The 57,671-nt window shown below is 39.7% G+C and carries 58 protein-coding genes and 1 pseudogene (1 of these 59 running past the window's edge); 1 reads left to right on the forward strand and 58 read right to left on the reverse strand.

Translation table 11 applies throughout. The features are described 5' to 3' along the window. Positions 1-568: 568 nt before the first annotated feature. The 55 genes and pseudogenes from BLO53_RS15185 to BLO53_RS15450 form a co-directional block, all read right to left on the reverse strand. Entirely contained in the window at positions 569-2,260 is a 1,692-nt protein-coding gene (locus BLO53_RS15185; RefSeq protein WP_092063401.1) for a recombinase family protein, read from the reverse strand. A 175-nt stretch (positions 2,261-2,435) separates the two neighbouring features. After that, positions 2,436-2,855: a type II toxin-antitoxin system PemK/MazF family toxin gene (locus tag BLO53_RS15190; protein ID WP_092063404.1), complete on the reverse strand. Its 420-nt coding sequence runs from the start codon at positions 2,853-2,855 to the stop codon at positions 2,436-2,438. Between the two features lie 439 nt (positions 2,856-3,294). Further along, positions 3,295-3,804 (reverse strand): hypothetical protein, encoded by a 510-nt coding sequence (locus BLO53_RS15195; RefSeq protein ID WP_092063407.1) that lies wholly within the window; start codon positions 3,802-3,804, stop codon positions 3,295-3,297. A 545-nt stretch (positions 3,805-4,349) separates the two neighbouring features. Then, positions 4,350-4,559, reverse strand: a pseudogene (locus tag BLO53_RS20015) (replication initiator protein A); the annotation flags it as partial. 124 nt (positions 4,560-4,683) lie between these two features. Further along, positions 4,684-5,715 carry a DUF5688 family protein gene (locus BLO53_RS15205; protein ID WP_092063413.1) on the reverse strand — a complete coding sequence of 344 codons (1,032 nt, stop codon included), beginning with the start codon at positions 5,713-5,715 and terminating at the stop codon, positions 4,684-4,686. Between the two features lie 117 nt (positions 5,716-5,832). After that, positions 5,833-6,138 (reverse strand): SdpI family protein, encoded by a 306-nt coding sequence (locus BLO53_RS15210; protein WP_330388934.1) that lies wholly within the window; start codon positions 6,136-6,138, stop codon positions 5,833-5,835. A 161-nt stretch (positions 6,139-6,299) separates the two neighbouring features. Beyond that, on the reverse strand, positions 6,300-6,635 hold the full coding sequence (locus tag BLO53_RS15215; RefSeq protein WP_092063418.1) for a helix-turn-helix transcriptional regulator: 336 nt from the start codon (positions 6,633-6,635) through the stop codon (positions 6,300-6,302). A gap of 286 nt (positions 6,636-6,921) precedes the next feature. Next, positions 6,922-8,622, reverse strand: a complete 1,701-nt coding sequence (locus tag BLO53_RS15220) for a recombinase family protein (protein ID WP_092063421.1) — start codon at positions 8,620-8,622, stop codon at positions 6,922-6,924. 69 nt (positions 8,623-8,691) lie between these two features. Next, positions 8,692-8,856, reverse strand: coding sequence for a hypothetical protein (locus BLO53_RS19305; RefSeq protein WP_176757312.1), 165 nt, complete (start codon positions 8,854-8,856; stop codon positions 8,692-8,694). Then, positions 8,853-9,428: a sigma-70 family RNA polymerase sigma factor gene (locus tag BLO53_RS15225; protein ID WP_092063424.1), complete on the reverse strand. Its 576-nt coding sequence runs from the start codon at positions 9,426-9,428 to the stop codon at positions 8,853-8,855. Before BLO53_RS15225 ends, BLO53_RS19305 begins: the two co-directional genes overlap by 4 nt. Positions 9,429-9,545: 117 nt before the next feature. Beyond that, on the reverse strand, positions 9,546-9,785 hold the full coding sequence (locus BLO53_RS15230; protein WP_092063428.1) for a helix-turn-helix domain-containing protein: 240 nt from the start codon (positions 9,783-9,785) through the stop codon (positions 9,546-9,548). Positions 9,786-10,027: 242 nt separating this feature from the next. Further along, a complete protein-coding gene (locus BLO53_RS15235) occupies positions 10,028-10,276 on the reverse strand; it encodes a hypothetical protein (protein WP_092063431.1) in 249 nt (82 codons plus the stop codon). Between the two features lie 106 nt (positions 10,277-10,382). Further along, the gene (locus BLO53_RS15240; RefSeq protein ID WP_092063435.1) at positions 10,383-11,750 is read right to left on the reverse strand and encodes a hypothetical protein; all 1,368 of its coding nucleotides are present in this window, start codon (positions 11,748-11,750) and stop codon (positions 10,383-10,385) included. 27 nt (positions 11,751-11,777) lie between these two features. Further along, the gene (locus BLO53_RS15245) at positions 11,778-12,170 is read right to left on the reverse strand and encodes a helix-turn-helix domain-containing protein (RefSeq protein ID WP_092063438.1); all 393 of its coding nucleotides are present in this window, start codon (positions 12,168-12,170) and stop codon (positions 11,778-11,780) included. Between the two features lie 171 nt (positions 12,171-12,341). Continuing rightward, positions 12,342-12,899, reverse strand: a complete 558-nt coding sequence (locus BLO53_RS15250; protein ID WP_092063441.1) for a flavin reductase family protein — start codon at positions 12,897-12,899, stop codon at positions 12,342-12,344. 118 nt (positions 12,900-13,017) lie between these two features. Next, positions 13,018-13,623 (reverse strand): DUF1349 domain-containing protein, encoded by a 606-nt coding sequence (locus BLO53_RS15255; RefSeq protein ID WP_092063444.1) that lies wholly within the window; start codon positions 13,621-13,623, stop codon positions 13,018-13,020. 21 nt (positions 13,624-13,644) lie between these two features. Beyond that, positions 13,645-14,289, reverse strand: a complete 645-nt coding sequence (locus BLO53_RS15260) for a CatA-like O-acetyltransferase (RefSeq protein ID WP_092063447.1) — start codon at positions 14,287-14,289, stop codon at positions 13,645-13,647. Between the two features lie 23 nt (positions 14,290-14,312). Then, positions 14,313-14,726, reverse strand: coding sequence for an EamA family transporter (locus BLO53_RS15265; RefSeq protein WP_092063450.1), 414 nt, complete (start codon positions 14,724-14,726; stop codon positions 14,313-14,315). A 20-nt stretch (positions 14,727-14,746) separates the two neighbouring features. After that, positions 14,747-15,523 (reverse strand): PhzF family phenazine biosynthesis protein, encoded by a 777-nt coding sequence (locus BLO53_RS15270; RefSeq protein WP_092063453.1) that lies wholly within the window; start codon positions 15,521-15,523, stop codon positions 14,747-14,749. Next, positions 15,523-15,957, reverse strand: a complete 435-nt coding sequence (locus BLO53_RS15275) for a flavodoxin family protein (protein ID WP_092063456.1) — start codon at positions 15,955-15,957, stop codon at positions 15,523-15,525. The genes BLO53_RS15270 and BLO53_RS15275 overlap by 1 nt, the downstream gene beginning before the upstream one ends. A gap of 17 nt (positions 15,958-15,974) precedes the next feature. Continuing rightward, positions 15,975-16,475: a pyridoxamine 5'-phosphate oxidase family protein gene (locus tag BLO53_RS15280; protein ID WP_330388935.1), complete on the reverse strand. Its 501-nt coding sequence runs from the start codon at positions 16,473-16,475 to the stop codon at positions 15,975-15,977. Between the two features lie 23 nt (positions 16,476-16,498). Beyond that, positions 16,499-16,792 carry a hypothetical protein gene (locus BLO53_RS15285; protein ID WP_092063459.1) on the reverse strand — a complete coding sequence of 98 codons (294 nt, stop codon included), beginning with the start codon at positions 16,790-16,792 and terminating at the stop codon, positions 16,499-16,501. Then, positions 16,789-17,565 (reverse strand): nucleotidyltransferase domain-containing protein, encoded by a 777-nt coding sequence (locus BLO53_RS15290; RefSeq protein WP_092063462.1) that lies wholly within the window; start codon positions 17,563-17,565, stop codon positions 16,789-16,791. Before BLO53_RS15290 ends, BLO53_RS15285 begins: the two co-directional genes overlap by 4 nt. Further along, on the reverse strand, positions 17,555-18,577 hold the full coding sequence (locus BLO53_RS15295; protein WP_092063465.1) for a nucleotidyltransferase domain-containing protein: 1,023 nt from the start codon (positions 18,575-18,577) through the stop codon (positions 17,555-17,557). The genes BLO53_RS15290 and BLO53_RS15295 overlap by 11 nt, the downstream gene beginning before the upstream one ends. Before the next feature lie 16 nt (positions 18,578-18,593). Beyond that, entirely contained in the window at positions 18,594-19,127 is a 534-nt protein-coding gene (locus BLO53_RS15300; protein WP_092063468.1) for a macro domain-containing protein, read from the reverse strand. A gap of 156 nt (positions 19,128-19,283) precedes the next feature. Continuing rightward, on the reverse strand, positions 19,284-19,922 hold the full coding sequence (locus BLO53_RS15305; protein ID WP_092063470.1) for a radical SAM protein: 639 nt from the start codon (positions 19,920-19,922) through the stop codon (positions 19,284-19,286). Beyond that, entirely contained in the window at positions 19,919-20,926 is a 1,008-nt protein-coding gene (locus tag BLO53_RS15310) for a hypothetical protein (RefSeq protein ID WP_092063472.1), read from the reverse strand. The genes BLO53_RS15305 and BLO53_RS15310 overlap by 4 nt, the downstream gene beginning before the upstream one ends. A 40-nt stretch (positions 20,927-20,966) precedes the next feature. Beyond that, complete coding sequence (locus BLO53_RS15315; protein WP_207648481.1) at positions 20,967-21,194, reverse strand: TM2 domain-containing protein; 228 nt, start codon at positions 21,192-21,194, stop codon at positions 20,967-20,969. Positions 21,195-21,223: 29 nt separating this feature from the next. Further along, complete coding sequence (locus BLO53_RS15320; protein WP_092063478.1) at positions 21,224-21,466, reverse strand: hypothetical protein; 243 nt, start codon at positions 21,464-21,466, stop codon at positions 21,224-21,226. Positions 21,467-21,516: 50 nt separating this feature from the next. Continuing rightward, entirely contained in the window at positions 21,517-23,082 is a 1,566-nt protein-coding gene (locus tag BLO53_RS15325) for an ADP-ribosylglycohydrolase family protein (RefSeq protein ID WP_092063481.1), read from the reverse strand. Beyond that, complete coding sequence (locus tag BLO53_RS15330; RefSeq protein ID WP_092063483.1) at positions 23,082-23,756, reverse strand: vWA domain-containing protein; 675 nt, start codon at positions 23,754-23,756, stop codon at positions 23,082-23,084. Before BLO53_RS15330 ends, BLO53_RS15325 begins: the two co-directional genes overlap by 1 nt. A 136-nt stretch (positions 23,757-23,892) precedes the next feature. Next, complete coding sequence (locus BLO53_RS15335; RefSeq protein ID WP_092063486.1) at positions 23,893-24,993, reverse strand: macro domain-containing protein; 1,101 nt, start codon at positions 24,991-24,993, stop codon at positions 23,893-23,895. A gap of 15 nt (positions 24,994-25,008) precedes the next feature. Further along, entirely contained in the window at positions 25,009-25,617 is a 609-nt protein-coding gene (locus BLO53_RS15340; protein WP_207648482.1) for a hypothetical protein, read from the reverse strand. Between the two features lie 66 nt (positions 25,618-25,683). Beyond that, positions 25,684-27,495, reverse strand: a complete 1,812-nt coding sequence (locus tag BLO53_RS15345; protein WP_092063489.1) for a GmrSD restriction endonuclease domain-containing protein — start codon at positions 27,493-27,495, stop codon at positions 25,684-25,686. A 38-nt stretch (positions 27,496-27,533) separates the two neighbouring features. After that, a complete protein-coding gene (locus BLO53_RS15350; protein ID WP_092063492.1) occupies positions 27,534-33,959 on the reverse strand; it encodes a DUF3320 domain-containing protein in 6,426 nt (2,141 codons plus the stop codon). Between the two features lie 21 nt (positions 33,960-33,980). Further along, complete coding sequence (locus BLO53_RS15355; protein ID WP_092063495.1) at positions 33,981-35,378, reverse strand: SAP domain-containing protein; 1,398 nt, start codon at positions 35,376-35,378, stop codon at positions 33,981-33,983. A gap of 22 nt (positions 35,379-35,400) precedes the next feature. Next, positions 35,401-38,721: a DEAD/DEAH box helicase family protein gene (locus BLO53_RS15360; RefSeq protein WP_092063498.1), complete on the reverse strand. Its 3,321-nt coding sequence runs from the start codon at positions 38,719-38,721 to the stop codon at positions 35,401-35,403. Continuing rightward, entirely contained in the window at positions 38,718-39,842 is a 1,125-nt protein-coding gene (locus BLO53_RS15365) for a restriction endonuclease subunit S (protein WP_092063501.1), read from the reverse strand. The genes BLO53_RS15360 and BLO53_RS15365 overlap by 4 nt, the downstream gene beginning before the upstream one ends. 24 nt (positions 39,843-39,866) lie before the next feature. Then, positions 39,867-41,369 (reverse strand): class I SAM-dependent DNA methyltransferase, encoded by a 1,503-nt coding sequence (locus BLO53_RS15370; protein ID WP_092063504.1) that lies wholly within the window; start codon positions 41,367-41,369, stop codon positions 39,867-39,869. After that, positions 41,369-41,569 carry a helix-turn-helix domain-containing protein gene (locus BLO53_RS15375; protein WP_092063507.1) on the reverse strand — a complete coding sequence of 67 codons (201 nt, stop codon included), beginning with the start codon at positions 41,567-41,569 and terminating at the stop codon, positions 41,369-41,371. The genes BLO53_RS15370 and BLO53_RS15375 overlap by 1 nt, the downstream gene beginning before the upstream one ends. A 458-nt stretch (positions 41,570-42,027) precedes the next feature. Then, positions 42,028-43,392: a relaxase/mobilization nuclease domain-containing protein gene (locus tag BLO53_RS15380; RefSeq protein ID WP_092063510.1), complete on the reverse strand. Its 1,365-nt coding sequence runs from the start codon at positions 43,390-43,392 to the stop codon at positions 42,028-42,030. Positions 43,393-43,403: 11 nt separating this feature from the next. Further along, complete coding sequence (locus BLO53_RS15385; protein WP_092063513.1) at positions 43,404-43,736, reverse strand: plasmid mobilization protein; 333 nt, start codon at positions 43,734-43,736, stop codon at positions 43,404-43,406. 1 nt (position 43,737) lies between these two features. After that, entirely contained in the window at positions 43,738-44,094 is a 357-nt protein-coding gene (locus BLO53_RS15390; protein WP_092063520.1) for a DUF4316 domain-containing protein, read from the reverse strand. 2 nt (positions 44,095-44,096) lie between these two features. Continuing rightward, positions 44,097-44,798, reverse strand: coding sequence for a DUF4366 domain-containing protein (locus tag BLO53_RS15395; protein WP_176757313.1), 702 nt, complete (start codon positions 44,796-44,798; stop codon positions 44,097-44,099). Next, complete coding sequence (locus BLO53_RS15400; protein WP_092063527.1) at positions 44,785-45,078, reverse strand: DUF4315 family protein; 294 nt, start codon at positions 45,076-45,078, stop codon at positions 44,785-44,787. The genes BLO53_RS15395 and BLO53_RS15400 overlap by 14 nt, the downstream gene beginning before the upstream one ends. An 11-nt stretch (positions 45,079-45,089) precedes the next feature. After that, the gene (locus BLO53_RS15405; RefSeq protein WP_092063530.1) at positions 45,090-46,469 is read right to left on the reverse strand and encodes a C40 family peptidase; all 1,380 of its coding nucleotides are present in this window, start codon (positions 46,467-46,469) and stop codon (positions 45,090-45,092) included. After that, positions 46,456-48,792, reverse strand: coding sequence for a VirB4-like conjugal transfer ATPase, CD1110 family (locus tag BLO53_RS15410; protein ID WP_442857217.1), 2,337 nt, complete (start codon positions 48,790-48,792; stop codon positions 46,456-46,458). Before BLO53_RS15410 ends, BLO53_RS15405 begins: the two co-directional genes overlap by 14 nt. Beyond that, positions 48,779-49,183: a PrgI family protein gene (locus tag BLO53_RS15415; protein WP_092063536.1), complete on the reverse strand. Its 405-nt coding sequence runs from the start codon at positions 49,181-49,183 to the stop codon at positions 48,779-48,781. The genes BLO53_RS15410 and BLO53_RS15415 overlap by 14 nt, the downstream gene beginning before the upstream one ends. A 17-nt stretch (positions 49,184-49,200) precedes the next feature. Continuing rightward, complete coding sequence (locus tag BLO53_RS15420) at positions 49,201-50,067, reverse strand: VirB6/TrbL-like conjugal transfer protein, CD1112 family (RefSeq protein ID WP_092063539.1); 867 nt, start codon at positions 50,065-50,067, stop codon at positions 49,201-49,203. Between the two features lie 65 nt (positions 50,068-50,132). After that, positions 50,133-50,345, reverse strand: coding sequence for a Maff2 family mobile element protein (locus tag BLO53_RS15425; RefSeq protein ID WP_092063542.1), 213 nt, complete (start codon positions 50,343-50,345; stop codon positions 50,133-50,135). A 225-nt stretch (positions 50,346-50,570) separates the two neighbouring features. Beyond that, positions 50,571-52,322, reverse strand: a complete 1,752-nt coding sequence (locus tag BLO53_RS15430) for a VirD4-like conjugal transfer protein, CD1115 family (protein WP_092063545.1) — start codon at positions 52,320-52,322, stop codon at positions 50,571-50,573. Next, positions 52,319-52,804, reverse strand: a complete 486-nt coding sequence (locus BLO53_RS15435; RefSeq protein ID WP_092063548.1) for a PcfB family protein — start codon at positions 52,802-52,804, stop codon at positions 52,319-52,321. The genes BLO53_RS15430 and BLO53_RS15435 overlap by 4 nt, the downstream gene beginning before the upstream one ends. Before the next feature lie 13 nt (positions 52,805-52,817). Then, on the reverse strand, positions 52,818-53,687 hold the full coding sequence (locus BLO53_RS15440; protein ID WP_092063551.1) for a DUF6017 domain-containing protein: 870 nt from the start codon (positions 53,685-53,687) through the stop codon (positions 52,818-52,820). Between the two features lie 15 nt (positions 53,688-53,702). Then, positions 53,703-53,915 carry a hypothetical protein gene (locus BLO53_RS15445; RefSeq protein WP_092063554.1) on the reverse strand — a complete coding sequence of 71 codons (213 nt, stop codon included), beginning with the start codon at positions 53,913-53,915 and terminating at the stop codon, positions 53,703-53,705. Beyond that, the gene (locus BLO53_RS15450; protein WP_092063557.1) at positions 53,915-54,994 is read right to left on the reverse strand and encodes a DUF5688 family protein; all 1,080 of its coding nucleotides are present in this window, start codon (positions 54,992-54,994) and stop codon (positions 53,915-53,917) included. Before BLO53_RS15450 ends, BLO53_RS15445 begins: the two co-directional genes overlap by 1 nt. A gap of 383 nt (positions 54,995-55,377) precedes the next feature. Between BLO53_RS15450 and BLO53_RS15455 the strand changes: the two genes are divergently transcribed. Further along, the gene (locus tag BLO53_RS15455; protein ID WP_092063561.1) at positions 55,378-56,289 is read left to right on the forward strand and encodes an Abi family protein; all 912 of its coding nucleotides are present in this window, start codon (positions 55,378-55,380) and stop codon (positions 56,287-56,289) included. A 129-nt stretch (positions 56,290-56,418) separates the two neighbouring features. Here the strand turns inward: BLO53_RS15455 and BLO53_RS15460 are convergent, their stop codons facing one another. From BLO53_RS15460 to BLO53_RS15470, 3 genes are all read right to left on the reverse strand, one after another. Continuing rightward, complete coding sequence (locus BLO53_RS15460; RefSeq protein WP_092063564.1) at positions 56,419-57,060, reverse strand: hypothetical protein; 642 nt, start codon at positions 57,058-57,060, stop codon at positions 56,419-56,421. Continuing rightward, positions 57,057-57,398: a helix-turn-helix domain-containing protein gene (locus tag BLO53_RS15465; RefSeq protein ID WP_092063568.1), complete on the reverse strand. Its 342-nt coding sequence runs from the start codon at positions 57,396-57,398 to the stop codon at positions 57,057-57,059. The genes BLO53_RS15460 and BLO53_RS15465 overlap by 4 nt, the downstream gene beginning before the upstream one ends. Before the next feature lie 105 nt (positions 57,399-57,503). Next, a protein-coding gene (locus BLO53_RS15470) for a hypothetical protein (protein WP_143003258.1) crosses the window boundary here: on the reverse strand, positions 57,504-57,671 show its 3' end. The gene runs 297 nt beyond the window's last position; the window shows 168 of its 465 coding nt (coding positions 298-465); its start codon lies beyond the right edge, outside the window; its stop codon occupies positions 57,504-57,506.

Genomic DNA, 57,671 nt, shown 5'->3' on the forward strand with positions numbered 1-57,671 from the left:
ATAATACTACCAATATTAATTTTATCACTTTACTGTACAATGCTCAACGCAAAAAAGAACAGGCAACTGTAAAGACAGTTACCTGTTCTGAATATAGCTTATTATATCAGGACTAAAATATATTAGTTCTTCTTGTTCTCGTTGTAAGCTCTCTTAGCTTCCTCAAGACCAGCCTTAAGACCAGCAAGTCCAGCCTTAGCAACCTCAGCAGATGTCTCTGCAAGCTCCTTAGCTATAACCTGTGCCTTCTCAGCAGCCTCTTTAAGCTTTTCCTTTGTCTCGTCATCTACGAAAGACTTAGCTGTATCCTCGCACTTGTCGCACTTCTTAGCAGCCTTCTCAGCGATTGCAGCCTGTGCTGGTGTGCTATCCTACGACACTTTTTGTAATCCCTAAAAAATGGCGTAAAATAGAGGGTCCGAAGACCCTCATACTAAATAAACCTTTACTTTCATTTCTCCCACTAGACGAAAACGTCGATGTGGACCATAGTTAATCGCACAGCTCTTATTAATAAATGTTTCTGGAATATCATACGTACCTAAAAATAAATCATTACCTGAATCTACTACTGAGCTATAGTAACCGACTTTAGCTGGCGTGATGATTTCTGTTTTTTTTTACGATTCAACATGCTCTTCTTCCAATCCTTAGTATCCATATCAAAGACTTCGTTTCCATACTTCGGATTAAGATACCAGGAGAAAACGCCCTTGTCATAGACTATCTTATCTACAAATGCTTCTATTAAAGACTCAGGAATCTTCGCATCCGGATCAAATGCCTTCATATTAACAAATTCCTCTAAGCTTTTAACCTTATGCTTAAGCTCTTCCTCGCCTTCAGAATTCTGAATCTGTTGCTTAGATGTAGCATTGTGCTGTTGTAACTCTGCAATCTGATTCTCAATAGTTTGCTTCTTTTCTCGAAAAACTTCTCTAGAGATATCTCCATCAGCACACATCTCCATATACGTATTCAACTGACTACTAAGTTTATTGATATAGCGCAGATTGTCTTCCATCTGTTCTGTTTGGTTAGATACCGAAACCGCATTATCATCCAATTCACCAACCATCGCAATTGCTTCTTTATAAATTGCTTCACGATTACGAACCAACTTTTTAAAAATGAAGTCTGCTGCCACATCTAGCTTCCACTGCATGAACATGGAGTTATCGCAAACGCCATCAATACTAAGTCCCTTTTTTAAACGATGCTCTGGCGTACCTGTTCTAAGCTGTGCATAGCATTGATAACAAAAGGAAGGTTCGCCAGCTTTTGAAACATGAGCAAGTCTACGATTCATAGCGTGACCACATGTACATTTCACCTTGCTTCCATATACATGCGAATATGGAGCCTGACCGGAAGCAACTAAATTTCCTTTGGAATCCTTTTTATAAACTCTTCTCGATTCTCGAATCCTCATTGCCTCATCAAAATCTTCCTCTGAAATGATTCTCTGATGGTCACCTTCAACATAGATTTTCTCTACCTCCCCATGATTATTAATCTTCTTCTGTGTAAGATAATCTGGAACGAACTGCTTACGATATTCAATCCTTCCACAGTAAAAAGGATTCTGAAGGACTCGATTAATATTTCCCGCTTGCCATTTGGTAAGACCACTGGCAGTTTTTCGACCTTCCTGTTCCATCACATCTTGAATCTTACGAACACCACATCCGCTTAAATACAGTTCAAAAATGCGTTTGACAGTATCTGCTTGTTCTTCGTTTATAACCATCTGAGAGCCAACTCTGTCATAACCTAGAATATTTCCGTTTCCGTAGAGGACTCCATTTTTAAAGGAAATCAACTGTCCTGCCTTCACTCGCTGAGAAATCTTCTTGCTCTCATTCTGTGCCAAGGTAGCCATGATGGATAATCGAAGTTCTCCATCTTCGTCATTCATTGTCCAGATGTTATCCTCCGTAAACCATACCTCGACGCCCATTGCTTTCAACCTTCTGGTTTGCTGGAGTGTATCTACCGTATTTCTGGCAAACCGAGAAACTTCTCTTGTAATAATGAGATCAAACTTACCTTTTGCTGCATCATCCATCATCCTAAGAAATCCCTGTCTCTTATTGATGGATGTGCCGGTAATTCCTTCATCAATATATCTTTCAACCAAATCCCACTCAGGATGCCACCTAAGAAGCTCATCATAATACTGCACCTGATTTTCTAAGGCTGAAATCTGTGCCTCGTGTTCCGTAGAAACGCGAGCATATATAACCACTTTACGTCTCATACGTAAATACCTCCGTATTAGATTTTTGCCATGGCTTTTGTATACGCCTACATTGTATTTTTTTAATAAAAATCACTCAAGGATGTCACGGTGGTTCTTTTCAATCTGATGCAACTCCTCTTTCGTGATTTTTCCTTCCTTACACAGCTCTCTAATAATATCAATTGCTGCAAGTTTAATGGCTACCTCTTCTATTTGTCTTGATAGAGTTATGCTTCCGTCTGCGATTTGCATAAATCTTCCCCCTTCGTAAATCAAGCTGAACAATCAATGTCTCGTCAATCTGTTCATCCATTAATTCATCTGGTATCCTTCCTATATAAGTAATCAGTTTGTCTTTACTGATTGTTGTAATCTGTTCCGCCATAGATGCAGACTTCTTATCCAAGCCTCCGATTTTGTCAAGGATGGCATGTGTTGGAAACCATCGGCTTCTATGAATCTTAGTTGTAATTGGTATCACTGTAATGGTCGGCGAATACTTATTACCCTTGTCATTTTGAACAACAACTACTGGTCTTTCGCCCCTCTGAACTGATCCAATATTCTCTCCCAAATCAGCCAGATAAATGTCACCTCGTTTTATCTCTCTCATAACGCCTCCTTAGATGTAAAAAGGCACTCCTTGCCAGTACAACAAAGAGTGCCTTGAAACAATACAGTTATCTGTCTCTTATTTGTCCTCAACACCCCAGAGATACGGGAAATCACTAAGCGGCTGCAGCACAGCTCCATAGGTTCGTCCTCCTCGCGGTTCTCGCGTGGCTGCCCCCATTGCGTGTTCAGGTCATACCCTACTGGCTGTGGCTAGGCAGAAGTATCATTGTACCCGCATCCATCTACGCAAAGGCCGGTGCTACCGACTTTCCAGTGAGGCTATCTCGCTCAAGGCGGGCCTATGGTGCTCCAAAATACGGGAACGTACTTAGTGAATGTATATTCTGTTGTCAAGGATCGCAGGAGAAAAAAGTTCCTCCTACTTATTGGGACTGGGAGAGACGTTTTTGCAACCCATATCAGAAAAAAATTTATTTTTATTCCAACCCCAGCATATACCTCATAGTTTTAATTGCCTCTGCTATGCATTTATGAACTGCTTGGTGGCTTATGCCTTCTATAAAAGCAATATCTTCCTCAGTGGCTCCACAGTAGAAATACAGCATTAGACGATATTTCTGTGTATAAGAAAGCTGTTCATATGCGGTTTTGAGGTACACAGCATTTAACACATCATCAATTTCCAAACCTGATGAGATTTTATGAAGAACTTGTTGTTTTTCTTCAAGGCCTTCCATGTATCCCCTAGGATCATGACAACGAAGTGCTCTCTTCTTATGTTTCTCCTCATTACGGTTGTACTCCTTGAATGCTTCCGCTTGCTCCGGCGTAATCAAAAGCAACGGATTATACATTTCCAGCTCCTCTCCGTACTTCTGAAACAGTTCCTCACGAGACAAATCTGTAGCTACCGCCCATCTGCAGCCTCCCTGGATACCTGGATACTCAACCTCTAAACTGATAAGTTCATATTCTTTATTATTCATTGTTTCTGACCTCCGATTTTGAAATGGTTAATAGTTTCAAAACCGGCAGTCAGGGATATCTACCTACATAGGCTTCCCACTCATGCACTGATATTCACCATCAGAGCAACAGAAAGAAGCACTAAAAAAAGACGAAGCAAAACAGAGTACAATAATGTACTTCCTTCTGTTTTGCTCCGCCTTCCAACGATACTCAGCCGTTCCTAGCCGCTAACAAACTCTTGTCACCAACCAGCAAACCTTCCGACTAAGAATTATGCCGAATACGATGCCAGCACTAGGTGACTCATGTTATGCAATTGTAATTAGTCCTCTTCCAGAACTAGCTCTACATCAATATGGATAATCAGATCCTCACGCTCTGCTTCAATCTTAGAACCACAGTTCCTGCAATCCAGATCAATATCGTAATTTCTACCTCGAAATAGTCGTTGCCCACACTTCGGGCAAAAAAGCTTTATCTTTCTAGTTTTCACATCCTCCACGTCGCATACAACCTCCTCATAAACCATGTTTCCCCAATCGCGCCTAAGCGCCCCGTCGAAATCAAGCATCGTAAAAACGATATAGACGCGGTTCTTTTCATCCACCCAGCCATTCTCAGCTGATAAGCACATGCGGTCTAGTAACAGGCCATACAAAAGCTTCGATTCTGCAGATAACCTTTTGAAGCGTTCTTCTTTAAACAGTGCTTTTGGCACCCTTATAAATGAAAAAAGGTCGCTCTCGCGACCATAGAAATATTCAAACGTCATTTCTGCTTCCTCTTTTCCTTTAATTCTTTGATAATCTTACGGGTGCACCAGCCAATGCATGGCTGATGCGCCCCATAAGGACAACCTTTACAAGCAGAGGGCTTTTTCCAGCCACTCCATCCCATTACAAAGCTTCGCCTCCTCTCGCAATTGGACGCGAACCAATGTCCTTTGCAATATGCTCACGGCTCTTCTCCTGAAGCTTATCAAGTGTAGATTCACGCTTTCTGCTGGCTGTACGCTCCTCGTACTTTTCAGCAAGCTCGAAAACCTTCTCCTTGGAATCGTAGTGATAAACACTGTCGGTAAGGAGATCTTCCGGAGCAACTTCTGTCTCGTTGACCTGCTTTACCATGCCCTCAAGGTGGTTGATATCGAAGGTTCCATCATCTCTTACTAACAAAATCTCATGGATAGAACTTGGCAAAATAAAGAAGTCTCCACCGACACGCTCAGCTGCTTGCTCCATGAAATCCTGATAAGCAAGTACTCCAGCACCCTGAATCTTATCCGGCACAGTAGCTACAAATAATGGATCGTCTGGAAGCACCGGAATCATGTCCTTGGCTTCCGGTCCCATCATCTCTAAGAGAGTCTCAGCCATAGTCTGAATCACTGCAGGTCGCATGACCGGAGCATACTGTAATGCATCTGCGTGAAGCTGCTCTGCTGTAATACCATAGTTATCCATGAGCTGATTGGTTACTAAAATAGAACCTCTACCATCTGAATCGCTATCAAGTACAAATCGATACACAACAGCCATGTCCTCCATATTCTTATGGGGAACCTTCTCCAAAAGGTCTGCATTACGTTCAGCTGAAACCACCTCCATGGAAAGCTTTTCCTTCATCTGGTCATAATCCTGAATTGCATCCAGATTGAAATCCGGGTGATCGTGAAGTGCTCTGTCAGCCTTTTCAGCCACCTCGCTTACTAAGGTGTCATAGCTCATACCTCTGTCATAACGCTCGTAGATTTCAGTCATGTTGAGATTAACACCGATAATAGCATCCTCAGGCTTCACAGTGACTGCCTCATAATTCTGATTCATCTTCTGAACCGCATTAAGGTCGACACTGAACTTCTCACCTCCAGCTTCTAATCTCTCCTTCAAATCCTCCACAAACTGCTCTTTGAATTTCTCGTACTCCATTTCGTACCTCCTTTGAATAGTGAATAGTTACCGCGCTTAGGCGCAAAAAAAGAGCAGCTATCTTTCGATAACTGCTCTATGTAACATTCATTATTCAATTAGGTCTACAAACTGGAATTATCTTCTGATACCATTTTCATCAAAAGCTTTCTTAAGAGCTCTTTCCACAAACACAATTGAACCCAATATAGCCACAAGCTGTATTCCTTCAACAATAAGTGTCATATATCCAATTGCATTTTCACTCGAATGTGAAAAAGGTATCTGAATAATAATTGTCGAAATTAATAACAGCAATCCGAGTTTAAGCCACAACTTACCGCAATAATCATGTGCAAACTTCCATGTATCCATATTTTTTCTGGACATAGTTGTTCTGTATCCAATAATTCCATTAATCTCTTTTGGCGGATATTTGAACATAAAGAATCCACATATTAACATGATAATCGGAATTAATAAGTTACAGATAAACATCATAATATAAAAGCACATATTTATTCTCCTTTGCCCAACAAATACCGATTCTTAATTTCACTGCCTTCTATTATAGCTAATCCTCATACATCAAGAAATACCAAATCCTATATTAATCCCGCTATTCTCTGTTTCAGTACCCAGACAACATCCTCCTTATCTTTATCTCCAAGCTGATCAAAGATTCGATACAAAGAAATGTATCTATTAAATAGGATTTGTTCTTCAGATTGCTCTACATATTCTTCTAATAGAAGTTCTCGGACATCCACTTGGTAGATTCTAGAAAACTGAATAATCTCATCTGATGTTACCTGGCGTTCATTTGCTTCAATAGCTCTCAATGTTCTATCCGAGATATGCATATATTTAGCTGCTTCACTCTGAGAAAATCCTCGTTCTTCTCTTATCACTTTTAATTGTTTTGCTGTAAATCGACTCATACCAAAACCTCCTTCGACCGGAAGAAATCCTCCGGTTTTGAAAAAATCACCTTATTTTTCATGTCCTATTTTGAATAAATTTTAAAAATAAAAGTCCTATTTTGAAAGTATGGAACTTCGAAAATAGGACTGTCAGCTACGACACTTTTTTAGGCAAAAAATATAGAGAGTCCGAAGACTCTCTATACTATAAACGCTTTAAATTCAAGGCTTCTGGGAGTTTCAAAATCTTTCTTCTTCCCTGAAAATCAAGGAAAAATCAAGTTCTAAAACTCATTTTGAAGACCTAAAAAATCTCGTTTTTTATTAGTGCTTTTCGGCGATAGCTGCCTGTACCGCTATGTACAGTGGACATTAATTTATCGATTTCTGCCTTGCGCTTAAAACCAGTACAATCAACAGCCATGCACTCATTACCAAGCTTTGGATTAAGGTACCAACTGAAGACATCATGGTCGTAAATGATCTGATATACGTAGTAGTCAACTATAGTATCCGGGACCTTCTTATTCTTGGCATAGGCTTTCATATTTAGAATCTCTGCAAGATTCTCCATACGGTTGCCCTGTACATCGCTATCTTCGTCCTTGGTGATCTGTTTCCTGTACTCTGTATTCTGTTTTTCAAGTTCTTCGATTTGATTTTCGAGCCTGGCTTTCTTATCACGAAAGACTTCTCTGGTAATATCACCATCCATATAAAGGTCAACGAGATTGGCAATCTTATTGTTAATCTTGTTGATGGTGTCCTGGTTACTTTTAATAGAAGCAACGTTATCACTAGGTGAAGCTTCCAAGTCCTCAATGTCTTTGATAAGAGCGACCGCCTTGCTGTAAACCTCCTGTTTGTTACCAACAAACTTCTTGAAGATAAACTCACGCTGAACATCCAGCTTCCACTCTGCAAAGGTAGAATTATCACAGATGCCATCAACCGGAAGTCCCTTTTTCAAACGATGCTTAATTGTACCAGTTCGTAGCTGCTCATAGCATTGAAATGAATTGTTGGCAAAACCATTGGCATTGATGTGGTTGACCCTGCGATGCATGGCGTGACCACACTTGCACCTAAGCTTCTTTCCCCAGATGTTCTTGGCAGGACATCCACCAGTAGTGGTGCCTTTCTTGGTCTTGGCTGTACGAGTCTGCATTATGGATTGAACTCTGTCGAATTCTTCCGGTGTGATAATAGGCTCCTGTGTTCCATCTACGTATATACGTTCCACATCACCATGGTTATTAATCTTCTTCTGGGTCAGATAATCAGGAACGTATTGTTTCCTATATTCTATCCTTCCACAATAAAAAGAATTATGAAGAATACGGTTGATGTTACCGGCATGCCAATGAGTCAATCCTGACGCAGTCTTGTACCCCTCTTTTTCCATCAGGTCTTGGATTCTACGAACTCCATTACCATTCAGATATAAGTCAAAGATTCTGCGAACTGTCTTGGCCTGGTCTTTGTTCAAAACCAAATTACCACCCACACGATCATAACCAAGAATATTACCGTTGCCATACAGCACTCCATTTTTAAATGAAATCATTTGCCCGGCTTTTACTCTCTGGGATATCTTTTTGCTTTCATTTTGAGCTAAAGTAGCCATGATTGATAGACGAAGTTCTCCGTCCTCATCATTCAAAGTCCAGATATTGTCCTCTGTGAACCACACCTCCACTCCTAATGCTTTGAGGATTCTGGTCTGTTGCAGTGTATCCACTGTGTTTCTTGCAAACCTGGAAACCTCTCTTGTTATAATCAAATCAAACATTCCTGCTTTGGCATCCGCCATCATTTTCAAGAAGCTAGGTCGCTTATTGATGGATGTACCTGTAATACCTTCATCAATATACCTATCTACAAGTTCCCAATCTGGATGCCTTGCAAGTATCTCATCATAGTATTGCACCTGATTCTCAAGTGCAGAAATTTGTGCCTCATGTTCTGTAGATACACGGGCATAAATAGCGGCTTTTCTCGACATATGAATACCTCACATTATCTAATAAAGCCATACTAAGATAAAATAGTATGACTTTATTATAGACCAAATTCACTCAACTGGGATATTATTTTTCTTCCTTATATAATCCAGTTCTCGATCCGTAATCTTGCCATCCTTGTGAAGTTCCTTGACTAAAGCATAGGCACAGAGAAGTGTTACCATAGGCTTTTCTTCCTTTGGACATTTAAGAACCGGAAGTTCAACCTCACTCATGGCTCAATCCTCCCCTTCATATCCAACAGCTTCTGAGCAAGCTCTGTAAGCATACTCTTTCGAATGCGATAAACCCTGACCCTGGCCGATTCCACTGTGATACTAAGCTCATTTGAAATCTGCTCGTAGTCCTTCTCCCGATTCAGGAAAGGAATAATAATCTGACGATCTTCCGGTTGCAATTTGCTTAGCTGCAGATTGAACCTACGGAAATCCTTTTTCATCAGACAAAGCACCCGATGCCTATAGATCAGTTCATCACAATCCAATAGGCTGGCCAGATCTTCCTCAGACATGCTCTCATCGTTTACCATCTTTTCCAGAAGAACCAAACTAGATGCCTTATCCCAGGTAGGATTACTATAGGCACCAGAGCCCTGCACTCTAACACCCAGGTCACCAAGATTCTGGCGCTGAATGTATTGCTGCTCTGACTCGATGTCATTGATCAGGTCTTCCTGAAAACAATTGATGATGCCTTCAAACGTTGCATAGTTCAGATAGATTAATTTTGCTCTTTCCTCAGGCGAGCATTTACCATAATTAAGAGTTACTTCTGCTTTCGCACTCACTATTGCCTCCTTTTGAAAACTACAGTTAAGTCACGAAAGCGGCGCCGCTTTGTAACTGCCTTACATGTATTATGTTAATGCTGTGTTTATGCCTTGTAATTGCAAGAACTGTCACCTTTAGTAGACAATCTGTATACTTAAAGAACCATGAACAGTACCTTTAAGAATATAATCTGTTGATACATTCAATACATCCGACATCAATATCAACGTTGTTAGCGATGGCTCTCTCTTATCATTTTCATAATGTGATACTGCCGATTTTTCTATAAGAAGCTTTTCTGCCAACTGCTCCTGGGTAAGCCCAGCTCTCTTCCTTGCTGCTCTGATTCTCTGACCAATTGTTTTTTCCTCCATTACTCCACCTTTCCGGTGTCTGCAACGAAGGCTAAAATAGGTATAAAAAAAGAATGTCCGCAAAACTACACTAATAAATAGCTTTCGTTTTGCAGGCACTCTTCTGATTCTTGCTACAATAACCGCAAGACCTTATTTGGCTCTCGTTCACAAACTCTTGATTTTCAGCTGCTGCTCCTTTGTCTTTCTTTTAACGCCTAGGGCGACCAATTCAGCTGTCATCCTGAAAATCTCATTCATATTCAATTTTTACAGCGATTTTTGACCGAGTAGTAAGCCTTTAGCCTTGCGACCCTCTCTTGGTCTGCATCTGCCTTAAACCGTTTGTCTTCAAATACAGATACTTTGCTGTTTTTTACCGATATCACCAGAGGCTCACCGCACTCTGGACACGGCATACTAGAAGATGTCGATACTGCCTCCATAAGGAAGGCTCCGCATTTGGGACAAAAGGCGAGGCATGATTGTTGTTCTCCCTCCAATGTTGCCAAAACCTTTCCTCCTTCATAAATATTTTAGTCTCAACACCATATATTATAGAAGAAACCCGGTTTTTGTCAGTAAAACTGGCAGTGAAACTGCGGTCTTATTTTAGTCTTATTCACCAGATTCGATTCGTGCCAGAAGCTCTGCAACTTCCTTAGGAGATAACCTGGATTTTGCCACTTCCATCTGACGTATAGCCATGCCTTTCATGCCAATTTCTCCTGCCGCACAAAGATTCCAATACCATAAGTCTACGCTATCCCCTATTACATCCATACATCTGGTCGAAATATCTACAACCCTGGCGAAGTCCCTCTTCTCAAACAGTAGGCTACAAAGCTGAATGGATATCTGCGCATACTTCAAAGAATAGGTTGAAATAAGCGAGTAAATCCAATCATAGTCTCTATAAGCCGGCAATATTCCATGTCCATACATCTTAAAAGCTTTCATTAGAAGTCCAATTTTTTCATTTACATCCGCTGTAGTATTAGCTTCTTCAATAAGGGAATCAAAAGACATTAGATCTAGATGGATATTGTAGGCAGGATTAAGCTGAATTGCACCACCATTGGCAGTAACAATAAGTTTTTGTTGACCAAACATATTACCTGCCTGGTTTCCAAAATTATAGATATGATTTTTAAGATTGGCCGGATCAATTCCATCAGGATTCTCTCTAGAACGAATCCTTTCTGCCAAACTTTCCTTATCCATGGTATGATTTTCTGCTATGGCAAGAATAGTGATCAACTGACCAATTACCTTGTTTTCTATATCTGCTGATTTGAGAGTACCTTTTGAATTGCCAATCTGAAGATTGTTAAAAAGTGTGATAACGACATCATCCTCATTGTTCAAACATTCGCTGTAGGCACTGGAATTAGAAGTATTGTAAGCCTGAAGACGCACGATTTCCCCATATGTGGCAAAGACCATTTGCCTTAGTAATAATGGAATCTTTGAAAATCTCCTAGGATTCTTGACAGCAAGATACCCTTCAATACCCTGGTAATAAGGTACTCCAATCATGGATTTTACATTGAGTTGCTTGTAACGTTCCATCTCTTTTGGGAATCTGTGTCTAATATCAGCTTCATCCACCAGATACACCATGTTATGAGCTTTTAAGGCAGCAACCCAGCTGGCAAAATCCTCAGATGTTTCAAACTCCCTCATGCGAATCTGACCCATAGGACCAGTTTCAGCACTGTACCAAAACATTGGATTTAAGACATCAATATCTAGGTTGGAATTAAGAATGCCACACCAGTCAGCATCATAGAATTTGCAGGTAAGTTCCAATATTCTGAGAATCACATCCTTGGGTTCCAGTTCCTCGGAATACAGTACCTGCAGGTTATGAGTGTGCTGATTAGCAGCAGACATATAATCATGTAGTTCCCTTTCAGACAGCGAATCCATCATTTGCTGCTGCCGTTCCAACTCATCCTCCGTCTTAAATTGAATTTTCCTCATTTCTCAGTATTCCCCCTTTATAAAAATCTATTTTCCCTCCGCTTCTCTTTTCAATTCACAAAAACCACAAGCGTAAGTCATTATTGTCCTTCTGAATTCGTTATAATCACGCTGCTCCAAAGTATATGTAGCTCTTAGTTCGTCTGCAAGATCATCATAAAAATCTTTACTGGTTTTACTATCAGGACTAGTACCCTTGTAAAGATAATCTAAGCTGATTTCCAAAACCTCACTCATGGCTATAGCAGTCTCAATCTCAGGTACACGACCATTTTCAATACGTGAAATTGTCTCAGATGAACGATGAATAGCATTGCCCAATTCCGGTTGACTCATATTCATTTTATTGCGTGCCTCGGTAATCCTGTTTCCTATTGCAATAGGATCTAAATTCCTTTTAAAATCGATCTCTTCCATCATAAAAACTCCTTGAAATAGTATTAAATTCACCCAATTTCTATGTTAGAAAAATCGATATTTCATCTAAATGATTTATACGTCAAAATCCCGCCATATACATTGACGTATACGTCAATGCATCAAAAAAATAGCTGCCCCATCAGGAGCAGCCATCACTGTAACTATGTATTATTATTTTAACTTAGCCCCATCTTTGAAAGCATTGCCAACTACATCGCCAAGGGCAACATAGGTATTGTTCACTGGATCAAAAGTAATAGGCTGAAGCTTCTTAGGATCAATCTTCCCATCGGCAAGAACGCTCTCATCCGCATTTACGTTAACAATCTCTCCCACCATATGTCCGGTAGAAGGATCATAACTTACGAGTGTGCATTCAATAGCCATAGGAAGCTCATTGATAATAGGTGCATCAACTTTCTCTGACTTGGTTACTGTAAATCCCGCTTTAGCAAGCTTATCAGGCACCTTATTTGCGCTCTCGATGCCAACATAATCACATTCTACCACATGTTTCACATCGGCCATTGATACCGTAAAAGCCTTCTTTGCCAAGATGTTCTTCACGGTCTTGTGTCCTGAAGAAAGGCACATTGCTACCTGTGTAGTATCATTGATTCCTGTCCACGCTGCGTTCATAGCATCTGCATTTCCATCCTCATCGTAGGATGCAATAATCCATACTGGCTGTGGATAACTCCATGGTTTTGCTCCAAAATCTTGTCTCATCGTACTTTCCTCCTTAAATATTTCTTATAAGCTATTTTTTTATAAAAGCAGAATCCTTTTCACCTGTGTAGTAAATATTTACTGTAATAGCCATTGTATCGCCTCCGTTATTACGTCATCATTCATCCGGCTGCTGTCCATCGTGAGGCAGCCACTTACACTCTGTCAGCTCCATGTTGGTAAAGGTTGCCTTAAAGGATGAATCTTCCGGGCTGCATGCATAGATACCAAAGCTGACCTCGCCCTTAGCTTCCCAGACATGACAAACACGCATCTGCCTGTATCTGATTCCATCTTCACTGCACTCTATACAGAAGTCATCTTCTCTTCTGCTCAGGCGATACCACATTGATTTTATTGATGCATCTATTTCTGTAGTTGCCCAATCAGAATAGCCATGATTAGTTACAACGCTGCCTAAATGCTGAAAGTCATCGTTTTCATACTCTATAGAACCCTTCAGCCAGTTCTCGCTGTCCAGATACATTACAACACCACACTGGTCAAAACGATGCTTACTGTCAAACTCGGTTTTCACAGTAAAAGAAAAGAACTTCTCATCTGTCGTCATTTGAAGAACAGGGGCATTATCATTCCTGAAATGATAGTACGTCCTCTGCCACAGATCTGTATGTGGTGCCGTAACTACTTCAATCTTATCTTCATCGATATGACATTCCTTTGGTTCTCTTGTCCATATCAGATCATGTACATTAAAATTCATAATAGCCGCTCTCCTCTCCTATCACCTGCTTAGGGCTGCTATCTCATCAGCTAAAGCATCATAAAACCTTGCCAGGTGTATACCATCCACCAAAGCATGATGTGCCAATACAGTTACAGGCATCGTCACAGAACCATCAGCACCTTTTGAATACTTGCCCCATGTAAACCTTGGATTTGACTCATCACCACCGGCAACAGGCTGAACAATCGCCGAGTAATGAAGCCATGGAACCGTTGAAATAAAATACATGCTCTCCACGTTTTCATCTTCCTCTATGCCCTTATTATTACATGCCTCCCGGCTATCTCGGGCATAATCAAAATATTCATCTAAAGTCATATGGTGTTTTAGAGTGCAATAGCAATAAGATGAATCTTCCAGTAACTCTATATGTGACGTCGGACATTCTGAATATTCAACAATCTTATCACCATGGATCCTCTGTCTGAACTCAGGGATGCTGTCCGCCGCCAAAGCCACCAAATGCAAAAACGTCAGGTAAAAAGAATGGTTATTATCTTTTGAATAACGCAGAGCCTTGGTCACATCAACATCTACAGTAATGCCAACGTATGGATATGAAAGGCTCCTGAAATAATCAAAATGGGCTCGTCTAGCATAACTGCTCATATCAATATTTTTTACCGGTACGTTTTTCTTCATCTTTCAACGCTCCTAAAAAAAAATTACAATACCATCACAAGTGTCCCTGCTGTAATAAGAACTGCTCCAATAGCAGACTTAACCGTAAACTGCTCGTGAAGAAATATAAATGCCAGAGCAAGAGTAATAACAACGCTCAGTTTATCAATTGGTACAACTTTGGATGCCTCTCCCATCTGAAGTGCCTTGTAATAGCACAGCCATGAAGCTCCTGTTGCCAGACCTGAAAGAATTAGAAATATCCAACTTTTCCTGCTGATCTCTGATATTCCGGTCTGTGCATGTGTGATAAATACCATCATCCACGCCATGCCAACTACCACAACCGTCCTGATTGCAGTTGCAAGATTTGAATTAACACCTTCAATACCTATCTTTGCAAGTATAGACGTCAGTGCTGCAAATATGGCTGACAGCAAAGCAAATAACCACCACATGATAATCCCCCACTTTTGTTTTATATCTGAATATCTGATACAGCAAACAGAGCTGCTTCTCCACTAATCCTGATACGTCCATCTCCTGCAAGACTGCAATGAAGCGTTCCGCCACGCTTAGATGCCTGATAAGCCACGATATCATTCTTTCCTAAAACACCTGCCCAGTAGTCAGCAATCTGACAGTGTGCAGAACCGCAAACCGGGTCTTCAGGAATTGACAGCTTTGGGCAAAAGCTTCTTGATACACAGTCAGTTTCCTTGCCCCTTGCAGTGACATTCTGGATACGTCCCGGTATCTTTTTCAGAAGTTCCTGGTCAGGTGCCATTGTCCTGACTGTATCTTCATCCACAAACACACATACAAGATCAAGGCCAAGGACCGCCTTTATAGGTCGTGTTCCAAAGGCTTTTTCCATATCATCTGTAACGGGTACCTCTTTAAGCTCATAGGTAGGGAAATCCATCTCATACAGATTTCCTTTCCTTGTTACTGTAAGCTTACCACTAAGAGTATTAAACTCCACCTTGCCAGCACCTGAATCGTAGTAGTTCAAAATAACAAATGATGAAGCTAGTGTCGCATGGCCGCACAGTTCAACCTCTGTACCTGGTGTAAACCATCTGAGGTGATATCCTTTATCTTCTTTTACGATAAATGCAGTCTCAGATAGATTGTTCTCAGCTGCAATCTGCATCATCACGCTGTCATCAAGCCATTTATCCATAACACAGACAGCCGCAGGATTACCTGAAAAAATCCTATCTGTAAAAGCATCAACTATGTACTGTTTCATTATTCCTGCACTTCCTTGAACTTCATAGCAAATGTCTTTATCCGCTCAACAAGCTCCGGTGTAAACTCTGCTCCTCTAAAACCAATATCAAGCATTCCTTCAAGCACCCATTTAATACACAGGTCTTCCTCTGAGCATTTCACGTTATTGTTCTTGCAAAACTTACGAATCTGCTTGATGACATTAGAAAACTCATTACAGGTAGCAAAAGGAACAATCTCTCCTACGAGTGACAGATCAGTACTCTCAAGGAATGTTTTGATAGCCTCATTGTGTCGCTTAACATAGAGGCCTCCGCCTATAAAAAGGTAATCAACATGCTCAGTAATTGGCACATCAAGACTCTGTGCCTCAACACCAAGAACCTCTGCCATGATATTTGCTACCTTCTGTGTTTTACCACCCCTGGATTGATATCTGATTGCATATTTCATAGGTCATATCCTCCCATTTACAAACTCAAATGCTGCCTTGAATCAACTCCATCCTTCTTGAAATCAGTGTTCAAAAAGTCGATTTCCTTCGGCGTAATCTTAATCAGATTGATTGGCTCAGCCATCTTCTTTACAGCATCCACCGGAATCTTTTTATATTCCAGGAGCTGGATGTATTCTTCTGAAAAATGCTCTATCACATCAGCTACACCTTCAATCTGCATACCATGAAGAGAGCCAAACTCAGCACTTTCCTCATAGATTGCCAGGCATACATTCTTGTTATCCTTTAAAGCCTTAAACTTCAGACCACCTTCTGAGAAAAGCCAGAAGATGCCATCAATGTAGTTGTACTCGATAGGTGTATTTCTAACAAAGTCACCGCACCCTGTAGCCAGAGCACAGACCTTGTGCTTTCCTATAAATTCATCCGCTGCGCTTTTAAGTGCAGCCTCATCCATTTTCTTTGAGTCCTTACGCCCCCAAAAGGAAGCAGCCTTGTCATAATCCATCATCATATTCCCCCGTTAGTTGTTATTTTTCAGTCTTCCTCAAATCCTCTATAAAGCATTTCATTGTATGCTGCATTGGCAGCTTCACTGGCCTTCTTATCACGCCAGGCATCTATCTCACTGCAGATAGCAAGCATTTCATCCACTACAAGCTCTGCAGACTTCGGCTTTACATTATCCAGATAAGAAATCATTCGATACATTGCCTTGGGGCTACCAAGCTGCTTGGCAATTGCATCTCCAAGCTCTGCAGGAAAGCCAAGCTTATGTAGAGACATATTCAGTTCATCTCTGGCTCTCGCCCATTCCTGTCTACTATTCATAACAATTCCAAGAACACCTTATTCAATGGTTCCCAATCTGGATAACGATCATCAGAAGTATCTTCTAACATATCCTTGTAATAAAAAATATTCTTCAACAGATATTCACTGATTTTAACAAGCCTCTTGTCCTTGTCGCTCTCAGCCATTTTTATCTTTCTGGCAACCAGCTTTGCCACAGGCTCTTTCATCTCTTCCTCAAGGACGGTATCAACCAAATCCTGGAACAGCACTGGTGGTGGACATTTCTTCTGCTCAATCCACTTTGCTGCAAGGATTGGACGTAAAGCATAGAAATACTTCTTATACTTTACATACTCGGCATTGAGATATTCATTATAGGTTTTATTGGCTGTACCATAATAATGATACATAGAGGACTTGCAAGAAAAATACTGCTTACCTACCTCATAAACCTTTTTCCACTCATCGGTAGTTCTATATACGACCGGAGAATTAGCCCACTCATAGAGTGTTGCATTGGATTTATGAAAATGCTGTAGTACCTTCTTAATATCCCAACCGTTGATATCAAGAGTTTCATCCAACTCCCAATCAAGGGTATCCTTTATGGTTTCAAGCCTAAGGTAATCCTCCTTGCGACGCACATATATAAATCGCACATCATAATCGCTATCTGGAGATGCAAATCCCCAGGCACGACTACCTGATTCCACGGCATGTAGTATTTTCACATGCTCTTTTTCTTCAATCTCATCCAGCTTCATATTGACGAGATCTTTTATATCGCCTTCAAAATCCTTATATTTCATCCTTAATCACCTTCTCATTTACTGACATAACATATTCCTGAACCCTCTTCATATCCGGCTCGTCAGGGAGTTCTGTATGCTCAGCCGCATAATGTAGCTTGTTCTCATAATTAGACAGCATCTCGTAAAACTCCTCGCGGAATGTGCCATCTTCCTTCTGATAATCCCCACGTCTGATAGCCAGAAGTAAGTCATGCTCCTTGTCTCGATAGGTTTTTACTTCCTGCTTTTCCAGGATATCAATAGCCATCATGAACAGACGCATCAGATGCATCGCATGCTTATTTAAGTGATTATCATCTTTCTTCTTGTTACGCTTGCCTATTTTGTCATAATCCTTTACTACATTAGCAAGTTCATTCCACATGCTCTTATAATCTCTGAGTGGATAATGATCAAGATTGGCATCAACAAAAATCTCTTTTTCAAACTCCGGATTTACGGCATCATCTATATAAATCTTCATGCTCCCGTTTTCAAAAGTATCGTAGCGACCATTGAAGCTGTAAATCACGTTCTTAACAGAATTAAAGATGTGCTGTTCCCTCTCAGCCTGAGGGAAAGAATCCCTTGCCAGAGCATTTTGCAGACGTCGAAGTTGAGCATCTGCGTAACCTCCAAATGACTGGATAGCCCTCTTAGATAAAAACAACTTTGTATTATCAATCAGGCTCTGTCCTATGTCATTCAAATATAAATAATGCTCCTTATTAAGTCCCAACAGCTCAATCGTGTTGGGATTACAATTAAGAAGCAACGTAATCATCTTATTAAAGGCATAAATAACTGAATCGGTCTGGTCGTCAACATATTGCTCATATTCAGTAAGACCGATTAAGTCAGATTTCATGTTAAGGGCAACGCCCCTGACATCTATATCACTGTTATCATTATTGGTACCATAGGAATAGCTTCCTGCAAGCCCAAGTAATATCACATGCTTGCCAAGATGCTCATTGGTACGTATAAAATCATATTCAGGTTGATTTAGTAAGTTCTTTATATCTACCAATTTTTCCTCCGTTTAACTACATCCAGTTATCAAACTCAGCTTGAGCTGATGCATACTCTCCTGCAGAGAATGCACATAAAAGTACATCAATATCATAGTCAGGATAATCTTCCGTAAACTTCTTGTATGCTCTACAGCATTGTTTTGTAGACTCACCTGCTGGATTACTTAATGAGCCACCAAAAATGCCAGCACTAATAAGCGGGAATGAAATACTATGGTATCCATTGTCCATCATCACTTTTAATGAATTGTAATATGCATCAAACAGTTCCTTAAAGGCCTTAGGAGTAGCACCAAAGTTAGGTCCAACTGCATGAATAATTGCCTTTGCATTGGTCATATTGCAGGCAGACGTAATAACAGCATCTCCATCATTAAGTGGTGTCTTGTGCTTCTTGCACTCAGCAGTCAGCTGGTTCATTCCTGCCTTTGAGAAGATAACTCCGCAAATTCCACCGCCAGCCCAAAGCCCATTGTTAGCCGCATTGACAACAACATCAACATTCTGGTCGGCACAGGATGCATTTATCAATTTCAAATCGCTCATTTTACGTTTCCCCCTAGGATTGTCTTTTTGCAATCCACAATAATAAGTTTACACTATATCGATTAAAAAAGGGATTACCAAATCAATGATAATCCCAGATTTCTATATTCAATCATCAGAATCAAAAATTACTTTCCGAATGTATGATAATACAATCTACAATTCCTTAGCTTTTACCGGATAGTATTTGAAGACCTCAGTATCCACATCAAGGTTTTTCTTGACCCATTCGACAGATACGGCCACATCTTCTTCAGTATTGAATCCCATAATCAGTGGCACTCTAATACGAAGTTTTTCCTTTTGCACAACCTCAATCAATCTTGCTAGATTACAAGTAAGACGCTTATTCTCTTTCTTGGTGTAATTATAATAAATGTAAGGATTAATATCCTTGATATCAATAATCCATTCATCAATATCCTCTACAAGTGGTTCCACCAGTCTCCATGGAACATTCAGAGAAGTTTCAATTCGTAGTTTCCATTCTGGATCTGCCAGTCGACATACTTCATGAATAAATGCCGACTGTAGAAGTGGTTCTCCACCACCAAACACAATGCCACCACCAGTCATCATGTAGTAAATAGAGTCCTTTTTCAAAATCTTCATCAGCTCCTTAGGAGTATAAGCTCCTCTTGGGGTGCTGGTGTAATAATTCTTACTCTTGTGGCAAGCATCATTAATACAATACTTACAATGGAGAAGACAATCATAGAATCCGACCAGCGTGGATACACCTTCTCCATCAGTAGCCATCCTCATACGAGAAATTGCCATTATATCGCCAATCATGATTCCACCTCCCACTCTGTCAACAGTTCCTTGGGAACCTTTCTTTCTGCCTTTGGTATTTTCTTGATTTCCTTAAGAAGATACTTGGATTCCATATCACATTTACTACATGTGCCAGCACATGGTCCCACTGAAAGGCATTCTTCTGATTCAAATGGAATACCGTTTTCTTCTGCAAGCTTTATCCTAAGAGATCTAAGATAATTGCAAATCTTCTTTCCATCGATTCTTGGAACCAATTGCTCAATACCACGTTTTGTATCTTCCTCTTCATCCGGATAATCTGGATAGCATATCATTCCCAATGTACAAAACTCCTTTTCCAAAGGCTTAGTAATTTGTGTTGATAATTCTCTAACCTTACTCAAATCAACCTTTTTAGCACCATCCTGAAGAAGAATATATTTATTGGTGGTAAAGTCAAAGTATCTAGTACCACCGGTATAACGTAAATCCGATATGTTGTTAATTACTGTAGGCAGGTAGCGATTGTAGTATTCGCCTACACCAACGTTTGATGTATCTATATCAGTCTGCTGATCAAGAGTCTTTAGATAATCATCACTATTGATATACATGATTGTTCGCAGTGCCGACAGGTTGGACAACAAGCCGTTATGGACATTTCGCTTCCTTTTATCATCAAAATTCCATGGAGACAAGGTGCAAAGATGATAATTGTAGAATCGACTCTTCTCTCTGATGACAAAAAATGGATATAGGGTAGATGGCTCACTGTCAGTAAGGAACAAGATATCTTCATGATATCCAAGCCTATCCCTGAGCTTGCTTTCCACCGAATTCAATGCATTCAGTTTTGCTCCTGACAAAGCATACTCATCATAAACATCCTCTGGCTGCTTGTATGGACTGACAAAACATTCATATTTGTCAGTAACAGCCTTGCCATTCAAGCATACTACGAGAACAACATCTTTAAACTTTTCTAAGTTTGGATTATCAGGATTCCAAATGGTACCTGTGTCTGTAATTACAATCCTCATATGATCACCTACTCCTATTCATCCAGCTGAAAACTTTACACTATTCCCTTAATGGTGCCCCGACATTATCTCTAAATGAGCCAAGTGCAATTTTAAAAATATCTACCATCCAACCAATCATGAAAAGACCAAATGTGCACAGATATAAGAAACCCTTGCCCCATCTACCTACGTAAAAGCAATGTAACCCCATCCAGCCTCCAAAGATGCATAAGATCAAAGCAACTCCCTTTTTCTTATCTGATGTGCTTGTAACATAATTACTCATTTTCATTTTCCTCCGTTTTTACTTTTGTTTTAAATTTTATGTTCACCAATATACATATCATCCTCAAACATTTTAGGATTATGCATTATCATCCAGGTAAATACCTTTACTTCCCCGGTTTCCTTTAAAACTATAAAAGGCATATCCCAACCACCATCAGCCGCTGGAGCATCACTCCAGCTGAAGATATACATATCTTTGTATTCTTCGCAGGTATCAAAATAATCTCTGCGTTCTTTTGCAATTTTTACAGCTTCCTCAAATGTAATCATAGCTCCACCTCCTTCGATAATATAAATATACTCTCGGTACTGTCCCTATATTAGGACTTCTCTACTGGTTCAAGATATCCAAGCGTCATCTGTGGCCAGCCCTCCCAAAGGGCATCCTGCTGTTTCTCAATGATTCTGCTCTTCAATCTTTCGACCAAATCATAAACCTTTGCCTCTAAAACAAATGGGCGGCTGAAAGCATTTACAACTATGCCCGATAGTTTTTCATCATCCTTAGCCATTGCAATAACATCCAGAAAATGCTTTTGTACTTTTGAAAAACCATTGCCATAATCTCCCATTTCCTCAGCACTAGAAAAAACTGGAAAGAAATATGCATCCCCGTTTTGTAATGTATCAGGAATTAATCTGACATCATCATTACTGGTAAATGTCTGACCAACTAACGAATCAATGTCATCTCCAGCTGCTTCAACCATTTTCATTATCTGTTCCTCGTCAACTCCGCTCATAACAGCGTTACAAGGAATCCACACATAGCTATCTCTTAGTAATTCCAGCACTTCAATAAAATTGTTCTCGCTCCGGTCATTATTAAATGTTTCAATGGCCTCCTTCAAAACAGAGCCATCTGCCAGCATTTCTTCAGTGACCGGCCTACTTGGATTCATATTCGAATAAAAAATAGTTTCATCGTCTTTTTTCTCAACAAAAATTGCGATTTCTTCGCCCTTATGCCATCCAAAATTCTGATGTGGCTCACTATCCAAATATGCCATAATCCACTGATCATCAAAATCAAACACCTTGGCCTGGCACCATTCCCTCATTAATCCTTCACGTCTAAGTTCTACGCATATCTCCTGATGATTCAAAAAAATCGGATATAGCCTGCTATCTAAATACTCAAGCATTATTCCATCTGCATCAATATCATCAAATCCATGATAAAACTCCTCGGCAACACCACCAGCAATAGCACCAAAGGTGTCACTGTCACATGGCAAGCTGTAGACATTGCGGATAAAAGACTCATAATCAGTGCTTTCATAAAAGCATCTCATAGCTGCTGGCACAGAACCTTGGCAGCTTTCGTTCCACTTATAACGTGGTCTGATTTTTTCAAGGCTATAAGCAATACTGTATTCATAGTCTTCCTTTGGGTACTGCTCTAGCACATAATCATAAATTTCTTGTTTAGATTTACCATTCTTAGCCATCCAGATACATGTTGCAGTTACGACTGCACCCTTGATTCCTTCAGGATGATTATGGCTTACCTCCGCAGTCTTTTTAGCCCACTTCTGAACATCTGTAAGCTCAGTAAAATAATCTGCAACATAAGCGACTCTCATTGCTGAACCATTGCCCCAGCTATTATATGGTCTATGGTCATCAGTCATTATCCAGTCATAGAAATGTCCACCAAACCCACAATATGGATATTGTCTTCCAATCTCTACCATAGTCTCCACTAAATCAAGCTTTTCATCCAAAGCCTTCTTTATGGCTAACATCATTACGGTATCATCGGTAAAGCTAGTATGTTTATCTTCCATAATCAGAGGTACATTTTTCCAGTCTAAATTCCTCGGACGATTAAATTCATACTGACTACCAAGAATATCTCCTAAAATAGCTCCTTTAATTGCCATTAGCGTCCACCTCTCTCTGCAAAATCTGCAGTTATTTCAACATCCCATCCACTCTCTTCAAGGCACTCATCAACAGCATCTAGACTAGGTGCCATCATTACAGAGCAAACAGCTTTAGCCATTCCCTTATAAACTGTTGACGTTCCCAGCTCATCATGAACATAGTTGGCAGTTCTGCTCTTCTTAATACCAAGACGGCCAGCCTCTGCATAGGAATCAATATTCGCACCAATAAACATGAACTCCCAGCCATCCTTTTTCTGCTGTTTTTCAATCAGCTTTTTGATGCTCTCGTAAGAATATTCGTAGGATGCATTTTCCATACCATCTGTAGTAATAACAAAGATGGTTTTCTCTGGTCTTTCATACTTTGGCAAATCCTTATGTACCTTCTTGATATGATTCACTGCTGTGCCAACAGCATCGAGAAGAGCTGTGCAACCTCTGACAAAGTACTGCTTGTCTGTCATCTTAGGAACATCCTTGATGTCGATTCTGTTGTGTAGCACTTCATATTCATCATCAAAAAGAACTGTAGAAACAATTGCTTGTCCCTCTGCCTTCTTTTGCTTTTTAATCATGGCATTGAAACCACCGATAGTATCTGCTTCAAGTCCACCCATGGAGCCACTGCGGTCAAGAATATATACGATTTCGGTTAATCCTTTTTTCATAATAAAAAACCTCCTGAAGAATCATCACTCTTACCTGTAGCTTCCCTGCAGTGAAGCTTTTTCCTTTGTTATGAGTAAATGATACCTTCTAGAAGGTTTCAAATGGTCAACTCGCATGCGACCTTGTATTAATTTTTTATCCATTTGATAATGGCTCTAGACCATAGTCAAAAAGCACAATATCAATCTTTAGTACGTTGTAATCTTCGTTTTCGATGAAGTATTCAACCACAGCATCTGTCTGAGATATTGGAGACAAAGCATATCCTGCTAATCGCAAGAAATCCATGGTTTCGTCTAAGTTCAAACGAAGACCAACAGCAAGAGCCAAAACCTTTTCCTTAGATGGTTTCACCTGTCCCTTAAGTAATTTACTAAAGTACTGCTTAGAAATATTAGCTGCCGCATATACTTCTGAATTTTTCAGACCTTTTTTGTTAATCAACTTCTGAAGATGTTTTTCAAAGGAATCTGTGTAAATATCCTTCAAAACACTATCAAGCGACCTGGATCCTTTAATCGAAATACTCTCTGAAGAACAGACAGATGGTCTAGCACCGAAAACTGCAAAGTCCCCATCTTCACAGGAAGAATCATCTAGTGGTCCTCCTAGATCAAGTTCGGACAATTCCAGCTCATCTTCCTCGTCATCAAAGTCCTCGTCAATTGGGACACCATCCAACAAATACTCAGCAGAAAGAGTCTTTTTTACAGTATCTCCATCTACAAAGCTGACAACATCCTCAAAGATAGCACCTGAAACCTTGTAAGCATAATCTGTAAAAACAACTAAGGTGATATCCATTTCATGGTCTTCTAAGAAATCCTTGAAAGCATCAACTGCAATCTGCAATCCTAATTCTTTTGGAAATGCATAAGTGCCGGTAGCCATTAACGGAAATGCGATAGTTTTACATCCATAATCATAGGCTAACATCAAGGCTTTGTCATAGCACTGGCGCAAAAGTTTTTCTTCTCCGTGAGAGCCACCTTCCCGCCATGGACCACTGGAATGGATAATATACTTAGCCTGCAAATTAAATGCAGGTGTAATTCCAACATTTCCCGGTGGGAGCTCTCCAAGCTTTTCTCTTGCTGCTAATAGTTCGTCATGACCAGCAGCTTCATATATGGCTCGATCTACACCATCGCCTACTGCAACCGAAGGGTTAGCAGTATTAACAATGGCATCGGCTTTTACTTTTGTAATATCATCACGGATGATTTGAAAAGGCATCCGAACTTACCTCCATCAATTTTCTTCTCTTTGTTCTGCCAAATACATTCCCCATTCCTCAAAGAGTTTAGGAATGTCATAAACCGTCTTCCCATCCATAGTATATTTTTCACTTACTCCTGGATTATCTGCAGTAAATGTATCCCACGCGGTAATAAGATGGTCTGTTTCTTCTATTTCATGAGGTTCAAAAAAATCTTCATATTCTTCTATAGTCTCGCTATAGATTGTCAGCACATTATACTTGCCAAACATTATTTCATCATGACTTTGATGCCCACCAAAGCCAAATGAGCTCATTCCATCGTTGTATAATAGTTTTCCAACTCTTATCAAAATAGTGAGTGCTTCTTCCTGTGAGCATCCATCAATGTAATAGACATCGTTATGCAATGTCTTCACAACGCCTGGAGCGACCTCTGTTTCATCATCTGCTTTAGCTGGTAATTCCAAGATAAAGAATAACGGCTCATCATGTATTGCGATGAAATGCTGTAAGACCTCTTCTATCTTATCAACGCCCACATTTGCAGTAATATAGTTAGTATCTTTCTGATATCCTTCATAGAGATGAGTACCTAAAGCAACCCTTACGCCAGCTTTCAAATTCAATATATCTGCCATATTTCAAAACTCCCATAACCATTTCGAATCATCAATAAATTAACCCTTGTCGAACCTACAGAAAAATTACAAACTCTTATAGTATTTTTCAACCAGCTTTGCCATAAGGATTCTTCTTTCTTCCAAAAACTGATCATAATCATTCACATCCATATTAATTACTCCAGACGGAATTGCGTTTTCTTTTAGATTATCTTCCAGCACGTCTCTATCCGAGATATTGCCAAAAGCAATTGTTCCTTGTTTACAAGCTTCAATTACTTTCCCAAAATAAACACAAGGTGCATCATCACCAATTGCTTTATTTACCTGCGTATCAAGCATAGTAAAGTTCGCAACTTGATTATAGCCAATCTTTGTATCTACGCCATTTTTCTTTAAATATGCTTTAGGAAAAATATGATGTACATCTCCAGAAATATTTAATAAATCTGAGATCATAGTCCCTCTCATAAGCATCGAATTACAATTCAAATTAATTTGTGCTGCCAAGAATGTATTAAATGCTGGGCTATTTGTTGATATAGTAGCCAAATTTTGTGGTAAGGTAACATTCCAAAATGTATCCGAAAGTAAAGAAGCCTCTAGCTCTGCAAAATAAGAGGCAAAACCTTTCTCATTAATCATACGTATGTCTCTACTCATCACAGACTCTGGCGAGCCAACATATCTTCCTGTAAGAGTAGACATCACAAACCATTTTTGAACGAAATGCTTTATTTGATCATTAGGAATCTTTGAATCCTTTGATAGCTTAAGATAAATCATATATGCAAAATCCAATGTCATTTGCGAACCAAGAAGTTTGCTTGACTTAAACCCTGCTCCTTTTATAGCCAAAACAAACTGCTCAAAGTTATATTCCCTAATAAATTCCTTGATACCATCTTCCAGTCTATGATATGAATCCTCAACAATTTCTTCCTTGAACTCATGAGTTTCAAAATCTCTGCCAGCAAGCAAACTTACCAATTCTGAAAGCCTAGCTCTATTAAAGCTATACATAAAAGACACACGAAGCATATCATTATAATCAGGATCATAGATATCCTCATTATCTTTAGCTAGCCATTTAATTTTTGAAGCATAATCAGTTTTTTCGAACTCTGCATCCTTAATCATCTGAGGATAGAAGTCTGGTTTAACAGCAAGGTGACAGAAGTAATCAACAACTTTACGTAACGTATTTCCACCATGAACAGTATCTGCTGCCATTTTTGACATAACAAAGTCGGATTGGCTTAATGGAGTTCCCTTGGAATTAATACGTATAAAGATTTCTGTAACTTCGTCAATATCAAGATTCTGATCTAGCATAATAACGCCAATTTGCCTATTAGCTATTCCCTTAAGCTTGTTTATCTCGTTATTTACATCATTGCGCTTAATTCCAGGATTGTCATTACAATAATTCTCTACAAATTCAAATGGATCAAAATCATTTTTGAAAATCTCCGCAATGTCTGGAACCCATTTTTTATCCTTCAAATGAGATGCATCTTGCACTGCAAATCTTTTATCAGCATCTTCTGTTAATGGATTAAACGCTATTTTTACACGATCCTTATTAAAATCATCATCTAAAACTTCTATTCCAGCAATAGCTGCCATGAGCGCTGTAATTCTTTGCTGACCATCAATCAAAATCTGATTACCATTTGCCACAGTGCCATCCTTTGTTTTTACATCTGGGTTCTTCCATGTGATGATATACCCTGTAGGATAGCCATTATACAAAGAATCTATCAAATCCCTAACTTGAGACCTTTTCCACACAAACGGTCTTTGTATTTCTGGAATTACAAATTGCTTTGCCTCAATCATTCCTAAAATAGAATATACTGAGTATTGCATTAAAGTGAATTTCTCACCGACCATTAAATAAAAACCTCCAATTTAGTTACATATGATTAGTCCTATGGCAACGAAACCATATTCTTCTCTACCACAATTTCACCCGTCTTCTTACCGTATTTGATACCACGTTCTACAGCCTCAACAAGAGCTACACCACTTCTGTTATAGCCCATAGTTCTGATGGTATCTTTAATAATGTCATCCTTGTGCTCACGTCCAACCTTTTGTAAAGTAAGGCAAACCACGTTCTTCATTTCTTCCTGGCTGATGTCTTCAGGAGCACGTTTATCGTCCAAATTTGCATCAAAGCGATATAACTGATATGTACTAGGCTCTTGTCCTTCCTTCCAGTAGAACTTCATTCCATTCTGCTTTGAAGATTTTGCATTAACCTTTTTGAGAGCCTTTTCAGTAGCTTCAATAGTTTGTGCACTAGACCTGCCAATATCAAATGTTCTCAAAACCTTCTTTGTCAGTCTATCTATTGATATTGGAGCCTCTGCATCAACAATCTTCTGTAAGTGCTCAGTAATTGCTGCCATTGAGGATTTCAGCACATATTCATTTGTTGATAGCGGTGTTATCTCCACGTTTGCAGATACATAATCCGTAAATCTATAAGATAACTCTGGTTTTTCCACTAATGGAGACTCAGGTTCCTTTGGAAGAGATGCAATCATAGGTTCAGGTTCATCAGTTACTTCTACTGACTCAATAGTTTCTTGAGCAGGTATTGGTTCTACTTCTGTAATAGCAGTCTCTTCTACTACCGGTGGCTCATTTTCTGAATTATCTATAGATTTTGTTTCATCTACATTCTCTTCTACTGGTTCATCCTCTAGTACTTCTGAAACAACTTCAATAGGCTTTACCGCCTGATGAGTATCCTCAATAACAACAGGCTCAACCTCTTCCTTCTTTTCTGGTCTTGGGGCAAGCTCAGCCTTTTTCTTTTCCTCATCTAACAATTGAAGCAAATGGTCTATCTCTTTTTGCTTATTGTCCCACCAGTCCATTGTCCAGATACGGTGCAACTTCCAGCCTAAGCCACCAAGCACACCCACCTGTGCTACTTCACGATCCTTCGTATTAGATGACTGCTTATAAGAATCACCATCAAGCATGATACCCATAAGGTATTCATCCTCGTTAAATGGATTAATAACAGCAATGTCTACCTTAAATCTAGAGTGACCAACGGCTTTTTGATATTTATAACCTGCCTGCTCTAATTCGCTACAGATTCTGTCTAAAATACCTTGGTGCTTCTTTTGTTGCATTTCTGAATATGATAATTGCAATGTTCCTTTTTGTGCGAAGCTTAAGAAGTCTTTTAACGATTCTACACCCTTGGCTTTTGTTCGCTTAAGATCAATCATATCAGCTGTCATTGTAGAGAATACAATCATTTCATCCCTAGCTCTAGACACAGCTACATTTAATCGCTTCCAGCCGCCTTCTTTATTCAACGGTCCAAAATTCATTGACAGTTTTCCTTCTTGATCCGGACCGTATGCTACTGAGAATAAAATTACATCTCTCTCATCGCCCTGGACATTCTCAAGATTTTTAACAAATAATGCTTCATCTCCAGAAGATGCCCATTTATCAAATCCCACATCTTTTTGGAATTCTTCTTGTAGCATATCCTCAATAAGAGTCTGCTGCGTCACATTAAAAGTAACTACACCTATTGTCTCATTTCTAAGTAACTCATCCTTATATCTACGCTTTATTTCTGCAACTATAGCCTTGGCCTCAGCCTCGTTTACTCTGCCCTTTTTGCGATCATAAAAACCATCTACCTTAACCAAGCTAACTCTACGTTCTCTATCATTAACAGAAGGGAAAGTAAGCATAGAGTTTTCATAAAACTCATGATTACTAAAGGCAATTAAACTCTCATGACGGCTTCGATAATGCCACTGTAAGTGTGCTGAAGGCATACCAAGAGCCAAGCAATCATCAAGAATGCTATACAAATCCTCTATATCAAGATTGTCTTCATCCACAGTATTACCTGCAAAGAAACTGGTCGGTGGCATCTGATTAGGATCACCAACAATTACAGCATTCTTACCCCTGGCGAGAACACCAACAGCCTTACATGTAGGCAACTGCGAAGCCTCATCAAATATAACAATATCGTAGAGATCATTATCTGCAGATAAATACTGTGCTACAGAAATTGGGCTCATAAGCATACATGGGCATAACTTCATAAGGACATGAGGTATCTGATCAAATAGACTCCTAATAGACATACCTCGCCCATTGCTACTGATAGCTCTACGTAAAATATTTAATTCCTTGCTCATCTGAACAGACTCATAGCTTGATGGCAAATTGTGAGTTAGTTTGTAGAACATCTCATCTTTGGTAAGCTCCATGAACTCAGCATCAAGTTTCTTAAACTGAACAATCTGCTCGTTAAATCCATTGCCTGTAAAACTATTAAGTGCTGGCTCCTTTTCTATTACAGACAGAATAATTGCTTTATATATTGAGCGTAAGTAGACACTCATTACCAGCTCATGATCAAGTCCTTCTTCATAAGCATCACAAACCAAGCCAACACCGGCTTTTCTGCAAGCATCATCAAACTGTCTATATACAATCCAATCCTTTATGTAAGCCCCATTCTCAATGAGGTTATCACATACCTTAATTCGATTGTCTAGCCAATTTCCTTCTGTATCAGAATCCTCCAGTATAAGTAAATCATTTACTTTAGCTTCTTTGGCTTTCACATTTTCATATTGTTCAATAATAATCTTAGCATTATCTACGCAAGCCTTTAGTTCACCAGCTTGCTCTAATTTGCGCACTACATCTGAAAACTGCTCTATAACATCAAGCTGCCTCTGCACACTATTCTTGTAGCTTTGCAAAGAATTAACGTCAGGATACTTTTCTACTAGTTGTTTCCATTCAAATGACAGTTGACCACTCTTCTCATTAAGTGAAGCTGCTTGTTTTTGATACATTTCGATATCCGCAATAATTGCAGGTATCTGTTCTGCAGACACACTAAATGAAGCAAAGGATTGTATTTCTGCCACCAGATTTGAAATGGCTTTACCTTTACCCAATAATTTTTTATTGGCTTCGTCATACTTTGCACGATATATGGACATATCTGACTGCAAAAATGATTCTTTCCAGCTCTGCAACAAAGAGCCTTTTCTGGCATCCAATTTCCCTTTTTCATCCAAATATGAAAGAGGAAAATCAAACTCTTTGTCCAAATTATCAGCATTCAGTAACATAGAAGGAATCTCTTCCGATGAAATAACACTTCTCGCGTAAACACTGATATTTTCCCAGTCTTCTTTTGTAACTGGAGATTCAATGCTTAATGATTTAATAAATTCCTCAACTGGTTTACGCAAATTATCTAAAGAAGATTTGTATGCCTGTACGACACCTTCCAAATCCATCTTTAAAGTCTGCGTATAGACCGTCTGGTGTACAGCAGATAATGGATGATTATGAGGATGACCTACACCCCTTCCTGCAGCAACCAGTTGTTCAAGCAATCTTTTTTGATTATCTAAATCACTCTGTGAGATTGTTGATGCATACTCAGAAGAAAAACGTAATTCTATATTGTGATCTGGTATTGTCTCATAAATATCTATTAACTCTTTAAGGCTCTTACCAAATTCTCTACGAACATGAAGCTTTTCAGCATATGCATCCAAACCCTTTCGCATCCTTCTGATATCTTCTATCTTCTGATCATATTCTGTTTTTAGACCATAAACATGAATCTCTAATGTTTTCTTTAACTGATCTAATACTGCCTTTTTAGTTGCCTTATTAGAATGCAGTTCTAAACAGAAATCCTCAATTCCCAATGCTGCCAATCTCTTTTGAACAACTTCAAGAGCAGCCATCTTTTCAGCTACAAAAAGGACAGTCTTTCCCTTTGTAAGAGCATTAGCAATCATAGCTGTAATAGTTTGAGATTTGCCTGTTCCTGGAGGTCCATGAAGAACAAAGCTCACATCGTTTGCAGCCATATTAATTGCTCTGATTTGAGATGCATCAGCTGTTATTGGAAGATATGCTTCATCTGTATCAACATTGTCCGGTATAGTACAATCCCAATCGACAGCACCCTTCATCAGGCTACGTACGATATTATTTCTTTCCAATATATCGCTACGACTATGAATATCATTCCACATTACAAACTGTGAGAATGAGAAGTTACTGATAAATCCAGCTTCTAACACATCCCACATTTCCATGCTCATAATTCCATGTCGAACAATGGCAAAAATCTTTGGTAAATCTAAGCCGTGTTCATCAGTTGGCAATGGATTTAAACCTGCAATCTGCAGATCGAAGTTTTGCTTCAGGAACTCTAGTAAAGTAATGTTCATCTGGGCATCTTCGTCACGCATTCGCATTGTATAACCGATGCTAGCAGATTTTCTTGTAATATCTATAGGCACCAAAATAATAGGTGCATATCTAACAACTGGTGTCTTTTTGCCTTCTACCCAACGAAGTAAACCAAGTGATAAGTAGAGTGTACTTGCACCATTTTCTTCTAATGAAGTCTTTGCTGACCTATACATCTTGGTCAGGCATGATGATAGTTCTTTTTCCGTATAAAATGAGTGTAATTTCTTATGCTTATTCTCAAGTTCCATGAATTCCTGGAATGGTCCTAAATCAGTCAAAGCTTCAACTGATATACCATCGCCATTTATAGCCATATTATCTGGGCGTGGCAAAACCTGGAATTCTTCTCCATCCGAAAGAGCATCCTCTAATACACTAACGTTGCTACATAATAGAGGTACTACTGCTTTTGTAAAACGAAGGTTAATAAGCATATTTCTCATGCTTAAATCCAATAGCTTGCGCTCCCATTGCGTAAGCTTGGTGGCTTGAGATTCATCTTTAAGATTACTTAAATCAAAAGTCTGCCCAACAGATATAGGGGCACTTGTCACTTCGCTTTGCTTTCTTTCCTCATGTTTTACTACAAATCCTGCATCTGTCATTATTCTTACAGGAAGAGGTCTAATGCCAAGACTTCTAGCTCTTGCAACATCAATGACAAATTCGAAGTTTCCATAATCAGCAACTTTATACTGAGCTGATTTTACAGCCTTATCGAAATCTAAGCTTTTCCCTGCACACATGGCCGTACACTCAACAACTATCATTTCGTTGATGCCATTTGCCATACGTTTTTCCATATGTGATGGATCATCCATAATAGTGTCAGAGAATGAATCTTCAACTAACCAAACACCAGCAAAAATATGTCCATGTATGAGAACCATAACTGGATTTAATCCCATAGCTTCAAGACATGCCACATATAAAAGTGTCATATCCATACATGTACCCAAATGCTGCTCAAGTACTGCATCTGCAAGTCTAATTCTCTGACCAAAGACCTCAAAACTTGAAGGTGGATTGGCATAGGTAATATTTTTTTGTTGAATTGCGGCATAAGCAGCTGCAGCCATCAGCTTTACTCTGTTTGGATCATCAAACTGATACCCTGCAAGAGATGGATCTCCTGTCCATTTTTCCAGATACTTTGCCGCTAACTGGATAAGACTTGTAACAACAGGATGATTTGGCATAGAAAATGCAGCCAGTATTTCAGGCGTGTATCTAAGACCTGGCCACTGATCAAATGCAAGAGCAACTATATCTTTTTTGTCCGATATTAGAGTTTTATCATCAAAACAAACTCTAAACTGAAGACTACATGTGATTCGTTCTGTTAAAGAAGCCAAATAGTCTCCATTAATTTTTATTTTTAATTCCTTTAGATGTATTTCTTCATCAGCACGTATAGTTTGAATACCCACCTCACAAGGCTCAATTAATTTTGTATCTGAACCTATCTTGAGCACTATATCTGAAAGGTCTTCATCAAGAGTATTCTTAACAACAATATCCCTGACCACATCACCACCGTTTTGCTGGATAGCATAAGTGATAACCTCTTCAACATCTACTGTAAGCTCAATGCCATTTTGAGCTTTGCTAATAATAATTTTCTTTTCTTCTTCTGAGAGTTCCTTTTTATCTTCCTCAGTTTCTATTGGTTCCGGTGGGGTAACATCTTTAATATCATCAGCCTTTTTATCCTCAGCTACTACATCGGAAGTTTTCTCCTCCACACTTTCTTTCACAGTTTCAATTTCTTCTACTGGTGTAGATTGAGGAGTACTAACTGCTTCCTTGTTTACAGTCTCATTTTCCCAGGCAAATAAAGCAGCTGCCATATGTTTGCAATATATACCAGACTGAGCATATGGGCAATTACATTGAACTTTTGAAATCATATTAATTCCATGCACAATTTCTACATGATATGACTCCAGCCCTACGATATCTGCTGTTATTAATCGCTCGTCAAAATGTAAATTTTTGACAGAGCCACTTCGGATATATTCCATACCCCCATTTAGTACATTTTCCTTGAATAGATGTTTCCACTCCATGTGAAGCCCCCTAAAAATCAGTTATAGTCTATCAACCATCTTGTTATACTCGATCTGCAATAGACCAAGTGCCTTCTCAATATCCAAAGTCCCGTTTATTCCAGCTTCAATAATCTGCTGAAAAAGCTCCTTGGGACATATATACATTGGTAATTTCCATGCATATAGTACCGTTATCATGTCTGCATCATATACATTCTTAAAATCAGGCAAATCCTTAACAAGTCCAGGTGCAATCATTACATAAGCATTAAAAACATCCTTTAAATAATCCTTTGTAAACACCTTGGATTCTTTATATAATTCAAACGTCTTAGCACTTGTCGTACCATTTAGATCCAAATAGAAAACCTTTAGTAATATCTCCAATGCATCTGACATATTACCTTTGCCTCTTAAAATGGTATACATGCAATAAAAGAGATTTCTCTTTTCCCAATCAGCTGCTTTATCAAGCTTTTTATTGGATATTCGCCACATAACATCCCAAAAATCTTCACCTGATTTAGCTTCACGATCATATTCTTTCCAATCAGTTATTCCCCAATTTTTATTCTTATGCAACATAACGTAATGGTTATTATTGGCAAGAGTTTCTTCGCCTTTGGCGGAAAGCTTATATATTTGTTCTGGAATCTTACTGTTTATATAATCAGAATCAGCTGAATGAATAAGACGGCTAATCAGTTCTTCCTTCTTTCCAGTAACTGATTGCCCTTTTTCTTTTAACATAACCTTTAAATCTGCAACTGTGAGCATTTTAAGCTTATCTGTAGCAGCAGCTTCTTCAAAATATCCTTCGTCTATCAATTGCTTATGATACTTATTGCAATCTCTTATGCCGCATTCAAATAAAAAATAACGAGCATACTGGCTAGCAGGCTTAATTGGCGCAGGTTTGTCATGTGCCCAAAGGAATATCGTCTTTGCATATTCTCCTTGTAATGGAGGAATTTCATAATCAGAATCTGCTCTCTCGGTGTGATCTGAAGTTACATCATATTCTACTTTCGAATCATGCATCGGTTGAACTGTTTCTACTGCCGTTTCGACAAAAGGATGTTTTTGTTCCTTCACTGTATCGCTAGTCGCATATGGTGTTGCTTTGTATGGTGGTGGATTAACAGTACTCCTGCGATATCTTGCTTGTCTGGTTTTTACTTTTGCAATATATTCACGCTGCTTTTCTTCTTTCCAAAACCATTGTTTTCTAAAAGCAAAATAAGCAACCACTAAGAAGGGAATCATACAGAATATAAATACACCAATATTAGAAGCCCAGTCTGAAGAGCAACCTATAAATAAAAGTAGCTCAAATATCAGAAATGGCCAAAATATGATTTTCCATAGGATTGTGCCAATTCCCGCTTTCAGTATTTTCTTTTCATCCTGTGTAAATTCTGCATTTTCTAAAAACACTTTTGCGACTCTCCTTTTTCAACTACGCAATATTTGCATTTGCATTTATCTGATCAATAATCTTCCTGATTTTCATCCAGACCGTCATATCGGTGAACACTTCTCCAACACTGCCTTGGTTTGTGAAAGGTGCTTCCTGCAGTACAGAAAGATCTTTCATCATCCCATTCTGAACGATATATTCAATTATTTGATTTACAAAATATATCTGACGGCTGTCTAAATTAGCATCTGCCTGAAATTCTGAAAATGCTTCCTTTGCTGCATTTTGATCTAATCCAACAATACTTCTTACAAACTCTCCCAAAGGAACATCTCCTATAGAAGCTTCATAATCTTCCTTAGTTCCTAACTCACTCCAAAGAATCTCTTCCAGATTCTTAACATCAGTCTCAGTAAGAGGCTTGTTAGTCTTAAGCTTGGCAATTACAATGTTGTTCTGATTTTGCCTGATATAATATTCCGCCTTCTTCTTGTAATTTTCTAAATGTTGGCCTGGTGTCACTGGTTGATCAATCTGCTGATCTAAAATCTCGTCTTCAAAGTCTACGTCATAAATAATCTTTGACTTTGGAATAAATTTAATTAAGTCACGAAGAGATTTACGGATATTTTCAAATTCATCAATTCCTGCATCATCAATATAGCTCGTATGCAAGATTTTGTTGATTAATTCAGATTGAGCAGCTACTTCAGGAATAGTTGCTACCTCTGCTAAGCCTTCAGCCTTTCTAATCAAATCACTTTTTCTTCTACCATATGATTTATCTGCTAGTTTAGCTAACTCTAACCCATAAATAAGTGCATCAAAACGAACTGCCGATGCAGCATCACTATCAGGCATAATTAAAGGTGCCAACTCATCTCGTACAAGCTGAGTATCTTCAAAAGTCAAAGCAACATAATTTTGCTCAGTAGAATACTGATCAACATATCTAAGATGCTGACGCACAGCAAAATTTTCTCTATTTAGTTCCTCAACTTTTCCAGACATTATTTTTACAAGGGCATTTCTATAAGCCATTAGTCTTTCTGTCTGGTACTCAAGGCTCTGCAATTTATAAGCAATTTCAAACTCAAGTGCAAATACAGCCCCCTGCACAGCAATAGTGTTAGGGACAGGCATACCCTCATGCATTCTGAAAAATTCAAAGTTACTGCAGAAATCAAAGATGTAGAATTTATCCTTGTCCTTACCATCTACAAGCTTTTCACATAATCTAGTACCGCGACCAATCATCTGCCAGAACTTTGCCTTACTTAATACTTTTTTGAAAAATACCAAATTTAAGATTTCTGGCACATCGATTCCAGTATCAAGCATATCTACTGAGATTGCTATTTGTGGCATCTTCTTTTCATCAGAAAACTCATCAATTGCACTCTGAGCATAAGTCATATAATTATCAATAACTTTTGCAAATGGCTGACCTGCATTTTTGCTAAGCTCAGGATATTCCTTATTGAAAATCTCAAGAATTTTCTCAGCATGCTCGTGATTCTTAGCAAATATTATTGTCTTGCCTAACTTTTGACCAAAATCTATTTTCAGGCCATCACGCATAAGAATCCTAAGAGCCTGCTTAATAGTATCCTCATTGAATACCCAATCATTCAATGCAGCTGAGGTTAATGATTCTGGCAGATTGCCATCCTCATCTTCAAAGGTATTCTCATAAATTTCCTTTTCGTCTTCCTTTAAGTCATCATAATGAATACCCTCTTCCAAGAACTTAAGCTTAGTCTCTACCGGAACAAAATCTACTAAGAAGCCATCCTTAACAGCCTGTTCCAATTCATAACCATATGTAGGCACACCATTTTCCAAATCGAAAATACTGTATGTATTTTTATCAATTTCATCCTTTGGAGTAGCAGTCAAACCAACTAATGGTGCATCAAAATAACTGAATATGTCTCTATATTTGTTATAGATAGATCTATGAGCCTCATCACAAATTACCAAATCAAAATGACCAGCAGTAAAGAGCTTATTTGAACCATTTTCATCCTTTACAGAATCAATGCAGTTCATCATTGTCTGATATGTGGAAAAGATGCAGTGAGCTGTGTAATTATCCTTTTCCTCAACTAAATTTGAGCATGACAAAGTAGGCAAAAGATTTACAAAACTTCTCTTTGCCTGTGTCACCAACGAATTTCTATCAGCAAGGAAAAGAATATTCTTTACCCAACCATAATCCAGAAGGATTTTGCATAAAGCTATTATGGTTCTCGTCTTACCAGAACCTGTAGCCATAACAAGTAAAGCTTTTCTACGATTTCTTTGATCAAAAGCTTCACAAACAGATTTGATTGCAGCTTCCTGATAGTATCTACCCGCAATCTTTTTATCCACATTAACACGAGACAAACTAGTTCTCATGGATTGCAAATTAAATAATTTTTCCAAATCTCGTTTGGAATAAATAGTTGAAACCTTTCTTTCAGGATATTGATTATCAACTATTCTGGAATCAAATCCATTAGTCAAAAAAACTACTGGTCTTCTACCATACTTTTCTTCCAATAAATCTGCATACAACTTTGCCTGCTGTCTGCCCTTTGCAACATCAACACAGGTTCTCTTTGCTTCTACTACTGCAAGAGGTTTATGGGTATCATCATATAGAACATAATCCGCGTAACCTACTTCTGATTTGTTAGGCATACCAGGTAGTTCCACTTCATTTATCCAGTCTTGTCCCTCTACCCATCCGGCATCAAGCAACATTGAATCTATATATATTTTTCTTGTCTTATACTCTGATAAATCAAGTGGCTTAGGAGTATATGTTTGTTGTTGTTCTTCTCTTCGAGCAGTTAGCTCCTCTCTAAGAGCTTTGTTTTCAGCAATTAGCTTTTCTAAATCTACTTCACTAACGTTTGCAGGCTTTACAGTGCTCTCTACTGGTTTTTCATCTAAAAGGGAAATATCAAACTCCCTTTGCTCATAATTATCTGCATAGCAATAACCAAGATAGTCAAAGAAGTAGAATAGATTCTGCAAGCAAAGACCAGCCTCATCCTTTGTAATCTTCTTACCAAAGTTATGAGCCGCACGATTACCAATTTTTCTTATTAAATCAAGTCTCTTCCACAAATCATCATCAACCAAATCATGGAAATCCTCAGTGCTCATTAAACTGATTAGACTGTCCTGATATGGCATCTCCAATGACTTATCAACCGAATACATCCACTTGATAGCAAATTCCATAGCACGCCGACAATTAATAACACTGGCCTCTACGTCAATGTTAATAATCTTCTCTGCCGATATAGCTACATCCGAGAAGCTATCAAATTTGGATTCTTCTTTTAAATAATCAAAATTGGTCATGCTACATCCTCCATGTAATGATAACCTTTTATATTTACAACTTTTGATTTGTTGACTTGAGCAACAAACTCTGCGAATTCGTTTTGTAATCCAAGTGGGGGCACTGGAGTAATGACTTTCACAATATCTTTTGCTGCTATATTTTTCTTTGCTGTTTTATTTACATATGCATCAAGTCGCGTTTGCCCGACTTCACCTGTCATATAAAAAAACATGAACAGCGGATTTAGGAACATATCATCAACCTTGATTCTTATGAGATTGGGACTGATATTCGAACCTATTAGTTTTTTCTCTGTCACCAATCCTATACGTTTAGCAGCCGACCCATCTCCTCTAACAGCCATGATAATGTCATTTTCTTCGATAACCGTTTCAGGAAAATCCTCGTTTACTCCATCATAGACAAAAGCATAATTTGCATCGTCTAAATCCATATGCCCATCTTCTAAAATGTTTCCAATGCGAATAACACGAGTGCCTTCAGCAAGATAATCCATACCATAGAAGGTAGGGTAACGTATTACTTTACAACACACATCTCCTAATGTTTTTTCGTTCCAGTGTTTGTCATTACACTGTAAATTACCAAACATCTCGACAAATCGGGCTTTGATGAGGGTGTCCAATTGTTCCAATTGTTCTTTTCTACTATCAATTATTTTTTCTATCTTTTTCAGTTTATTGGCTATTACTGTTTGCTCATCAATGGTAGGCAATACAAAAGGAAGATTATCAAACACAGGCTTTGTCAAATGACGCATTGTAGCACCATGAGTTTCTGACTCTGCCTTATTCAAGATTCCATTCACTTGATATACAAAAAAATCCTTATCAACATCCATCTTGTCAAAAACAACTTTAAAAATGTGCTGATTCAAAACCGCTTTTTCTTTGGTCCAAACATATACTCCAAGGCTTGCTGACCAAGAGATTAGAACATCTCCTGTATTGACTTCATATTTAGGATCATATTCTCCATCATATTTATTAATCTCATATGCATTGCCAGTTAAATTCTGTATTCTAATTATTTCCAAGCCATTATCTGACCAATCTTCAGGTTTAAAAGCATAACCATTTACATATGACGCAACATCACCTAATCTTACTTTTTCCATCTAAACATCCCTACAAATCTCAATTTATAAATTTAATAGTTTTTCTAACTCATCCATCTCATGACCAATCTGCATTTCAATTTCTCTGAGATTAGTCATTATTTCTTCAGTAGACGGATACTCTACTGGAACATACTCCACTTCTTTGTACTTATTGATTGAAAGGTCATAGTCATTTTCTACAATCTCATCCTTTGGTACAAAGAAAGATTTATCCGTCCTTTTCCTATCAGCTTCCTTATCCAAATTCTTGAATCGTTCAATGATATCTGGCACATCACTTTCATCAACTGGAGTACGCTTGTCATCCAAGCTGTAACCATCGGCCTGCATATCATAAAACCAAACATTATCAGTTCCACCATGCTCAGTTTTTGTAAAAATTAAAATCGCAGTAGACACACCAGCATATGGTTTGAATACTCCAGATGGCATAGAAATGACAGCTTCCAATCTCTGATTATCAACAAGTTCCTGTCTTATCTGCTTATGTGCTTTTGATGAACCAAACAAAACTCCATCAGGAACAATACAAGCACATCTACCACCAACACGAAGCATCTTTGTAAATAATGCTACAAATAAAAGCTCTGTCTTTTTTGTCTTGCAAAGCTTTAACAAGTCCGCTGAAACTATATCAGAGTCAAGATTTCCCTTAAAAGGTGGATTCGCAAGAATAAGAGAATATCTATCTCTATCAGGATTCTGATCTGACAAACTATCTCTATATTCGATATGAGGATTATCAACACCATGGGTCATCATATTCATGGCACCAATGCGAAGCATTGTCCTTCCCATGTCAAAACCATGGAACATATTGTTCATGTAATGGTCTTTCTTATCCTTGCTATAGAATATCTCTTCTTTTTTATTTTTCTTAAGATAATCACTGACACCGATAAGGAATCCAGCTGTACCACAAGCAGGATCGCAAATCACATCATCTGCTTTCGGATCCATCAACTCAACCATCATCTTTATGATATGACGTGGTGTTCTGAACATACCGGCAACACCATTTGTTGCAAGGCTGGAAAGCATATACTCATATACATCGCCTCGAATATCCTCGCTGTGAGTGAGTTCCATTTCGTGATACATCTCATCCATCTCATCAACAATCTTGGTCAACATTAGAGAGGTTGGAATCATAAAAATAGCATCATCCATGTATTTTGAATATGCACTATCCTTGTCATCATGCAATGTCTTAATAAATGGAAATACATAATTAAGCACAGTATTATACATTTTGTCAGCTGGGAAATCTCTAAATACGGACCATCTGAGCTGATTACCATCTATCTGCTGCTCTCCTATTACAACTTTGTCTGGAAACAAAGTATTAAAAGGAACGCCAAGCATTTCACTTTCTTTTGCATGAATCTTATCTGTTTCATCCAGATCTCTGATGAACATGAGATAAGAAAGTTGCTCAACAACTGTAAGTGGCTCAGCGACTCCTCCTGCAAAGAAGATATTCCAAATCTTATCAATTCTGTTTTTTAACTCTCCGGTGATCATTAATTCTTTCCATCCTTACTTTTTATATATTTTCCAGATTTAATTCTGGCATCTTCCGGCTTTTCCACATTAGATGGAATCAACCAGGTTTTACCTTTTTTGATTGCACCCTCAAGGCGCCCTTCCGCGCAAAGCACTCCTATACGCCGAGCTGAAATCCCCCAAATTTCCGATAGTTCTACTGTTGTTAAATACTCCATTTTCATACCTCATTTGTGTTGAAAAGGTCTATAACACTACATTTTATATTATCTTCTTTTATCGGAATGAAGTCAATGAAGTATTTGTAATTTGGCACAATATTCCATTTTCAATTGGTGCTTTTTGTGCACAACTTGCACAAGTTATAAAAATCCCATTCTCCTTTGTTTCTGTAATTCAAATATTATCACTTATCCTGTCCCAAAATAGGGACTCTCATTTCCCTTCGTTAGGTGCTCTGCACCTAACTTGGCAAGCAGTGTCTTTGTTTAACAAAGACTGCTTGTTGGTGGAATCCCCCAATCCCCCTTTGACAGCTTTCGTCTTTTCACGACTCAGCTGGCTACGCTATCGCTAGACTTGCAGCACTATAAGCGCTATGCATAATAACTAGTCTTAGAACGCAAAAAAGAGGCAACCCACCGAAGTTGTTATACTCCAACGGACTGCCCCCTTCTTATAATTCCTTTTCCAGTTTTTTCACTTTAATCTTCTTTTCGTCCAAGCCCAGGATCAAGTCGATGTCCCTTTTTGCAATTTGGAAATCCTGCATGTGTTGCTTTGCATCACGGTACTGGCTATAGGCTTCTCGCTTTTCTGTCAAAAGCTCCTGGTACTCTTCATTCAAATCTTTCACTTTAGGTATTCTTCCTGGCAACATGCTAAACGCTTCCTTGGCTGCCTTGTGAAGAGTGATTTCTCGACGATGCGCCTCATAGAACCTTTGACTATAACCGGATTTACAGTAAGCCACATAGATATCTCTGGTATCAGAATAGTTAAAGATATGATTCCTTAGTGTCTCAATCTCCTTCATTCTTGATTCAGCAGCCTTGATATGATTGGATAATTCATTGAACCTAGTTGCTGCATCACTTGTCATCTTTTCCAAAGTCTCATAATCCCTGACATCATGTTCCTGCAAAAACAGAAGTGCCTTAGCCACCTGCTTTACATTAAATACCTTAGCCCAGCGTTCGTAATACTTGCCCTTACCCTGCTGCAACTTTTTCTGAATATCAATGAGCAGATCAAAATCTCTTTCCTTCTTAGGCTCATCAATCTCAAAATGCTTTTTGATATCTTCCTCGGTATAACCAGCTCCCAGGGAACGGAACCTGATATATCGCTCCTGTTCCTTGGATTTCACAGCCAGATGTTTTCCGAATTTGATATCATAGCCAGCCTGCTGCATCATCCGAATAAACTCATCATAGGTTTTTGGCTTTTGCATAAAACATTCATTGATGGTTTTTCGAATTTGATCACGATAGGACATGTGCTCTGGGTACTCAGTACGCTTGACTCGCTCACTAGGAAGCTTTGGTTCTATGATTGATAGGCCATGCTCCAGACAGACAATATCGCTGACTTTCTGCAAAGCCAATCCGCAGAACCAACTGTCCTTGAATTTTCTATCACAGGATAATGTGGTGGAATTGAAAATAATGTGATTATGTATATGAGCCCGATCTGTATGAGTGGCAACAATGAATGCATGGTTACCTTTGGTAAATCGTATTGCAGTTTCATAGCCAACCTTATTAGCTTCCTCTGGAGTAATTTCTCCAGGTTTGAAAGATTGGCGAATCTGCCAGGCGATGATATCACCCTTATACTCTCTTCCTGTCAGATTGTAATACTCGACTTTGGACTGAGCGAACTCCTTGTCCACCAGCTTCACATTACAAGCGTAGGATGAGATGTACTGACCCATTTCAGTTTTCTCTTTATTCTTGGCATAATCACATCTGTCCTTCAGGGACTTTGCAATAGACTGTCCCTTCTTCTGATGCATGGATATTAACTTTGTAGCAGCCATCGCATCCCCTCCTACACCTTCATACCGTTTAGCTTATCCAGCACAACTCCCATAGCATCCAAAATCTCCTCATGCTGAGACCTAAGCTTTTCGATATCCTGCATATAGATGGAACCTGTAGCATTGGCTTTGTGGGCATATTGATTGAGGTTGTTACTGTTGATTTTTAGAAGCCTTAAGACTTCCTTCACATCCGCTAAATCAACCCGGACAATATACCCATTCAAAGCCATCTTTCGCATATAAGAACTGATACTTCTGATGCCACATTCTTCCATCCTCTTATCTAAGATTTCCTTTTCCGAGAGAGTCAGTCGGCAACCCAAAAATACAGTTCTTTCCATCTCACACCTCCAGGCAAGGATTTACTACAGGAGATAGCTTTCTGCCAGGATCCATACTGGCGATTTTTTCCTGCTCTTCCTTGATGCGTTCTAATACGGATTTACGATTTTCGGCTGCAAGCTCAGCTGCCATAGCCTGGTCTGCCAGACTACCTGGATCATATTCCGGTGCCACATTATTGATAACCCCATCCAGGTTGTTATCATTCTGTTCCACCATATCCTCGATCCCACGCATGTAGTTTCTGCTAATAGATGGACCTCTACCGGCATCCTCTACTGGGTCTACTGTCTCAGGAACATTTTCCTCAATAACAGCACCAGTCACTTCATCCCATTTCTTGATTTTCTTATTCATGGCTACTCCTCCTTGGTAGATTCCTTCACCTGCTGCAAAATATCAGCATCCTCATCTTCATCGTAATCGCCATCCGGATCCTGCTTGGTTTCAGGTTTCTTAGCCTTCTTCTCCATATACTTTTTGAATCCATAAGCACCACCACCGATGACTAACATGGCAAGACTTATAAAAGTAAGAAAGCTTGCACCCGCATTTTTCTTAGGCTTCTTAGCCTGAGGTTCTGGCTCAGTTGGCTCCTTGTCGGAATCCTGAGTAGGCTCCACAGGCTCAGCCTCTTCAACAACAGCACTCTGAGATTTTTCATAAGCTTCCTTTTCCTCATCATCCATGAGAGCCATCAAATCTGATTCATCCACCAGATTAAGGAAATGAACATTCTCATTGCCATGGTCATCACGGTCAATGATCAGATAAAAGTAATTGCCATCCTTGGTAACCAATGTAATAAACTGCTTACCTCCAGCTTCCATAGAACCGTAATCATCCACAATATCCATATTCCCGTCTGGAGTTAGTGGTCCATAATGCTCCTCTGTAGGAGTCTCCTCACTAGCATCCTCTGAAGAATCTGTAACACCATCATCAATAATGACTTCCTGCTCCGGATCCTGTCCGTGAGCAAATACTGTCATAGGACTAATTCCCACAAAAATAGCCACTGCCGAAGCAGTGACTTTCGTAAGTACCTTATTCATCTTCATTGTCAAAATCCTCCTCATCTTCTTTTTCTGAATCGAAATCAACCACCTCTGGTTCCACTGGCTTAATACCAGGAACAGCTACAGGGCCAGCTTGCAACTGCTGCAAAATCTTGCCCAAATCCTCCGGTGACAGATTGAATGCACTGACATCTGATAAAATCTGTGCATTCTCCATTTCCTTCAATTTGCCCTCTGCCTGACGGAGCTTGGTTTTGTCTTCCTCTACTCTCAGACGAAGGCGTTCTACCTCCGCTCTCTGCTTATCTAATTTCTCGTACATATAAAATCCTCCTAATTCAATCTTCCATAAGTATAAAAATGTTGCCTCCAGTACGTTGTATTGATGCTTGCATACTGGATTGGATTCCCACAATGGAGCATCATTCCATTGCCCACATAGATGCCTACATGACTGGCACCAGCTGTATCATATGTGCCCTGGAAGAAAATCAAATCTCCCGGCTTGGCCTCTGCCGATGAAACTCTGGTGCAATGATCAAGCAGACCATTGGCTGTTTGCCTGCCTACATTCCAACCGTTACCACTATGATTGATTACGTAGCTAACAAATCCAGAACAGTCAAAGCTTGTAGATGGACTAGAGCCGCCCCACACATATGGGTACCCAAGATACTTTTCACCCTCACGAATCATATTCGCAAATGCGGTATCCGTCAGTGCCTCCGGTGGGATTTCATAATCCTGGTATTCTCCTGGATCTGGTATAGCGTAGATATCTCCACCAAATAGATATGCCTTATTGCCCTGAGTCTCCAATAAAAGCTCATAGCGAGACATCTGATCATCGCTAAGTCCCATACTGCGAACTACAGAATCCATCGTGGCATTGGTAAGCTTCACCTGCAGAATGTGGTAATCATATTCCACTTCCACCTGATAGGTATATGACTGAGTACTGGTACTACCATCTGGATTCGTCACGATGTTGTAGCCAGTTCTTGCCTCCATCCTGGCACGCTTTTCCGTAATAGGTGTAGTGGTCAGGCAATACTGCCCATTAAAGATATCCTGTAGCTTGTTGATGACCTCTGACTCGGTATAATCCTCATAGAGCACTGTAAGAAGTGCCGCCATCTGATATGGGTTATGATTGATTTCTGCCAAGTCATAGCGATATTCATCGTAGCCAGGATAGTCATTTTCGATTCGGTTAACCTGGTTCTGTAGACTAGATTCCTTATCCTTGTAATCCTGTTCTACCGTTAGAATCTCACTATCCTCTGCCGTATAGGTAGTGGCTACAGACACATCATCCGTTGCACCGGCAAATAATCCAATAGAAGACGATACACTGGATATGACCACGATAATCAGAAGTATTGCACCAGCGATTACAAGAATCATTGGATTTTCTGCAATCTTCTCTCTCAGCCATTCAGCAATTCGTCCTACCAGGTCTTCTGCCTGATCTACAAATTTCTTGGTTTTTGAACCAAAAGTATTGGCAGCTTCCGCCTCCGTTTTCTTATTGGCCGCTCTCTGAAATTCCTTTTTCATGTGGTCTTTCTGTTCCTGATGCTTATCCTTTTTTGGCTTGGCGTGCCGCTTGCTATGGGAGATTTTTCTTCCATAGCGACGACTTGCCAAATCCTCAGCGGACTCCATAGCATCATTACTTGGATTGTAATCCTCATAATCACTGTATTTCATAGGCTACCTCCTCCGGTCTGGTGGTCATAATACGATAGAGCTCCATGTCCTTAGGGAAGCGATCCACAAATGGCAGAATCACATTTCCATAAAATAAAAGTCCTTCACCTGCTCCCGAATGTGTCACATAGGAAAGCTGGTGAGGACTTATATTGAGCTGCTTAGCCAGGATTGCTCTATCACCCACAGCCTGGTTTAGCATATAGATGAAATCCGAGTTTTCAAAGATATTCTCCACCTCTTTGGATGAAAGCAAGTCTTTGACGTTCTGGGTTATGCCAGTAGGAATACCGCCCCACTTACGGAATCTCTTCCAGATTTCTACCGTATATGCGGCTGTCTGTTCCTCGCGAAGAAGCAAGTGCATCTCATCCATGTAGTACCTGGTGGATTTGCCCTGACTACGGTTTTGTGTAACTCTGCCCCACACCTGATCCTGAACTACCAGCATGCCAATCTTTTTCAATTGCTTGCCCAGGTCTTTGATGTCGTAGCAAACTAGACGATTATTGATATCCACATTGGTTCTGTGATTAAACACGTTTAATGAACCACTGACATAGATTTCAAGAGCTGTGGCTACATTCCTTGCCTCAATCTCCTCCTGCTTGCAAAGAGCATCATACAAATCCTGTAAGAGTGGCATTCTCTCAGGTATAGGATTCTCGAAGTACTTCTGATAAATCTGATGGATGCATCGGTCTATGACTGTTTTCTCCACTGGGTTCAATCCCTCCTTACCGCCAACAATAAGCTCACACAAAGACAAGATGAAATCAGCCTTTAGTGCTACCGGATTATCATCGTCAGAGTAATTCATATTGATATCCATAGGATTGATATACTGGTCAGATGTAGGACTAATCTTGATGACCTGCCCACCGAATTTCTCCACCAGCGGACTATACTCGGCCTCTGGATCCGAGATTATTACATCATCGTCTGTAACCAAAAACGCATTTGCGATTTCTCTTTTGGCTGCAAAGGATTTACCGGAACCTGGAGTTCCAAGTATCAGACCATTAGGGTTCTTCAACATTTTCCTATCCACCATAATCAGATTGTTGGAAAGTGCATTGAGACCATAGTACAATGCTCCGTCCTCCGACTGGAATAGTTCCTGTGTGGTAAATGGAATCATGATTGCTGTAGATGATGTGGTCATACCTCGATTTATTTCAATCTCGTTATGTGCCAGTGGCAGCGATGACATGAGCCCCTGCTCCTGCTGAAAGTCCAGTCTTACCAAATTGCAGTTATGCTTCTGAGCAATAGAATTTGCCTGGAACACATTTGTCTCCAGCTCACTCTCTGTCTTTCCTGTATTCAGGATTAAGAAAGTAAGTAAAAACATACGCTCATTCTGACTTTGCAATTCCTTCAAAAGTGCTTTTGCATCACTGGAATAAGTCTGCAAATCCGATGGAATGATGTCGATATCGTATCCATCCTTTGAAGCCTTCTTCTGCTCATCAATCTTGCGACTATCCAGCTCGGTGATAGAATGCTTCACCTTCTTGATTGCTGCACTCTGATCAACTGACTGCAGATGTAAGGTCACTACCTGAGTAGATTCCATATCCAAGAAATCTTTGAGCATCTCATCGCTGATATCCGATGCTGTGATGCTAAGAAAGCTCATCGCGCCATAGATACCGCCCATCTGAAATACCCTGCCCGTCTTGAAGTTGATACCGCTAGGTGCGATATAGTCCTTCACAGAAAGCCCCGATGGAACCAGATCATTCCAATCAAAGAAGAACTTGTCCTCATCTCCTATATGGAAGAGCTGATGCATCACCTCCAGACGTTCCTTGCCGTTCAATGTCTCTGCCAGCACTCCCAGCCTACGGAAGTTATTAAGCAGATCCATTTCAATATGAATAAGCCTTGGCTTTGCCGACTTTACAGAATCTGCATGGATTCCAAAGGTCAAGTACTTGGTCTTAGTCAAACCATTATTGCCTGCTTCCATCTGACGTTTCAACATACCGGTATATTCATCTCTTACTTCATCAAAACCATCCTGCATATGGTTAATGGCTATGGATTTTTCAAACTTCTCTGAGTCAGTAGCCATATTCATGAAGCTAAGCTGGAAACTTACAGAGGAATCAAAGAAATTCAAAAAGCTACACCACTCCTCAAATATCTGGGTCTTATCATCCTGTTGTGCCAACTGATAATTGATATCTTGAAAGCAGATGGTCTTGGAATAAAAATCCTGCCCTACTCTGCAGATGCCATCCTTGAACATTCGCTCAAGTGGTATGCTCTGCTGAGCAGTACGTGGAATGCCATCATACTTCTTAGCCTTTTTTATGGCCTCTTTGACCTGATTTTTCTTTTTCCAGAACAAGAGCCTCCACCTCCTTTTCTAATTGCTTCTGCCTCATAAGGGCAGCGTAATAATTGTCCGTTTTATAAGGACGTACCTTGGGTCTGATAAATGTTGCCTGCACAAAATGCTGAATAATCACATCCAGCGTTTGTCCATTGGACTCGTACATGGCAAAAAAGAAAAGTGGCATCATAACAATCATCATGACCATAGATGCCACCGTAACTGTGGCAAATCCCTTTACCAAAAAGAAGGTTGGCAATCCCATTGCTACTGCTATGGAAAAGCAAATCAGCTGCCTTTTGGTAAGATTAAAAGCCACTTTATCTTTTACCTTTGTCAGATCACGAGGTACCGAAACATAAGATGCCATTTCGTATCCTCCTTTACTTAATGAGCATGGAATACACTCTTTGCGATTGCTCCTGTCTTGAACAATGTAAAGCCCAGGAGCACGGTGATTCCAAGAACGTTCCATAATGAGCCCACCACATCAGATGAAAATGTAACTGACTGAACCAGTGCCGCGTAGATTGCCACACATACCATAATCAAAAATCCCTGGAATGCCAGAGCAAACAATGAACGGATGTAGTTCTGCCCGATCATACTCTGCTCCCTGTTTCCAAAGGTTGCAAATGGAATCGGTGCTAGGCTGACCATGAGATAGATTTCTATCATTCGTCCATAGACAATGGCGTATATGAGAAGTGCCATGATTGAGAACAAAACCTTCAAGATGACTGTCTGTAGAAGGATGCCAAATAGGGATCCCACCTCCATTGCCTCCAGGGTACTCTGCATGGTTGCAAGTGTGGATGAATCAATTGCTGTAGACCCTGAAATTAGGGCTCCGCTTTGACTGACCACATGACTTGCCACATCAAATACTGCCATTGTGATATTAAAGGTATTGGTGATTAGTGTGACGGCTAGAAAAGTTTTGAATACCCATTTGAAAAATATCCAGGATTCAAAATTTGCCAGATTGTTATGAGAGATGACCAACTGTATCAGTTCGTAACAGGCGATGAATGTGAGAATAATGCCTGCGATTGGCATCACCACATTTTCTGAAAGATTTCTCACCAGATTGAATACTGTTGGTTGGAATTGATCAGGCGTCTGTCCGACAGCAGTAGTTACCTCTCCCATCTTCTGGTTTAGGGTATTGAAGGTTGAGCTCATGTTGTCCATAATCCCGCTGATCAGCATGGATTTGAACCACTCCGATAGCTGTTGTAAAACACTATCCACGGGCTACCTCCTTTCTATAGGAGGGACAGCCAAGCTGCCCCTCATCATTGCTTTTCTCATCCTGATTAAAACAATCCAGAAAGAAGAGGAACCAGTGTTGTACCGATAAGGCAAACACCGCCGCCAGCCATAAGTTGCTTCATTCCTTGGCTCTTTGCTCCAGGGTTGTCATTGCCATAACCTTCAAGAAGGTTGATGCCTCCCCAGATACCAAGACCAGCTCCAAGAGCGATAACTACTGTCTGTAATACGCCTACTGCGCTATTAAAAAATGCCATAATAATTTCCTCCTTATTTTTACCGAAATTCATAAAAATAAGAGTTCATACTACGGCTCCACTATGCTAAGATAGTTATTGAACCGTAAGGTTTGCAGCATCCGATGATTGAAGTTTGCCGACTGAAGCATCGGGTGCTCTTTTTTTGAACTCTTTTACACACCATATTCAGTTTTCAAAAATATGCCCTAAGTGGGCGATCTCGCTTTTATCATCGCGACCCTCCTAACATTCAAAAATCATATACTCCTCATTCGGATGCAGAATCAAATCGCAACTGAGATATCTTTCAAGATCAAAACGATTCCTCTCCGAATAATCAGAAGTCATCCTATAATTTGGATGCTGAGTGATATCGTACTTATCAGATATAAATGGCCTAACACCTCTCACCTGAACGATACACTTGCTGCCATCCATAACCGCCAGCTCATCCATGGTCATAAGCTCTTTACCAAGCTTTTGGTAATTCATGTTGAATGATTCTTGGGAGCCTTTGGTATTACCGGTGTTATACATATCAATGGTTTCTTTACCAAGAACCTCAGCCAAATCCTTTAGGGTAGTCTTTTCTGAACCACCCAGGAAAATCTGAGAATCCATGTTTCCAATGATTGTTTCTGCATTGTCCTTGTAGATTGCCTTCAACTGGCTCTTGGCCTGCAATACCAGGCAAGCAGACATCTCACGGGATCTGATTGTTGCCACCAGCTTTTCCAGATTAGGTATCTGGCCAATATTGGCACATTCATCAATAAGACACCTGACATGTACCGGAAGTCTACCATTGTACTCATCATCTGCCTTTTCACAGAGCAGATTAAATAGCTGAGTGTAAATCATGGAAATCAGAAAGTTAAATGTAGGGTCTGTATCTGACATGATTAGATACAGCACAGTCTTTCTGTCTCCCACTTTATCCAGCTGCAAATCATCGTAACTGGTCAGTTCTCTCAACTCTCCTAAATCAAATGGAGAAAGCCTTGCTCCACAGCAAACCAAGATTGATTTTGCTGTTTTGCCGGCAGCCAATTTGTACTTCTTATATTGGCGTACTGCAAAATGATTTGGTGACAAAGCTTCCAGTTCATCAAACAGAAGATCAACTGCATTCTTGAAAGATTCCTCATCCTCACGAATTTCCATTGCATTGAGCATTTCCAGTAAGGTATTGAAATTCTGCTCATCCTCCGGTGCCTCATAATGGATATAGCCAATTAAGGCGCAATACAATAGCCTTTCAGCTTTTTCCCAGAATGGGTCATTGCCCTTGCCATCGCCCTGAGTGTTTGCCATCAGAGTAGTTACAAGCTTCAGGATATCCTTGTCTGAATGAATATAGACAAAAGGATTGTAATGCATGCTCTTGGCAAAATTGATGGTGTTGAAGACCTTGATTACATAGCCTTTCTTGTCCATGGCCTTGGCTGTCTCGTAGATTAACTGCCCCTTCGGATCAGTCACTACATAGGAGCTGTGGCACTGAAGCAAGTTGGGTTTTATAAAAAACCTCGTTTTACCAGAACCGGAACCACCTACAATTAACACATTCTTGTTCCTGGCATATTTGGGATCAGCAGGTCTTGATTCCATAGTGATACGCTCTGTCTGGGAGAGAATCACATTGTTCTCAAAATCCGGATCAATGAATGGCTCTATATCCGAGGCATTGCCCCATCTGGCAGAGCCATACTCCACATTATGCCGAAACTTCTTGGCATTCTTGCCTTTCAGATAGACTGCAAGCTTTAGTGCTCCACCAATAGCTGCACCTACAAGAAAGTCCGTAGGCCACAGGCTAGGAAGTGGATTAGAAAAAGCTGCTCCAAGGCCACCATTTAAGACCAAACTCTGCAATTTCTCTGAGACATTCATGCCCTCTGCCAATCTCCAGGCTTCTCCAAGATTTGTAGCAATCAATCCAACCACTACATAAGGAGCGTTGAGAATAAGCTGCTTTTTCATTTTCTTATTCATAGCACCTTCTCCTTGTTCTTCTCTGGATCCAGGACTGGAGTTTTTTTGACAAGATTCTTGAACTTCTGGAGCTTGTCTAATACACTCACTTTTTCACTTTTTTCTTTTTTGAGTTGCCTGGCAGTGTAAGCAGCGACGACACTGTCTATTGCATCAATGTCTCGCGCCTTGAAAAAGATTTTGTAATGACCAGTCTCCTTTTCCTTTACCACGGCATAATCAACGCCATATTTTTTAGCAAGGCGATTGAATCCTTTGATTCCTTCATCCTCAAGCTCGATAGCCTGAACACCTTGCCCTTGCTTAATCAAATCCTTCACGGATTGTTTGCCCTCGCCCATGGTGCCCTTGCCAAAATACTTTTCATCATGTAGATGTCTGGCAAAGGCTCGCAAGATGCCTATCAACATATGAACCGTTGGCTTTACTGCTTTATCAACAACAAAGCGAATAGATTCCTTTGAAGTTTCCTCATTTACCACATCTCGTACCTCCTTAGATTTGTCCAGTCGCCATATCGTGATTGACCAACGACTGATAATAACTGCTGATGGTAAGCGGCGCATTATACAGCGATGCCAGTAAGTACTGCTTCATGTTCACCACCTTGGTGGTATTTTCCTTTAATCCCCTAAGGACGAATTCTATGTGCTCATAATCAAGCTTCATAAACCGTGATTTCACCACATTAGTTGACCGTCTATCCCCTGCAATAAGCATCGTTGGTGCCTTTGTCATCACTGCATCAATCAAAAGCTCAACCATTTCATCAATGATATCTGCGTCATGAGGATGGTTCATCTTTAGATAATCAACCTGCAGAGTCTTTTGGAAATAAGCCTGGTAATCAGTTCTCTCGTCACTTCCATTCGATGGAATAGAAGGAATCGACTCCGTCTGAATAAAATCAGTATGGTTTATATCTGTCTGATTACATCGTTGTTGGGACGAGTCTAAAATCGTATTCCCGACGACTCTAGAATCGTTGTCTTGACGATTCAAGGCTCGTCCTTTTGACGATGGTATAAAGTTCTTCACATAGATTCTCGCCGGTTTGCCCTGTCCCTGTTTTACACGCTCAATCAGTCCACAGTTCTCCAGCTCATTCATGAGCCTAGTAGCCTTTTTATCAGCACAATGAATGGTGTCCTGAATGTGCTCCAAGGTGTAATAGATGTAGGTTCTGCCCTTGTCATCCACCCACTGGTTTCTGACAGACAAAGATACCCTATCAAGCAACAAGGCATATAGAATCTTGGCATCCGATGAGATCGTATTGAAACGCTCATCCTTTATAAGAATCATAGGAATTTTCATGAAGTTGTACTGTTCCGACTGCTCACCATAGATATAGTCGAAATACATAGTGACACCTCACGTTTACATGGAGTAAGCCCCTCTTTTCATCCGAGACTTCTCCACTATTTTCTTGTAGCAAGGCCAGCAAAATGTCCTACCATGCCCATACGGACAGGGATTCTTGCAGTTATAAGGAGTAGAGCCCCCTAAAACGGGAGCTCTATCCTTAGGAGTTGAATCCATGCCGCTTTTTTCAAAGCTGCGCTGAGCCTGCGGATTCACTTTTCCAGCCATTAAAGAGACACCTCCTTACCCTTACTAGGGATGTGCTTGGCTACCTCTTTCACAGAATCCTGTTTGGCGATTTCCTCCTTTTTCTCCTTCATCTTTTCCAATACAGAATCCTTGTGTGGCTGCTCTAAATCCTGGGCATCCTTGTCCAACTCCTGTTCTAACTGGCGTTGTTCAAATTTCTCCGCCAGCTCAAACACATGATTCTTGCTATCATAGTGATAGACATTGTCAGTAAGCTGATCCTGAGGCTCTACCTGGGTGGCATTAACCTCACGAACCATAGCTCCAAGCTGCTTAGAATCCATCTCTCCATTGTCTCTAACAAGGAGAATCTCGTGAATTGAGCTTGGTAAAATGTAGAAATCTCCATCCAGCTTCTTGGCTGCATCCTCCAGGAAATTAGGATATGCAATAACACCGGCACCATGAACCTTTTCAGGATTTGAAGCTACAAACATTACCTCATCCTCAGGTGCAATCTCCGGCATCATACCAGGAGCTAACTCCTCCATAACCTCAGACATACCCTTAATCTCAGAAGGACGAATCTCAGGTGCTTTCTCCATTGCATCCTGGCGAAGCTGATCATGTGTGATTCCATACTTCTCCATCAGCTGATTTGTCACTAAGACAGTGCCAATGCCATCCTCACTTGAGCCAAGGACAATACGGTAGATAACCGCCATATCCTCCATCTGCTCATGTGGAACCTCCTTCAAAAGCTCCGCATTACGTTCTGCAGAAACCACCTCCATTGTGAGCTTATCCTTCATCTGCTCATAATTGGTAATCGCAGCTACGTCAATCTCTGGAGAATTTTCGATACCTCTCTCAGCAGCATTGCAGGCATCCTCAATAACCGCCTGAAGATCGTTTGTTCGCTGATACTTAGCGTAGAATGCATCCACGTTGAGATTCACACCGATGGCGCTATCTGCTGGCTTTACAGTGATAGCTTCATAAGAATCATTCATCTTATCCACCTTATGCTCGCTGAGCTCCACGCCCTGGTAACCATTCTCCTCTAAATGCTCTCTGACACCTTCCATAATCTCTGCTTTGAAATCATCAAAATTCATAATTGTACACTCCTTTACATACGCGATAGTTAATAGGTTCCCAGATCGTCACCTGGTTTTGGGCATAAGAAAAGCGCCACCCCTCAAGCTACTGCTCGCGAACTGACGCTTATTCTCATTCCAATATCTTCTGCAAAAGAAAATAAGTGAAAGAGTTTTTTTCTTCTCTTCCACTTATCTAGCTTAATAATAACACCCTTTATTTCGGGTGAAAAGATACCTGGTATAGACACGGTATAAACAATTATATTTTTCTATGAAATAATCTTTTCATTCAATATGCTCAATGATATTATAAAAAAGGTATCTTTACGAAGGAGGAAAATGTTACGAGCAACAGTATAAATAAGCCAAAACTTAGCTCTCGTCAGCTTATTGAAAAGATGAGAGATGAAAAAGGAATCACCTTCAATCACATTTCTGAGGCAGAGGCTGAGAAATATCTTCGCGAATCTAACAATTACCTTCGTACAGCCGCCTATAGAAAAAATTACTCTAAACATACATCCGGTGATAATATTGGAAAATATATTGATCTTGATTTTGCATACCTTGCCGAGTTATCTTCCCTTGATATGCATTTAAGAGAGATATTATTTGATATGTGCGTAGATGTCGAGCATGCCCTAAAAGTCTCACTTGTGACTGACATTGAAGATAATAATGCCGAAGACGGATATAATATTGTATCCAAATTTCTTGCAGCATATCCTCAAATCGAGGCAGGTATTGCATATAAATCTGGCAGTACATTTACTAGTGGTTTGATCCAAAAATACTTTTCAATTACTACAGGAAAGAAGCCAACCGTTACTAATATCGATTGTCCTGCATGGGTGTTGACTGAACTTCTAAGCTTTGCTGATTTTATAACTTTTTATAACTTCTACTATTCTTTTTATGGTCAGCAAAACAAGGTAAGATACAACATTATTAACCCTGTGCGTAATCTTAGAAATGCTTGCGGTCACAATACTTGTCTACTCTTAGATTTGAAACCTCAAATTGGTACTACAAAGCCTAATACCACGATTTCAAAGTTTCTTTCAACTGTTCCTACTATAGGAAAACGTGAACGCCAAAGAAAGCTTTCTTGTAGACCAATATTTGAAATCTGCTGCTTGATATATGCGCACCAGGAATATGTATCTACGAATGTCAAAGATCGACAGTTCAAGAGACTCAAAGATTTCATTCATGGTAGAATGATTAAGAACTACTCATACTTTAATAATAATCTTTCCGTCAAAACTACGATGGATTTTTTAACAAAACTCATTGACGCGTTTGCATAAACAGTCTATAATTTAGTTAACATCAAATAAACCTTAGGGTTTTTGTAAGGTCGTTGCCAAGTGCAATGGCCTATTTTTTTGCAAAAAAGACGCCTACCAACTTGTGATAGACGCCTGCTCTAATCAATATTATATTTCTAAAGTATCCGCTTTCTTAATCTTCCAAAGCTCTACTCCAAATACTGCCACGCAAACCGCTATAACAACTGCAAGACAGATCTTATCTCCCATACCGTCCTTGACCATACCTAAATGGTAGAAATATCTCTCCCAAAACAGTCCAGCAGGTCCCAGTAATAAAAGGAATGAACCACCTGCGGTAATCAGCGATGCGACAACTGCTCCAACCCAGCTGGTATCAGAGTCTGGCTCATAGTCGTATTTACCAAGCTGACCGGCAATCGAAAAGAATGCCAGAGCGGCATAAATCAAAGTACATACCAAAGCAAATTGCCAAGAATCCATATTCAGACCATCCGATAGAATCATGGTAATAAGAAGAATTACCACACTGCAGCTGAGATATACAGTCGCCTTGCAGGTAGAATTACGATGCAGCAAAAAGAATGTAATCCCTTCTGTGACAAGCAATATGCTCAAGAGGCTAAGCACTGGATGCCCTGGAATCCATTTCAAGGCATCTATATAGGCATAAGCTACTCCAGTTCCAAATAGCACGCTAACATATGGCATATATAGAAATACAACGGAAACAGAGCCAATAACTGCGTAAATACCTAAAACGATTAGTAATAAAATAGCACCTATCATGATTTACCCCCTCGTTTGTTTAGTTCTTTAATAAAGTCTATTACTTTCTGCTGATTGTTATCAGAAAGCTTGACAAATTCAGTATAATAAACCATCAACCGATTAGCCCTTTCGCTTTCCACAATAGATTTATCATTAGAACGATCAATCATGAGCTCCTGAAATTCAACACCATATAAATCTGCAAACTTTATCACTTCATCTGCTTTTACCTGTCTTTTGCCAGCCTCTATAGCGCTAAGAGTTGGTCTAGACATTCCCATTGCCTTGGCAGCATCCGCCTGGTGCATATTTGCCTTATTCCTAGCTCCTTTTAATCTCTCACCTATATTCACCATATAAAACACCTCCAATAATTATGTCAGCTTTTCTGACCTTACTAATATAATATCACAAAAAATATTTTGTGTCAGTAATTCTGACATGTATTATTGTCCCTTAAGCTATCTATATGGATAAAAATTATCGGCTTCCCATAAATTCTTTGTATTAATGACCTTTACAATTGCATATAATGCACAAATTAGCTGATATGCCTCTGGCTTAGTCAAATCTTTATGCATTCTTCCATGAGCTATCCAATGGCGATTAGGATAATCTAGTTCTTTATC

Origin of the sequence: Butyrivibrio sp. INlla14 (assembly GCF_900102515.1) — a bacterium.
Taxonomy (GTDB): domain Bacteria; phylum Bacillota; class Clostridia; order Lachnospirales; family Lachnospiraceae; genus Butyrivibrio.

Coding starts and splice junctions, on each gene's coding strand:
- BLO53_RS15185 (WP_092063401.1), bottom strand. CDS start 2,260: ATGAGACGTAAAGTGGTTATATATGCTCGCGTTTCTACGGAACACGAG.
- BLO53_RS15190 (WP_092063404.1), bottom strand. CDS start 2,855: ATGAGAGAGATAAAACGAGGTGACATTTATCTGGCTGATTTGGGAGAG.
- BLO53_RS15195 (WP_092063407.1), bottom strand. CDS start 3,804: ATGAATAATAAAGAATATGAACTTATCAGTTTAGAGGTTGAGTATCCA.
- BLO53_RS15205 (WP_092063413.1), bottom strand. CDS start 5,715: ATGGAGTACGAGAAATTCAAAGAGCAGTTTGTGGAGGATTTGAAGGAG.
- BLO53_RS15210 (WP_330388934.1), bottom strand. CDS start 6,138: ATGTTCAAATATCCGCCAAAAGAGATTAATGGAATTATTGGATACAGA.
- BLO53_RS15215 (WP_092063418.1), bottom strand. CDS start 6,635: ATGAGTCGATTTACAGCAAAACAATTAAAAGTGATAAGAGAAGAACGA.
- BLO53_RS15220 (WP_092063421.1), bottom strand. CDS start 8,622: ATGTCGAGAAAAGCCGCTATTTATGCCCGTGTATCTACAGAACATGAG.
- BLO53_RS19305 (WP_176757312.1), bottom strand. CDS start 8,856: ATGAGTGAGGTTGAACTTCCGGTTCTTAAATGTCCAAAGGAAGAAAAG.
- BLO53_RS15230 (WP_092063428.1), bottom strand. CDS start 9,785: ATGGAGGAAAAAACAATTGGTCAGAGAATCAGAGCAGCAAGGAAGAGA.
- BLO53_RS15240 (WP_092063435.1), bottom strand. CDS start 11,750: ATGAGGAAAATTCAATTTAAGACGGAGGATGAGTTGGAACGGCAGCAG.
- BLO53_RS15245 (WP_092063438.1), bottom strand. CDS start 12,170: ATGATGGAAGAGATCGATTTTAAAAGGAATTTAGATCCTATTGCAATA.
- BLO53_RS15250 (WP_092063441.1), bottom strand. CDS start 12,899: ATGAGACAAGATTTTGGAGCAAAACCATGGAGTTATCCACAGCCAGTA.
- BLO53_RS15255 (WP_092063444.1), bottom strand. CDS start 13,623: ATGAATTTTAATGTACATGATCTGATATGGACAAGAGAACCAAAGGAA.
- BLO53_RS15260 (WP_092063447.1), bottom strand. CDS start 14,289: ATGAAGAAAAACGTACCGGTAAAAAATATTGATATGAGCAGTTATGCT.
- BLO53_RS15265 (WP_092063450.1), bottom strand. CDS start 14,726: ATGTGGTGGTTATTTGCTTTGCTGTCAGCCATATTTGCAGCACTGACG.
- BLO53_RS15270 (WP_092063453.1), bottom strand. CDS start 15,523: ATGAAACAGTACATAGTTGATGCTTTTACAGATAGGATTTTTTCAGGT.
- BLO53_RS15275 (WP_092063456.1), bottom strand. CDS start 15,957: ATGAAATATGCAATCAGATATCAATCCAGGGGTGGTAAAACACAGAAG.
- BLO53_RS15280 (WP_330388935.1), bottom strand. CDS start 16,475: ATGATGATGGATTATGACAAGGCTGCTTCCTTTTGGGGGCGTAAGGAC.
- BLO53_RS15285 (WP_092063459.1), bottom strand. CDS start 16,792: ATGAATAGTAGACAGGAATGGGCGAGAGCCAGAGATGAACTGAATATG.
- BLO53_RS15290 (WP_092063462.1), bottom strand. CDS start 17,565: ATGAAATATAAGGATTTTGAAGGCGATATAAAAGATCTCGTCAATATG.
- BLO53_RS15300 (WP_092063468.1), bottom strand. CDS start 19,127: ATGAGCGATTTGAAATTGATAAATGCATCCTGTGCCGACCAGAATGTT.
- BLO53_RS15305 (WP_092063470.1), bottom strand. CDS start 19,922: ATGATTGGCGATATAATGGCAATTTCTCGTATGAGGATGGCTACTGAT.
- BLO53_RS15310 (WP_092063472.1), bottom strand. CDS start 20,926: ATGAGGATTGTAATTACAGACACAGGTACCATTTGGAATCCTGATAAT.
- BLO53_RS15315 (WP_207648481.1), bottom strand. CDS start 21,194: ATGAGTAATTATGTTACAAGCACATCAGATAAGAAAAAGGGAGTTGCT.
- BLO53_RS15320 (WP_092063478.1), bottom strand. CDS start 21,466: ATGATTACATTTGAGGAAGCTGTAAAAATTGCAAAAGAACGCAGAGAT.
- BLO53_RS15325 (WP_092063481.1), bottom strand. CDS start 23,082: ATGGCAATTAAAGGAGCTATTTTAGGAGATATTCTTGGTAGTCAGTAT.
- BLO53_RS15330 (WP_092063483.1), bottom strand. CDS start 23,756: ATGAAAAAAGGATTAACCGAAATCGTATATATTCTTGACCGCAGTGGC.
- BLO53_RS15335 (WP_092063486.1), bottom strand. CDS start 24,993: ATGCCTTTTCAAATCATCCGTGATGATATTACAAAAGTAAAAGCCGAT.
- BLO53_RS15340 (WP_207648482.1), bottom strand. CDS start 25,617: ATGGCAGATATATTGAATTTGAAAGCTGGCGTAAGGGTTGCTTTAGGT.
- BLO53_RS15345 (WP_092063489.1), bottom strand. CDS start 27,495: ATGGTCGGTGAGAAATTCACTTTAATGCAATACTCAGTATATTCTATT.
- BLO53_RS15350 (WP_092063492.1), bottom strand. CDS start 33,959: ATGGAGTGGAAACATCTATTCAAGGAAAATGTACTAAATGGGGGTATG.
- BLO53_RS15360 (WP_092063498.1), bottom strand. CDS start 38,721: ATGACCAATTTTGATTATTTAAAAGAAGAATCCAAATTTGATAGCTTC.
- BLO53_RS15365 (WP_092063501.1), bottom strand. CDS start 39,842: ATGGAAAAAGTAAGATTAGGTGATGTTGCGTCATATGTAAATGGTTAT.
- BLO53_RS15370 (WP_092063504.1), bottom strand. CDS start 41,369: ATGATCACCGGAGAGTTAAAAAACAGAATTGATAAGATTTGGAATATC.
- BLO53_RS15375 (WP_092063507.1), bottom strand. CDS start 41,569: ATGGAGTATTTAACAACAGTAGAACTATCGGAAATTTGGGGGATTTCA.
- BLO53_RS15380 (WP_092063510.1), bottom strand. CDS start 43,392: ATGGCTGCTACAAAGTTAATATCCATGCATCAGAAGAAGGGACAGTCT.
- BLO53_RS15385 (WP_092063513.1), bottom strand. CDS start 43,736: ATGGAAAGAACTGTATTTTTGGGTTGCCGACTGACTCTCTCGGAAAAG.
- BLO53_RS15390 (WP_092063520.1), bottom strand. CDS start 44,094: ATGAATAAGAAAATCAAGAAATGGGATGAAGTGACTGGTGCTGTTATT.
- BLO53_RS15395 (WP_176757313.1), bottom strand. CDS start 44,798: ATGAAGATGAATAAGGTACTTACGAAAGTCACTGCTTCGGCAGTGGCT.
- BLO53_RS15400 (WP_092063527.1), bottom strand. CDS start 45,078: ATGTACGAGAAATTAGATAAGCAGAGAGCGGAGGTAGAACGCCTTCGT.
- BLO53_RS15405 (WP_092063530.1), bottom strand. CDS start 46,469: ATGAAATACAGTGATTATGAGGATTACAATCCAAGTAATGATGCTATG.
- BLO53_RS15415 (WP_092063536.1), bottom strand. CDS start 49,183: ATGGCATCTTATGTTTCGGTACCTCGTGATCTGACAAAGGTAAAAGAT.
- BLO53_RS15425 (WP_092063542.1), bottom strand. CDS start 50,345: ATGGCATTTTTTAATAGCGCAGTAGGCGTATTACAGACAGTAGTTATC.
- BLO53_RS15430 (WP_092063545.1), bottom strand. CDS start 52,322: ATGAATAAGAAAATGAAAAAGCAGCTTATTCTCAACGCTCCTTATGTA.
- BLO53_RS15440 (WP_092063551.1), bottom strand. CDS start 53,687: ATGTATTTCGACTATATCTATGGTGAGCAGTCGGAACAGTACAACTTC.
- BLO53_RS15445 (WP_092063554.1), bottom strand. CDS start 53,915: ATGGCTGGAAAAGTGAATCCGCAGGCTCAGCGCAGCTTTGAAAAAAGC.
- BLO53_RS15450 (WP_092063557.1), bottom strand. CDS start 54,994: ATGAATTTTGATGATTTCAAAGCAGAGATTATGGAAGGTGTCAGAGAG.
- BLO53_RS15455 (WP_092063561.1), top strand. CDS start 55,378: ATGAGAGATGAAAAAGGAATCACCTTCAATCACATTTCTGAGGCAGAG.
- BLO53_RS15460 (WP_092063564.1), bottom strand. CDS start 57,060: ATGATAGGTGCTATTTTATTACTAATCGTTTTAGGTATTTACGCAGTT.
- BLO53_RS15465 (WP_092063568.1), bottom strand. CDS start 57,398: ATGGTGAATATAGGTGAGAGATTAAAAGGAGCTAGGAATAAGGCAAAT.